Origin of the sequence: Mycolicibacterium austroafricanum (genome assembly GCF_902705885.1) — a bacterium.
GTDB classification, from domain to species: Bacteria; Actinomycetota; Actinomycetes; order Mycobacteriales; family Mycobacteriaceae; genus Mycobacterium; species Mycobacterium vanbaalenii_A.
Window position 1 is genome coordinate 56,353 of sequence record NZ_CACSIP010000005.1, and the last position, 56,634, is coordinate 112,986.

A 56,634-nucleotide genomic window follows, 5' to 3' on the forward strand; every position below is an offset into this window, starting at 1 on the left:
GAACTGGCCAACGTGCTCAAGTACGGTTCGCTGCCGCTGTCCTTCGAGTCCTCGGAGGCCGAGACTGTCTCTGCCACCCTGGGCTTGTCTTCGCTTCGTGCGGGACTGATCGCCGGCGCGGTCGGTCTGGCGGCAGTGCTGCTGTACTCGCTGCTCTACTACCGGGCACTGGGCCTGCTCGTCGCGCTGTCCCTGGTGGCCTCGGGCGCGATGGTCTTCGCGATCCTGGTGCTGCTCGGCAGATGGATCAACTACACCTTGGACCTGGCCGGCATCGCGGGTCTGATCATCGGCATCGGTATGACGGCGGACTCGTTCGTGGTGTTCTTCGAGCGAATAAAGGACGAGATACGCGAGGGCCGCTCCTTCCGGTCCGCGGTTCCGCGCGGCTGGGCCAGGGCGCGCAAGACGATCCTGTCCGGCAACGCCGTCACGTTCCTGGCCGCTGCAGTGCTGTACTTCCTGGCGGTCGGCCAGGTGAAGGGTTTTGCGTTCACCTTGGGCCTGACCACGATCCTCGACGTCGTCGTCGTGTTCCTGGTGACGTGGCCGCTGGCCTATCTCGCGTCCAAGTCCACGACGATGGCCAAGCCGGCCCTCAACGGGTTGGGAGCCGTCCAGCAGATCGCACGCGAACGCCGAGCGGCGGCACACGCCGCGGGACGGGGATAGCAGATGGCCGCCAGGCACAACCGCGGTGAGACGGCCACTTCAAGCGCAGTCGAGGCACCCGACCCCGAGCTCACGGTGAACGACGGGCCGAAGCACGGCTTCTTCGTCCGCCTCTACACCGGTACCGGCGCGTTCGAGGTCATGGGCCGGCGCAAATTCTGGTACGCTGTCACCGCCGTCATCGTCGCCATCTCTCTCGGGGCAATCCTGTTGCGGGGCTTCACCTTCGGTATCGACTTCGAGGGCGGCACGAAGGTTTCGATGCCACGTGGTGACGGGCAGGCGACCACACAGCAGGTCGAGCAGGTATTCAGCGAGACGATCGGCCGGGCTCCCGAGTCGGTGGTGGTCGTCGGCAGCGGCGGAACGGCGACGTTCCAGATCCGTTCCGAGACGTTGAGCAACGAGGAGACCGAGGAACTGCGCACGGCGCTGTTCGAGGAGTTCCAGCCGCGGGGTGCCGACGGTGAGCCGAGCAGGCAGGCGATCAGCGATTCCGCCGTCTCAGAGACCTGGGGCGGCCAGATCACCCAGAAGGCTCTCATCGCACTGGTCGTGTTCCTCATCTTGGCGGCGATCTACATCACCGTGCGTTATGAGCGCTACATGGCGGTCGCCGCCCTGACCACGCTGGTGTTCGATCTCCTGGTCACCGCCGGCGTGTACGCGCTCGTCGGGTTCGAGGTCACCCCGGCCACGGTGATCGGGTTGCTGACGATCCTGGGCTTCTCGCTGTACGACACCGTCATCGTGTTCGACAAGGTCGAGGAGAACACCCAGGGGTTCGAGCACACCACCCGACGTACCTTCGCCGAGCAGGCCAACCTGGCGGTCAACCAGACCTTCATGCGTTCGATCAACACCAGCCTCATCTCGGTGCTGCCGATCGTGGCACTGATGGTCATCGCGGTGTGGCTGCTGGGCGTCGGCACGCTGATGGACCTGGCGTTGGTCCAGTTCGTCGGCGTGATCGTCGGAACGTACTCGTCGATCTTCTTTGCCACCCCGCTGCTGGTGAGCCTGCGGGAACGCACCGAGCTGGTGCGCAAGCACACCACCAAGGTGCTCAACCGGCGCCAGGCCGCCGCGGCGAAGTCGGCCGACGCGGAATCACACATCGACGGCGAGAACGAGCGCCCCGATGCCGAGCCCGCCTCGGTCGCTACGCCGGCCGCGCCCGCGCCACTGCCACCGGACAAGCCGGCGCCGGGTGCGCGGCCAGTCCGGCCCACCTCGAGCAGGACCGGGCGACCGTCGGGTAAGCGAAGCCCAGGAAAGCGTTAGGGGCGGTAGGTCCGATGACCCACCGTCTGATCCCGCGTCGCACCACCTTGCTGTCAGCGGTACTGGCAGTGGTGGGTGTGCTGGGCCTCACGTCATGCTCAGAGACCGCCGCGGACTCCATCGACTATGTCGTCGACGGGAAGCTGACCACTTACAACACCAACACCGTCGTCGGTGCGGCGTCCGGCGGCCCCGCCGCTTTCGCCCGGGTGCTGACCGGCTTCAACTACCACGGCCCGGACGGCCAGATGGTCGGCGACCACGATTTCGGCAGCGTCTCTGTGGTGGGCCGGACGCCACTGATCCTCGACTACGAGATCAAGGCCGAGGCGGTGTACTCCGACGGCAAGCCGATCACCTGCGACGACATGGTGCTGGCGTGGGTGTCGCAGTCGGGCCGGTTTCCGTGGTTCGACGCGGCCAATCGGGCCGGATACACCGACATCGCCGCGATCGACTGCGCGCCGGGGCAGAAGAAGGCGCGGGTGTCCTTCGCGCAGGACCGCCCGTTCACCGACTACGGCCAGCTGTTCGCCGCGACCTCGCTGATGCCGTCGCACGTCATCGCCGACGAACTCGGTCTCGGCGACGGCGGGGTGACGACGGCGTTGCTCAACAACGACGGGCCGGTCGTCGAGCGCATCGCCCAGGCCTGGAACACCCTGTGGGACCTGACCCCCGATCCGGACCTGAGTCGTTTCCCCTCGTCGGGGCCCTACAAGCTGGATTCGGTGACCGCCGAGGGCGCGGTGGTGCTGGTGGCCAATGACCAGTGGTGGGGCGCCGCACCGATCACCGGCAGGGTCACCGTCTGGCCCCGCAGCGCCGATCTGCAGGACCGGGTGAACGAGGGTGCCTACGACGTCGTCGACATCACCGCCGGATCGTCGGGCACGCTGAACCTGCCCGACGACTACGAGCGGACCGATGCGCCGTCGGCCGGCGTCGAGCAGTTGATCTTCGCCCCGCAGGGCCCGCTGGCGGCAGTGCCCGCCCGCCGGGCACTGGCGCTGTGCACACCCAGGGACGTCATCGCGCGCAACGCGTCGGTTCCGGTCTTCGATTCGCGCCTCAACGCCGCGACCGAGGATGCCTACGGAGTGGCCGAGACCCCGCCGGAGGCCGCACAGTTCATGGCCGCGAACCCCGATGCCGCCCGCGATGCCTTGGGCGGCGAGCCCCTGACGGTGCGGATCGGCTACCAGACGCCGAACGCCCGGCTCGCCGCCATGGTGGGTTCCATCGCGAGCGCGTGCGCACCGGCGGGGGTCACAGTCGAGGACGTCGCGGATGAGGATGTCGGACCGCTTGCGTTGCGCGACAACGAGATCGATGTGTTGATCGCCAGCGTCGGCGGCGCGGCGGGCAGTGGCTCGTCGGGTTCGTCGATCATGGACGCCTACAGCCTGCACAGCGGTAACGGCAACAACCTGCCGCGGTACACCAACGAGCGCATCGACGGCATCATCTCGACGGTGGCTGTGATCTCCGACCCCAAGGAGCTCGCCCGGCTGCTCGGTGAGGGAGGTCAGATCCTGTGGGCCGACATGCCGACGCTGCCGCTGTACCGTCAGCAGCGGACACTGGTGACGTCGACGAAGATGTTTGCGGTGAGCACGAATCCGACGCGATGGGGTGCGGGGTGGAACATGGACCGTTGGCGGCTGAGCCAGTGAGCACCACAGGGGTGGCGCAGGTCATCGCGTCGCTGCTGCGTGAAGTGCCCGACTTTCCCGAGCCGGGCATCCAGTTCAAGGATCTGACCCCGGTGCTCGCCGACGCCCGTGGTCTCGCCGAGGTCAGCACGGCGATCGCCGAGCTCGCCCGCGGCGCGGACCTGGTGGCCGGTGTGGACGCCCGCGGGTTCCTGCTCGGCGGCGCGGTCGCCCTCGAGCTGGGTATCGGTGTGCTGGCGGTGCGCAAGGGCGGCAAGCTGCCGCCGCCGGTGCTCAGCGAGACCTACAGCCTCGAGTACGGCACTGCGACACTGGAGGTTCCCGCCGAGGGAATCGAGTTGGCGGGGCGCAAGATCATGGTGATCGACGACGTGCTCGCGACCGGCGGGACTCTGACCGCCACCAATCAGTTGCTCACCGCCGCGGGAGCACAGGTGATCGGGGCGGTGGTGATGCTGGAGCTGGCCGCTCTGGGGGGTCGCGCGGTGCTCGATCCGCTGCCGGTCACCAGCCTGTACACCGTCTGAGCGGATATCCTGCGAAGAGCACAGCATCGGAGGTGAGCATGGCCGGCGAGGACCCCCGCCCGTCCCAGGCCGAGCAACCGCCGGCCGGCGTGGGAGTGCAGAGCCCCGAGACCCAGCCGATGGAGCTGGCCAAGGCCGATCCGTCCAAGGCCGCCTCAAGCGCCTCGCGGCGGGTGCGGGCCAGGTTGGCGCGCCGAATGACCTCGCAGCGCGGCACCGTCAACCCGGTGCTCGAGCCGCTGGTCGCCCTGCACCGGGAGATCTACCCGAAGGCGGACCTCACCCTGCTGCAGCGGGCCTACGAGGTTGCCGAGCAGCGTCACGCCGACCAGTTGCGCCGCTCCGGGGACCCGTACATCACCCACCCGCTGGCCGTCGCCAACATTCTGGCCGAGCTGGAGATGGACACCACCACGCTGATCGCGGCGTTGCTGCACGACACCGTCGAAGACACCGGGTACACGCTGGAGGCGCTGACCGAGGAGTTCGGCACCGAGGTCGGCCACCTCGTCGACGGCGTCACCAAGCTGGACAGGGTGACGCTGGGCAACGCGGCTGAGGGCGAGACCATCCGCAAGATGATCATCGCGATGGCGCGGGATCCGCGGGTGTTGGTGATCAAGGTCGCAGACCGGTTGCACAACATGCGCACCATGCGATTCCTGCCCCCGGAGAAGCAGGCCCGTAAAGCCCGCGAAACACTGGAAGTGATTGCGCCACTGGCACACCGGCTGGGTATGGCGACGGTGAAATGGGAGCTCGAGGATCTTTCCTTCGCGATCCTGCACCCGAAGAAGTACGAGGAGATCGTGCGCCTGGTCGCCGGCAGGGCGCCGTCGCGCGACATCTATCTGGCCAAGGTGCGGGCCGAGATCAACGCCAGGCTCACCGCGTCGAAGATCAGCGCGGTGGTGGAGGGCCGGCCCAAGCACTACTGGTCGATCTACCAGAAGATGATCGTCAAGGGGCGCGACTTCGACGACATCCACGACCTGGTGGGCGTGCGCATCCTGTGCGACGAGATCCGGGACTGCTACGCGGCTGTCGGGGTGGTGCACTCGCTGTGGCAGCCGATGGCGGGTCGCTTCAAGGACTACATCGCCCAGCCGCGCTACGGGGTGTACCAGTCGCTGCACACCACCGTCGTCGGGCCCGAGGGTAAGCCGCTGGAGGTGCAGATCCGCACCCGCGACATGCACCGTACCGCCGAGTACGGCATCGCTGCGCACTGGCGCTACAAAGAAGTCAAGGGCCGCAACGGATTACCGACCGGCCATGCCGCCGCCGAGATCGACGACATGGCCTGGATGCGGCAGCTGCTGGACTGGCAGCGGGAGGCGGCGGACCCAGGGGAATTCCTCGAGTCACTGCGCTACGACCTGGCGGTCCAGGAGATCTTCGTCTTCACGCCGAAGGGTGATGTGGTCACCCTGCCCGCCGGATCCACGCCGGTGGATTTCGCGTATGCGGTGCACACCGAGGTCGGACACCGCTGCATCGGCGCTCGGGTCAACGGGCGACTGGTGGCGCTGGAGCGCAAGCTCGAAAACGGGGAACTGGTAGAGATCTTCACGTCCAAGGCGCCCAACGCGGGCCCGTCACGGGACTGGCAGATGTTCGTGGTGTCGCCGCGGGCGAAGGCCAAGATCCGGCAGTGGTTCGCCAAGGAGCGCCGTGAGGAAGCCCTGGAAGCCGGGAAGGACGCGATCGCCCGGGAGGTGCGCCGCGGCGGACTTCCGTTGCAGCGGTTGATGACCGGCGAGTCCATGGGGGCGTTGGCGCGTGAGCTCCGCTATCTCGACGTCTCCGCGCTCTACACCGCGGTCGGCGAGGGGCACGTCTCGGCGCGTCACGTCGTCCAGCGACTCGTCGCCCAGCTCGGCGGTGACGACGAGGCCGCCGACGAGTTGGCGGAACGCTCCACGCCGGCCACCATGCCGATGCGGCAACGCAGCACCGACGATGTCGGGGTCGCGGTCCCCGGAGCTCCGGGGGTGCTGACCAAGCTCGCCAAGTGCTGTACCCCGGTGCCCGGCGACAACATCATGGGATTCGTGACGCGCGGTGGGGGAGTCAGTGTGCACCGCACCGACTGCACGAACGCCACATCGCTGCAGGAGCAGTCCGAACGCATCATCGACGTACAGTGGGCGCCGTCTCCGTCGTCGGTGTTCCTGGTGGCGATCCAGGTCGAGGCGCTCGACCGGCACCGGTTGCTCTCGGATGTCACCCGGGTGCTGGCCGACGAGAAGGTCAACATCCTGTCGGCATCGGTGACGACGTCGAACGACCGGGTGGCGATCAGTAGGTTCACCTTCGAGATGGGCGACCCCAAGCACCTGGGCCATGTGCTCAACGTGGTCCGCAACGTCGAAGGCGTCTACGACGTCTACCGCGTCACCTCGGCAGCCTGAGCCCTCCCGACCACCCCGGCGGCGGGGCGGTCACTGCGTCCGGATCAGTCCAGGGCGATCGACTCGATGTTGACGTCGAGCTGCGGCGGGCCGTCCGGACCACCGTCGACCGTCCCTTCGGCTGCGATCTTGTCCAGTGTCTGCAGGCCGGTCTCGTCGATGGTGCCGAACACCGTGTAGTTCGGCGGCAGCTGCGAATCCCTGAACACCAGGAAGAACTGGCTGCCGTTGGTGCCCGGCCCCGCGTTGGCCATGGCCAACGTGCCCCGCGGGTAGACCACGGGCTGCATCAGTGCCGGATCGTCGGGCTGGTACTGGTTTGTCGGGTACTCGTTGGCGAACTGGTATCCGGGGCCGCCGGTGCCCTCGCCGGTGGGGTCGCCGCACTGCAGAACCGCCAGTGATTCGCTGGTCGTCAGCCGGTGGCACGGGGTGTCGTCGAACCAACCCTGTTGGGCCAGGCTCGCGAAGCTGTTGACGGTGCACGGTGACTTGGCGTTGTCCAGCTGCAGTCCGATGTTGCCCTGGTTGGTTGCCATGCTGGCGCTGACCTGCGCGGGCTCGGTCGGCACCCGACCGGCGCGCGGCGCATCGTTGGGCTTGCTGGCCTCCTCTGCCGAGGCCGGGTACTGGCAGTCGCTTCCCAGGCCCTCGGGAGCCTCGAACGGCGGCAGCCCACCGGCCTGTGCCGGCTCCGGCGCATCGAGCGGCGACGCCTCCGAGGGGGCCGCGGTGGTGCCGGTCGGCGACGCGGTCTGCTCACCGGACTCGCGATTGGTGAGGACGATGGTCGCCACCACGGCACCGATCACCACGACCGCAGCCACCGCCGATCCGATGATCGTGTACAGACGGCGTTTGCGTTCGTTCTCGGCCCGTCGCTCGAGTTGCCGCTCGAGCTTGCGCTTGGCTGTCTCACGCCGTTGTTCGTTGGTCGGCACCGCCGGTTCCTCCTCGCGTTCGATCCGGTCGGCACCGAGTGTGCCAGCTGCTGCCGAGCACGGCGGCCGCGACCCTCGTGAACAGCGACGGGAACTGGACGTGGGAAGCTGGAACAGTGTTGATCACCGGATTCCCGGCGGGCATGTTGGCGTGCAACTGCTATGTGCTCGCCCCCAGGGCCGGCGCCGACGCCGTCGTGGTGGACCCCGGTCAGCGGGCGATGGGGCCGCTGCGCCGAATTCTGGACGAGAACCGGCTCACGCCTTCGGCGGTGTTGCTCACCCACGGCCACATCGACCACATGTGGTCGGCCCAGAAGGTGGGCGACACCTACGGCTGCCCCGTCTACATCCATCCGGCGGATCGTGTCATGCTCACCGACCCGCTCAAGGGGTTCGGGCAGGGGCTGTTCGCCGGCGTGGGTCGGGTGGCGCTCGGCGCCATGTTCCGAGAGCCCAGACAGGTGATCGAACTCGATCGCGACGGCGACAAGATCGAACTGGGCGGCGTCACGGTTGCGGTGGACCACACACCGGGGCACACGCAGGGATCGGTCGTGTTCCGCGTCGACGGCGGCCTCGGCGACGGGCCGGGCGCGGTGACCTTCACCGGCGACACGCTGTTTCGCCAGTCGGTTGGCCGCACCGACCTGCCTGGCGGCAGCGGTCGTGATCTGCTGACGTCTATCGTGACAAAACTATTGGTGCTCGACGACGACACCCTGGTACTACCGGGGCATGGCGAACGCACCACCATCGGCGCCGAACGCCGTACCAACCCGTTCCTCGAAGGTTTGAATCCGTGACTGACCGTGGTCCTTCTGTCTCCTTTCAGGCCCCCAAGGGCGTTCCCGACTATGTCCCGCCGGAGTCGGGGGAGTTCGTCGCCGTGCGCAGCGGCCTGCTCGGCGCCGCCCGGCGGGCCGGCTATGGCGACATCGAGTTGCCCATCTTCGAAGACACCGCGCTGTTCGCGCGGGGCGTCGGGGAGTCCACCGACGTCGTCTCCAAGGAGATGTACACCTTCGCCGACCGCGGTGACCGCTCGGTCACGCTGCGCCCGGAGGGCACCGCGGGGGTGATGCGCGCGGTGATCGAGCACGGTCTCGATCGCGGGCAATTGCCCGTCAAGCTCTGCTACTCGGGTCCGTTCTTCCGCTACGAACGCCCCCAGGCGGGTCGGTACCGTCAGCTGCAACAGGTCGGGGTGGAGGCGATCGGTGTCGACGACCCCGCTCTGGACGCGGAGGTTATCGCCGTCGCCGACGCCGGGTTCCGGTCACTGGGACTCGACGGGTTCCGACTGGAACTCACCTCCCTCGGCGACGACAGCTGCCGCCCGCAGTATCGGGAGCTGTTGCAGGACTTCCTCTTCAAGTTGGACTTGGACGAAGAAACGCAGCGGCGGGTCCAACTGAACCCACTTCGGGTGCTCGACGACAAACGCCCGAAGATGCAGGAGATGACCGCGGACGCCCCGGTGATGATCGACCACCTGTCCGATGCGGCCAAGCAACACTTCGAGACGGTGCTCGCGCACCTCCATGCGTTGGGGGTGCCGTACGTGATCAACCCGCGGATGGTGCGTGGGTTGGACTACTACACCAAGACGACGTTCGAGTTCGTGCACGACGGTCTGGGAGCGCAGTCCGGTATCGGCGGCGGTGGCCGCTACGACGGTCTGATGCACCAGTTGGGAGGTCGGGATCTGTCCGGCATCGGGTTCGGCCTCGGTGTCGACCGGACCCTGCTGGCGCTGCGCGCGGAGGGAAAGACGGTGGCTTCGGCCGGTCGGGTCGATGTGTACTGCGTGCCGTTGGGGGAGCGGGCCAAGCTGGAGTTGGCGGTTCTGGCCGCGACACTTCGCGGTGCCGGCGTGCGCGTCGACATGGCCTACGGGGACCGGGGACTCAAGGGCGCCATGCGTGCCGCCGACCGGTCGGGAGCGTCGCTGGCGCTGGTGGCCGGTGACCGCGACATCGAGGCGGGCACAATCGGCGTGAAGAACCTCTCCAACGGTGAGCAGGCGGACATCGCCGCCGACGCCGTTGTGGCCGAGCTGCTTTCGCGGCTGACCTAGTTTCCTTCACCGCGAGCGCGCGTGTCTGCACGTAGCCATGCCGGCTACTACCGTGCAAAACGTCACCGTCGCAGCCGACGACAGTGCATTCAGCGCGATGACTTCGCTCTGCCAGACACCGCGCCCTGCGTCAGCACGGCGACGATTGTGAGGGCTCCGACGGCGCCGAGCGTGATCGTCCACAGCCTTCGGTCCTCGAGGTCCTTCTCGCACAGCCGGACGTAGTTCGGGTCCACCAGGACCTCGCCGAAGACCGGCACGTTCGCCTCGCTGGCGTCGTCGTTGGCGCGGGCGGCGGAAAGGTCGGGAGCGATCGCGCTACCGCAACTGACGGCTTCGCCTTGCCCGGCACTCACCGAGACGGGCACCACCAGACCCACGATGCCGACGAGCAGCGCCACGGCGCCCACAGCCACGAATATCAGTCGCACCTTCATGCCCAATCCAATACCCGCTGTCGGCGCCTTGACACCTGAGCGGCCGCATCACGAAACTGGTGCGGTCCCACGGTATGGGCCGGCGGCGCTGGGGTACTTCTTCGCATGAGCACGAGTCGGTGGGCCGTCGCGATGGGGACTGTGGCTCTCGTCGTCGCGGGCTGTTCGAGCAGCTACGAAGCGCTCGGCACCCGCACCGCTGAGGTGCTGATCAACGGCACTGAGGTCGCCGAGAAGCCACGGGTCCGGTGTGAGCAGGTCCAATGGGTGTGGTTCATCAAGTCCCTCGAGCAGACGCCGGGATTCAGCGCGCAGGTACGTACCGGTGACGCGGTGGTGGCCCGGTTGGTGCGCATCGAGAACCTCGGCGGTTTCACAGGCAGTTCGTGGAACGCAGAGACCACCGCTCCCGCCACCCCGGTCGGCGTCGAGGCCGAGGCCGACATCGCCGACGGGACCTTCACCATTTCGGGAACGGCGATGGGTTTTTATCACGACGACCCGGCTGAAACCACCACCGCCAGCTTCGAGATCCGAACAGAGTGCTGAGGGTCCTCACTGCGTCTGGATGGGGCATGCTTCCACCGGTACCGGCAGCGTCACGTCTCCGGCGAGTTCGAACCGGAACGTGACATCGGTGTTGGTGGCGGGCCGCAGCTCGGGGTCCAGTCGGTCCAGCAACACCGCCGGCCGGCTCGCATCATCGTCGCCCGGCTCCACGTTCGGCTCGCCGAGGCTGACGGTCGACTTGGGCGGTATCTCCACCTGTCCGATCATCCGCGCCTGTTCGGCGGCGCTCGTGGACAAACCGAGAAGGCGCTCGGTCTCGGCCGGGCGGTTGTTCGTGACGGTGAAGCGCATGGCGCCGCCGGCGTTGAGCTGGATCTCGCACAGGCCGGGAACATACGTCGGCACGATGTAGGCGTTCTCGACGCTGGTGGTCTCGGTGTGCGAGCCGGAACCGCGGTTGGACGAGTCCAGCACCACGTCCTCACCGCACCCGCCGACACCGAACGTCAGCATTGCCGCTCCCGCCAGCGTGAATCCACTTCTCCGCATTCGTGACGACCTCATGTTCTCCCTTCGCTGCCGTTGTGTTGGATCACAAGCCGTCTGCTCCGCGGGCAATGTTCCCCACCTCGCGTGGTTGATACCCACCGCGAGTGGTTTCGCGTCAACAGCCGCTGCCCTACCGCGGCAACCTAAGAATCAATTGTGGGATTTGTGCAGATCGCATGAGCTTCGGGTGGCTCGCGTCGGTCGTCGCCGCGCAGTTGTTGCGATTAGGCAACGATTGTCACCCGGTCAGGTTTTCGTACCGCATCCGGGTAGGCCGACTGCAGACCGATCCACCGCGCGGAAGGCTTTTACCGCTGCTTTCCGCCCGCCGAAGGAGGCCACCATGGACGTCGCGGAGCTCACCTGTGCCGACACCGGAGATTCCGGCGCCCGAGATCCGGACTGGTCAGCCGTCGAGGATCTGTTCGAGCGGCTGGGCTCGTGCTCCACTGCCGGCGAACACCGCCGCTGCCGACAACGGATCATCACCGAGTGTCTGCCCCTTGCCGACCACATCGCCTATCGGTTCGTCGGTCGTGGGGAACCGTCCGACGACCTCATCCAGGTCGCCCGGATCGGCCTGGTCAAGAGCGTGGATCGGTACGTTCCCGCCAAGGGACGGTTCATGGCCTTCGCGGTGCCGACGATTCGTGGCGAGGTGCGTCGGCACTTTCGCGACGGGACATGGTCGATGCGGGTGCCCCGTAAGGTGCAGGAGACACAGCTCAAGATGCGGCACGCGGTCGAGACACTCTCCCAGCGGTTGAACCGCTCACCGACCAACCCCGAACTCGCGCGGGAGCTCGGCGTCGACGACGACGATGTGGCCCACTCCCATGCCGCCCATTGGGCTTACCGGCCGCTGTCGCTGGATGCACCCCGTTCGCCGGATGACGGGTCACAGCCGGTCGGTATCGGCGCGAGTCACGGGGCAGAGGATCCAGGCTACGAAACGGTGGAGAACCTGATGATGCTTCGTGAGGCCATCGCCGAACTGGACCCTCGGCGCCGGGACATCCTCGGTATGCGGTTCTTCGAGGGGTTGACACAACGGGAGATAGCCCTTCGGCTCGGCATCTCACAGGTGCAGGTGTCGAGGCTGCTGGACGCGACATTGACCCGGCTGCGGGAACAGATGCACGTCGACGTCGCTGCGCCGGTCGCCGAGGCCGCGTGAGCGCGCCGACCCTACCGCGCGAAAGGAGTTGAGCGGCATGTGGTTCGACGCCTGGAGCGAGGTTTTCAGGGTGCTGCTCGTCGGTGCTGCCGCCTACGTCACCCTGATCGTGGTGCTGCGGATATCGGGCAAGCGCACGTTGGCCAAACTCAATGCGTTCGACCTGGTGGTCACGGTGGCGGTCGGTTCGACGCTGGCCACGATCCTGCTGAACTCCGATGTGTCGTTCGTCGAGGGGGCCGCGGCGTTCGCGTTGTTGGCGACCATGCAGTTCCTGGCGGCGACGGTGTCCTCACGGGTGAAGGCCGGCCGTTCGGTGCTGACTGCGCGGCCGACGGTCCTGGTGTCGCAGGGCGTTCTGCTCGAGGACGCGCTGCGTCGTCAACGGGTCAGCGCCGACGAGATCCGCCAGGCGATCCGGTCGTCGGGACAAGGTGACATCAGCCAGATCGCCGCGGTGGTGCTGGAAACCGACGGGTCCCTCAGCGTCATCGCCGGGGACAAGATCGGCGACTGGTCAGCGCTGGCGGGACTGCCGGACATCCCTGCCGAACCACGGCGTTGAACAGACGTCTCAGGTAGGGGTCCAGCGACGATCGAGGGCTTCCCGGACATGATGGGCCAGTTGTTCCAAACTGCGGCGGTCGGCCCGATCGAGGTCCTGCTCGCCGACCGTCCTCTCCAAGCGCAGCAGCCGATCGGCGATCGCCTGGCGGTGCGCGGGAAGCACAACCACCCAGGCGAGTTCACGCAGCATCGACAGTAACCTGGCCAGCACCGCGGGATCGGATGCGCCGTAGAGCTGCGGCTGGTTGCAGACCAGGTCGAGAAGGTCGGGTAGGTCCGGCCGGGCCAGCACCACCCGCGCGACGCCGTCACCGTCCCGAAGGATGCGGCGCCCCAGGCGGTAGCCGGCCAGCTCGCACAGTATCGCGCTGCACGAATTCAGCCCGTGCACAGCCGTGGTGGGGTCGTTGATGCCCGGGCTCAGCGCGCGCACGACCACATCGACCAGCTGGCGAAGTCCGTAGCCGAGGTCCTGGGTGGCGGTGCGCTCGATGCCGGCGCTCAGGGCGCCGGCCACCCGGTCGCGCACCGCGCTCCACTGCTCCTCGTCGAGCGAACCGGTCGCCGACCAGCAGAAGGCGACCGGAACCCCCGCCAGGACGTCGGATCCAACCGGTCGGTCGAGCCAGATGACGGCGTCGGCGTCGACCGCCGCAGCCAGCAGGGCCTGTTCGTCGACCTCGACGAGGAAACCGGAGGATCGAGCGACGACCAACGACGCACCCGGGGGTGGGGACGGCGCGAAGTCATGGTCCGGGTGTTCCCCGAGCGGGTCGAGCACCCGGTGGGTGGTGTCCTTGATGTCGGCACAGACGTGCTCCAGCATCGTCTCGATCCGGATCTGGCGGACCAAATGCCCGAGAAAGAGCACCAGGGCCAGCACGCTTGCCATGGCCAGCAGGTAGGCCAACGTCACGGCGATCTGGGGGACGAACTCCGCGCTCCCGTCGTTGTCGTTGCGGACGGTACGCAGAACCGTCAGCGCATAAACGAACGTGGCGAGAAACAACGCGAGGGTGCGCTGGACGAACCGATCCGCGGCGAATGTCCGCAACAGCCGCGGCGTGTACTGGCTGCTGGCCAGCTGCAGCGTCACCACCGTCAACGAGAAGGTCAGCGAGGTCACGGTGATCAGCGATGTCGCGACCGCCCCGAGGACCTCCCTCGCCGCGTCGGCCCCGCCCCCGAAGATGTAGTCCGCCACCCGTGGCGGAATGCTCTCGTCCAGCACGTCGTCGAGTTCGGGTACGGCGATTCCGGCAACGAACGCCAGCACCACCCCAACGGCGGGCACCGGCCACAGCCGGCTCCGCCAGGCGTCGACGAACACCGTGCGTCGCTGGCGTACGGCCTCGATGACCCCGGAGCCGCCCCCGCCGTTGCCGCTCACCAGCGCCGACGATCGACGTGAACCCGGATATCCGGTCCGGTCATCGATGTCCCGGTGCGTGCCGGTTGCGGGCAACTTTGATACGCATAGGTTGATCCAAGTACCCGAAACACGCACCGGCATACGTTTTCCCCGAGTTCGTGCGCCGATGCGGCGCCTGCCCCGACACAAGCATGGGAGTCAGTGAGACGTGGAACTCGACATTGTGCTGGCCGCGGTCGGCGTGCTCGGCGTCGTGGTGGCGACGATGTCGGCGAAGATGCGCAGCCTGCCGATCTCCGAACCCCTGCTCGGACTGGTCGCCGGGATCGCGCTGGGGCCGCAGGTCACCGGCGTGCTGACATTGCCGACCCTGGCTGCCGAGCAGTCGCTACTGCACGAAGTCAGTCGAATACTGCTGGCGATCTCGGTGATGGCGGTCGCGCTCCGCTATCCGTTCAGCGAGATCCGGCAGCACGTCCGCCCGATACTGATCCTGCTGTTGATCGTTCTGCCGGCGATGGCCCTGGTGTCGGCCGGCTTGGGGTGGGCACTCCTCGGCCTGCCCATCGCGGCTGCGGCACTGTTCGGTGCCGCGATCAGTCCGACCGACCCGGTCCTGTCCTCGAGCGTGGTCACCGGCAACGCCGCCGAGCGTGACCTGCCGGCCCGCGATCGTCAACTGCTCTCCGTCGAATCGGGCTCCAACGACGGTCTGGCGTTACCCCTTGTCCTCGTGGCGATCACCATGGCCGGGGTGCTCACGCCGGGTGGCGCTCTGGTCGAATCGGCATGGCAGGTGGGCGGTGGCGTCGTGCTCGGCGCGGGGATCGGGTGGCTGGGAGGGCACGCACTTCGGCTCGGAGCGCGCCACGGCGCCACGGCGAGCGCGCCGGCGTTGTTCTTCACCGTGGTGCTGGCTCTGGGCATCCTCGGATCAGCCGGACTGCTGGGTGTGGATGGCGTTCTCGCTGTCTTCGTCGGTGGGGTCGCCTTCAACATCGTCGGTACCGGTCGCGAGCGCGCGTCCGAGGTCTCGATCGACGAGGCGATCAACCGGTTCGCGGTGTTGCCGCTGTTCGTCCTGTTCGGCGCGGCGTTGCCCTGGCAGCAGTGGGCCGAACTCGGCTGGCAGGGCGGGGTGTTGGTGCTCGCGGTGCTGGCGCTGCGCCGGATCCCGATCGTGCTGCTGATGAAGAGGCCGTTGGCACTGCGGCTTCCCGACGCGCTGTACCTGGGCTGGTTTGGCCCGGTGGGGGTGGCGGCATTGTTCTATCTGACCCTGGAGGCGGAACGGCTCGGGGCGAACGAGCAAGTGCTGGCTGCGGGATCACTTGTGTTGGCAGGCAGCACCATCGCCTTCGGTCTCACCGGCGTGGCCGGGCGGGCGCTCTACCGTCGCGTGACCGCTCAGGACGCTGCGGCCGAGGGGTAACTGGTCCCGGGCCGGCCCGGTCACTTCGTGAGCCTGTCCAGGGTTTGCAGGTAGGGGCTGCGTTCCGCCCCGGTGAGCGGGGGAGCGAAGGCGACGACAACGGTGTCCGCCCGGTACAGGCCGCGAGGCGCCGCATAACCGGCGGCGTCCTCCGCCGTTGGGAACGTCTTGATCCTCAACGTGTCTGTGACGACGGATTGTGCACAGCCGACCGCCGGGCATTCCGTGGCCGTGTCGTCGAGCGGATTGGGGACCGCCAGCCCGGAGTCTGCCAGCGCATTGACCATGCTGCGTGCTGTCCACGATGTGGTGGATCCGTTCGAATGTGTCAGGGCCCCGGCGGTGGAGCCGGACGCCGACGTGGCGTCCCCGGAGCGCGGAGTCGAGATCTGCGTCGAAGTCTGCTCTGTGGGTGAGCAACCGACCGCGGTGAGAGCACCGGCGGTGAGCAACACCGCCGCGGCCGAAAGCGGTCGGTGGCACTGGCGGCGCTGTCTCGCCCGTAGCGAAGTTCCGATGATCGGCCGTCCCTCTCTCGTCGATCCGGTTCGTCTTCGTTGCCGCGGTACCCGAGAATCGGAGAGCACAAACCGGGTCGCCCCGGACGCGCTGGCGCACTAGTTCGGTCGGGCGTCAACGATGTGGTTGAGGACTTCGTCGACGCGGCCGATCCCGCCACCGAACGGGTTGCCGCGCTTGAGTAGATGTGTCCCGGCCGGTGTCACCGCCACCAGTTTCGGTGAGCTGGAGGTCAGTTGCATCCGGCGGGTGAATCGGACCTGGTCCAGTGGGACGACAAACCGGCCGAAGCGGTCCCGGTACACCCGGTGGGTCCGGTCGATGACCGCCACCGGGGTGAACGTGCTCAGCGGGCGTTGCCTGGTCCTGCGCCTCGCCCCGATGAGAAAGCCGGCGATCACTGCGGTTGCGATCCCGATGAGGAGCAGTGACGCGCCGAGGGTGGCCGGAACCGATGACGGGGCGTCGGTGCTGGTGTGGACGATCCAGACCGCGCCGAATCCGCCGAACACCAGCGTGATGACGACCAGCAGGTAGGTCATGATCTCCGTCGGGCCATTGCCGCGATCGATGATGAGGACCGCTCCGCCGTGCTCGGCCACCACGAGGCCACCCTGTTCAGCGATGACGACGGGTTCGGTCGGCTCAGCCATAGGGCAGAGCTTGCCGAATCCGGGCGCCGGCGTGCGCCTTTGTACAGAAATCACCGGCGTTTCGGGTGCAGACCCGCGCGCTCGCGGGCGGGGACTGCCCCTAGATGGCCATGGCGGCGCGCACGTCATCTTCCGACGACGAACCACCGGTACCGCTGGAGGTCACCCGGCCGGCTTCGAGGATGTAGTACTGCTGCGAGGACTCCAGTGCGAAACCGATGTGCTGTTCGACGAGCAGAACACCGAGGTCACCGCGCGCGGTCAGCGCGGTGATGGCCTCTTCGATCTCGCCGACCACCGACGGCTGGATGCCTTCGGTCGGTTCGTCGAGGATGAGGCATTTCGGCGTGGTGATGAGGGCGCGCGCGATCGCGAGCTGCTGACGCTGACCACCGGAGAGCAGCCCGGCGCGCCGGCTGAGCAGTTCCTTGAGGGCGGGAAACAGATCCAGCTGCTCGTCGATCAACTGCTTTCCGTTCTTGCGCCCGTCGGCGACCACCTGGAGGTTCTCGGCAGTGGTCAGCTGCCCGAAGGACTGCTGGCCCTGCGGGACGTAGGCCAGCCCGCGGGCCACCCGCGCGGACGGGCGCAGTTTGGTGATGTCCTGCCCTTCGAACAGCACCTTGCCCGAACTGCACTTGAGCAGGCCCACCGCCGCGCGGAGCAGCGTCGTTTTCCCCGCACCGTTGTGCCCCATCACCGCGGCCACCCCATCCGAGGGCACCTCGATGCTGACCCCGTGGATGACCTCGGAGCGGCCGTATCCACTGTGCACGTCGACCAGTTGCAGCATCTAGGAAACCTCCGTCTGTTCACTGGTCTGCCCGGCCGCCGTTTCGGCGCCGGCGGCGGCCGTCCCCAAGTAGACCTCTTGCACCTTCGGGTTGGCCTGGACCTCGGCGACGGAACCTTCGGCGATCACCTGGCCCCGCGCCAGAACCGTCACCGACGTGGCGAATGCCCGCATGAAGTCCATGTCATGCTCGACGACGACCACGGTGCGTTCGGCGCCGATGCGGCGCAACAGATTTCCCGTCTCCTCCCGCTCTTCGTGGCTCATGCCCGCGACGGGTTCGTCGAGCAACAGCACATCGGCGTTCTGCACCAGCAGCATGCCGATCTCCAGCCACTGCTTCTGTCCGTGGGCGAGCACTCCGGCGGGCTTTTCGGCCAGCGCGCTGAGTCCGATGGTGTCCAGGGCCTGCTCGATGACCGGCAGCACCCCGTGGCGCCGGCGCAACAGCGTCCACGGTGACCGGCCGGCCCCGGCGGCGATGTCGAGGTTCTGCAGCACGGTCAACTGCTCGAACACGCTCGCGGTCTGGAACGTGCGGCCCACGCCGCGGCGGGCGATCTGGTGAACCTTCTTTCCCAGCAGTTCCTCTCCGGATTTGCTCACCGAACCGGTGGCGGTCACCAGCCCGGTGATGGCGTCGATCACGGTGGTCTTGCCGGCCCCGTTGGGTCCGATCAGGAACCGCAGGTCCCCCTGGAAAAGGGTGAGGTCGACGTCGCTGACGGCTTTGAAGCCGTCGAAATCGACTGTCAGGCCTCGAACTTCGAGGTACTGGGTACCCATGCCGACATTGCCGCCGGCTTTCGGTCCGCGTTCCTGCGAGACGGCCTCGGCTTCCGTCATGGGGTGGCTCCCACCTTTTCTGCGTCGGGTTCCTTCTCGGATTCCGCCTCGGCGCTGTCCTTGGCCTTGCGTCGGCGCTTGAACAGCACCGCCAGACCCGCGAATCCGGCGGGGAAGAACCCGACGACGACGATGAACAGCAGGCCCTGTGCGTAGGTCCACTCCGACGGAAACCGTTCGGAGAACAGGGTTTGCGCCCAGGCCACCCCGATGGCGCCCAGCACGGGGCCCAGCAGCGTGGTGCGTCCTCCGATGGCGACACCGATCAGGAACGCGATGGACGGCAGGATGCCGACCTGCGACGGCGCGATGAAGCCGACGATCGGGGCGAACAGGGCGCCGGCGACGCTGGCGAACAGCGCGGCGACGGTGTAGGCCACCACCTTGATGTTGGCCGGGTCATAGCCCAGGAACCGCACTCGTTCCTCGCCGTCACGCACCGCGACGAGTAGTTCGCCGTAGCGACTCTGCATCAGCTGGCGCACCACGGCCACCACGATCAGCAGCACGCCGGCGGCGATGAAGTACAGCATTCGCCGGTTCGCCGGGTCGTTGAGCGTGAAGCCGAAAAACGTGCGGAACCGGTTGAGGCCGTTGCTTCCTCCGAGGCTGGTCTGACCGACCAGCAGGATGGCCAGCGCCGCGGCCAGCGCCTGCGACAGGATCGCGAAGTAGGCGCCCTTGACCCTGCGTTTGAACACGCCGAATCCCAGCGCCGCGGCGATCGCCGCCGGGACCAGCACGATGGCGAGCAGGGTGAACGCCGGAGAGGCGAAAGGCGCCCAGTAACCCGGAAGTTCACGCACGCCGGCGATCTGCATGAAATCGGGCACGTCGTTGCCGAACACCTGTGCATCGGCGATCTTGAGGTGCATGCCCATCATGTAACCGCCGAGGCCGAAGAAGACGCCCTGGCCCAGGACCAGCATTCCGCCCCGGCCCCATGCCAGGCCGATGCCGACCGCGACGATCGCGAAGCACAGGAACTTGCCGAGCAGGCTGAGCCGGAATTCGGAGAACACCAAGGGCGCCACCCCGAACAGCAGTACCGCGGCGATCCCGAAGCCCGCCCAGGTCTGCCAGCGTCCGATGAGGGTCCTCACACCAGACTCCTTGTCCTGACAGTGAACAGGCCCTGCGGGCGGGCCTGCAGGAAGATCACGATGATCACGAAGACGATCACCTTGGCCAGCGACGCCGTCGTGTTGAACTCGATGAACGAGTTCAGGAAGCCCAGCGTGAACGCCGCGATCACGGTGCCCTTGATCTGGCCCAGGCCGCCCACGACGACGACCAGGAAAGCGTCGATCAGGTAGCTCTGACCGATCGTCGGGCTGGTGGAGCCGATCAGCGTCAGCGCCACGCCTGCCACGGCGGCCAGCCCGGATCCGATGAAGAACGTCGTGATGTCGGTCTTGCGCGACGAGATGCCGCTCGTCTCAGCGAGATCGCGGTTCTGCACGACGGCGCGGATCCGGCGCCCCATCGGGCTGGTCTTGAGCACCGTGGCGAGCACCGCGACGCAGACGACGGCGAGCACCAGGATGAAGATGCGGGTCTTGGGAACGACGGCGCCGAGGATGTCCACACCGCCGGACAACCATTCGGGTGCGACCACGTTGACCGCGGGCGCGCCGAAGATGTCACGCGCCACCTGCTGCAGGATCAGCCCGACGCCGAAGGTCACCAGCAAGGTGTCGAGGGGACGGGAGTACATCCGCTGGATCAGCGTGACCTCCAGCAGTGCGCCCATCGCACCGCCGATGAAGAATCCGAGGACCAACGAGATCAACAGCGAGGCACCGGCGCTCGACACCACCTGCTGTATCACGTAGGCGGTGTAGCAGCCCGCCATGATGAATTCGCCGTGCGCCATGTTGATGACGCCCATCTGACCGAACGTCAACGACAACCCGAGTGCGGCCAGCAACAGGATCGAGCCGAGGCTCAATCCTGTTGCCAGCTGCCCGATCAGGACATCCATGCTGTGTTAGTTCCCCGTCGCTTCGCTCGCCCCCGTCACCCGGAGAGCCCGGCGGCCCACGGGTAGGACTCCAGGAACGGGTCCGGCTCGATCGGGCCGGGGGACTCCCAGATCGTGTAGATCAGGCCGTCGGGCCGGATCTCACCGATGCGGGCGGTCTTGGTGATGTGGTTGTTCTCGCCGTCGATGGTGACCAGACCCTCAGGTGCGTCGAACGTGACCCCGCCTGCGTTCTCCTGCACGGCCGCGACGTCGAACGACTGCGCCTTCTCGACGGTGTTCTTCCACAGGTACACCGACACGTACGCCGCCTCCATGGGATCCGACGTCGGCTTGTCGGCGCCGAACTTGGCCTTGTAGGCCGCGACGAACTCGTTGTTCACCGGAGAATCGATGGTCTGGTAGTAGTCCCACGCCGTCAGCTGACCGTCGATGTTCTGCACACCGATGCCACCGACCTCTTCCTCGGCGATCGACACCGACACGACCGGCATCTCCTGCGGGGTGAGCCCGACGTTCTTGTACTCCCGGAAGAACGCCACATTGGAGTCGCCGTTGAGGGTGTTGAAGACCGCGTCGGCGTCGGCGCTGCGGACCTTGTTGACGATCGTGGAGAAGTCGGTCGAGCCCAGGGGCGTGTAGTCCTCGCCCTTGATCTCCATGCCGTTCGCTTCGGCGTACGCCTTGATGATCCGGTTGGCGGTCTGCGGGAAGACGTAGTCGCTGCCCACCAGGTAAAGCGACTGGACGCCCTGCTCCTTGAGGTAGTCCAGTGCCGGCACGATCTGCTGGTTGGTCGTCGCACCGGTGTAGAAGATGTTGGGGGAGGACTCCAGGCCCTCGTACTGCACGGGGTAGTAGAGAAGTGAGTTGGCGCTCTCGAACACCGGGAGCATCGCTTTGCGGCTCGACGACGTCCAGCCGCCGAACACCGCGGCCACGCAGTCGCTGCTGATCAGCTTCTCGGCTTTCTCGGCGAAGACCGTGGGCTCAGAGGCGCCGTCCTCGGCGACCACCTGGATCTGCTTGCCCATCACCCCGCCGTCGGCGTTGATCTGCTCGACAGCCAGATCGATGGCGTTGCGGACAGTCACCTCGGAGATCGCCATGGTGCCCGACAGCGAGTTCAGCGCGCCCACCTTGATGGTGTCACCGGAGGTGTCGACGCAGGACTCGGCATTTGCTGCGTCGGTCTCGCTGGCCTTGCTGCCGCAGCCTGCCAGCAGCAGGCTGGCTATCGCGATGACACTTCCTGAAGTGAGAGCGGATCGTCTGAACGAAGAGCGTCGGGGGTGTTCCATGAACGGCCTTTCGTGCTGTCAACAGCGCTCATCCCCTGATGAGGTGTCGAGTCGGAGTAGCTTCAGAACGCATCAAGCGCAGAAGCAACCACACCGAGCGGGTGTCGAATCGGGACGTTAGAACGCCTGTGTTTCTGCTAAGTGTCTGTGTGTGACGAACAAATTAACGTGCGCACATTCCGGGAATTGGTTTGCCGTTAACTCAACCCGGCGTCGGAGGACTGTCCTGTCCGTAACGATCCGGTACCGTCCGGCGATGTGACCATCATGCGAACAGCTACAGCCAAACTAGGGGCGGCAGTCGGGGTGTCACTGATGGCGGCGGCCGCATCCATTGTGGCCGGCCCGGTGACGGCGAGTGCTCAACCCGACGGTCAGCAGGTCCGGTACACGCTCACGTCCGCGGGCGCCTACGAGTTCGACCTGTTCTATCTGACCTCCCAGCCGCCGAGCATGGAGGCCTTCAACGCCGACGCCTACGCGTTCGCCAAGCGGGAGAAGGTCAGCCTGGCCCCCGGGGTGCCGTGGGTGTTCGAGACCACGATGGCCGATCCGCAGTGGGCGATCCTCACGGTGAGCAGCACGACGCGCGGCGGACAGGCTGCGCCGAACGCGCACTGCGACATTGCCGTCGACGGTGAGGTGCTGGTGGCGCACGACGACCCCTACAACGTGCGGTGCCAGCTGTCGAAGTGGTAGCTCGGCTACCGCGCACTCAGCCCTGACAGGGCTCCCGGCAACGGGCCACGGTGCAGCACACCCAGGCGTTGGGTGGCCCTGGTGAGCGCGACGTAGAGTTCGGCCGCGCCGCGCGGGCCGTCGGCGAGGATGCGTTCCGGCTCCACCACCAACACCGCGTCGAACTCGAGGCCTTTGGCCTCCGCAGGGGCGACGGTGCCCGGAGCGCCGGGCGGCCCGATTACGATGCTGGTGCCCTCCCGCGCGGCCTCTTCTGCGATGAACTCGTTGATGGCAGTGGCTACTTCGTGCTCGCCGACCTCACGCGACCACGGCTGGACACCTGTCGCCCGCACCGAGTCGGGCGGCCTGACCCCGGGCGCGAACTCGGCGAGAAGCGCGCCGGCGACGCGCATGATCTCCGCCGGGGTGCGGTAGTTCATCGACAGCGGTCGGTAGATCCAACGGCCGGGCACGTAAGGCTGGAGCATGGTGTCCCAGGACGTGGCGCCTGCGGCCGACCGGCGTTGAGCCAGGTCGCCCACCACGGTGAAAGATCTACTCGGACAGCGCCGCATCAGCACCCGCCAGTCCATCTCGGAGAGTTCCTGGGCCTCATCGACCACGATGTGGCGGTAGGTCCAGTCCCGATCCGAGGCGGCACGCTCGTCGAGTTCGCGGTTGTCCCGCTCGGTGAAGCGGTCGGCAAGGTCCTCGGCGTAGAGCATGTCGGTGGCCAGCAACTGGTCCTCGTCCTCCATGAGGTCTTCGCGGCTGACCATGAGTTCCAGCACGCCCTCGGCGAACTCGGCCTCGGCCCGGCGTTCCCGTTCGGCTGCCTGATCGGCAGTCGTGTCGCGACCCAGCAGGTCCACCAGTTCATCGAGCAGCGGCACGTCCGACACCGTCCAGCTCTCACCCTGCGCGCGAAACAGCGCAGGGTCGGCACCCGCGGCCCGTAACCGATCATGTGACGAGTAGAGCTCGCTCAGAAGGGTTTCCGGCGTCAGCTTCGGCCAGAGTTCGTCGAGCGCTGCCGCAAACCCGGCGTGGTCACCGAGCTCGTCGACCAACTCGGCCCGCAGGTGCTCCCATGCGGCCCGGTCCTCGCGGGTCAGCCACCCCCGGCCGATCTTGGCGATCGCGCGTTCGGTCAGCACCCATGTGATGACGTCGGTGAAGACCGCGCGGGCGTCGTTGTGCGGCTGTTTGCTCGCGCGGGCCTCCTGGATGGCCCACTCGGCGGTCTCGGCGTCGATGCGCACGGCGGCGTCGGTCAATTCGATCGGAATCGGGTTCTCGGGAACCCGTTGCCGGTCGGCGATTGCCGCGTCGAGGACCTCGAGCATCTTCAGCGAACCTTTGAGTCGCGCGGCCTCGGGCGGATCCTCGGCGGTCACTCGCAGACCGGGCACCAGGTCGCCGACGGTCATGAACACCACGTTGGATTCACCCAACGACGGCAGAACCCGCCCGACGTGGTTCAGGAAGGCCGGGTTTGGTCCGATTACGAGCACCCCGTGGTGCTCGATCCGCTGGCGCTGGGTGTAGAGCAGGTAGGCCACCCGGTGCAGCGCGACGACGGTCTTGCCGGTCCCGGGGCCGCCCTCGATCACCAGAACACCTTGGTGATCGAGCCGGATGATCTCGTCCTGTTCGGTCTGGATGGTGGCGACGATGTCGCGCATCCCGTCACCGCGGGGCGCGTTGACGGCGGCGAGCAGCGCGGCGTCGCCCGAACCGCCCCGCTCACCGTCACTGGGACGGCCGAGGGTCTCGTCGGTGAAGTCGAGGACCATCCGCCCGCGGGTGTGGAACTGCCGGCGACGGCGCATGTTCTCCGGGGAGGCCCCGGTGGCGACGTAGAACGCGCGGGCCGCCGGCGCCCGCCAGTCGAGCAACAGGGTGTCGTAGTCGTTCTCCTCGTCGAGGAGGCCGATCCGGCCGATGTAGAGGCGATCACCCGAGAGGCTGTCCAGCCGCCCGAAGCACAGCCCGCTGTCGGCCACATCCAGCCGGGCCATCTGGCGGGCCAGCGCGCGTACCTCGGCGTCGCGTTCCACCAGTGTCTGCCCGCTGCCGCGCAACACCGACTTGTACCGGTGCCCCACCCGCGCGCGCTCGGCGTCGAGCCGCCCGTAGAGCCCGGCGATGTAGCCCCGCTCGGACTCCAGTTCGGCCGCGTGGTCCTGAAGTTCTGCGTACCCCTGAGTCGACATGTGCCCCTCAACCTACGGAAGGCGCGAGTGCTCCTTCTCCTCCGACCATCCTCCTTGACGCCAGGTCGAACATATGTTCGCATAGGGTATGCGGTGGGATCGTCAGGGCGTCAGCGTGGACGACGGCGCATTGCCAGGACTACAGCGCATCGGCTTCGTGCGCACCGTACGCACCCCCCAGTTCGACAACGTCACCTTCCACGAAGTGTTGTGCAAGTCGGCGTTGAACAAGGTCCCGGGAACAGCCGAGCACCTACCGTTCCAGTACACCGTCAACGGGTACCGGGGCTGTTCACACGCGTGCCGGTACTGCTTCGCCCGGCCCACCCACGAGTACCTGGAGTTCGACTGCGGCCGCGACTTCGACAGCCAGGTCGTGGTGAAGACCAACGTCGCAGAGGTGCTGCGCCGTGAGCTGCGGCGACCGTCGTGGCGGCGGGAAACCGTTGCGCTGGGCACGAATACGGATCCGTACCAGCGGGCGGAGGGCCGTTATGCATTGATGCCGGGCGTCATCGGCGCTCTCGCCGACTCCGGGACGCCGTTCTCGATCCTGACGAAAGGCACGTTGCTGCGCCGGGACCTGCCGATGCTGACCGAGGTGGCCCGCCGGGTTCGCGTCGGCGTGGCGGTGTCGCTGGCCGTCGGTGACCCGGAGTTGCACAGCCGGGTCGAACCGGGCACGCCGTCGCCGCAGGCCCGGCTCGGGCTGATCTCGGCGGTGCGCGCGGCAGGGCTCGATTGTCATGTCATGGTGGCGCCGGTGCTGCCTGGTCTGACCGATTCGACCGAACACCTCGACGACCTGCTCAGCCGGATCGCGGCGGCCGGCGCAACCAGCGCGACAGTGTTCGGACTGCATCTGCGGGGGTCGACCCGCGGATGGTTCATGGACTGGTTGGCGCGCACCTACCCCGAGATGGTCGGCGAGTATCGCCGGCTGTATCGGCGTGGTGCCTACCTGCCGCCGGAGTTTCGCCACGAGCTGAGCAGCCGGGTCTCCCCGCTGCTCACCAAGCACCGGTTGGCGCGCACACCGCAGCGCAGCGCACCGGTGCGGGCAGCGCCCGCACCGGTGGTGGCTGCACAGCAGACGTTGTTCTGACGGGCCGTCCTGGCCTGTGGAGAGGTGCCGAGGCTCAGGTCGCGGCAGCGACGCTGAACGGTTGCTCGGTCCGGGCGGCGAGATACTCCGGACGGGGCGTGTCCGCCCGGAACGGGTCGCACAGGCGGTTCTCCACCGAGTTGAACACCAGGAAGATGTTGGACCGCGGGAAGGGCGTGATGTTGGACGCCGATCCGTGCATCATGTTCGAGTCGAACCACAGGGCGGTGCCCGCGGGCCCGGTCACCTGCTCGATCCCGTATTGGTCGGCCGCCGCGGTCAACGTCGCCCGGTCGGGAACACCGATCTCCTGCTTGACCAGTGACGCCTGGTGATGGTCCTGGGGGGTCTCACCGACACACGGGTAGAACGTGTTGTGCGACCCCGGCATCACCATGAGCGCGCCGTTGTAGGTGAAGTTCTCGGTCAGCGCGATCGAGCAGGACACCGCGCGCATCAGCGGCATGCCGTCTTCTGCGTGCCAGGTTTCGAAGTCGGAGTGCCAGTAGAAGCCGCCGCCGGTGAAGCCGGGCATCAGGTTGATCCGCGCCTGGTGCAGGTAGACGTCGCTGCCCAGGAGCTGGCGCGCGACGGGCAGCACGGTGTCGAGGGTGACCACCTCGGCGATCAGGTCGCTGAGCAGATGCGGTTGGAACACCGAACGGATACCGCCTGACGACTCACGGATGATCCGCGGATCGGTGTCGTCGGCACGTTCGCCGATCTGCTGGAGCTCGTCACGAACCGGCGGCAGCCAGTTCTCTTCGACGGTCCGCGGCCGCACCAGGTAGCCGTTGGCGGTCATCGACGTCAGGTCCGCCTCGGCCAGCGGTCCGTCGGACTCCTTGCCCCAGACCGTCGGTTCCCGTCGGACAATCGGCGCGGCGGCCTGAGGCAGGCGGGTGGGGTAGTGGTCCTGACAGCGGTCGGTGTCGTCGGCGGTCATCGGATCGCCGCCGCGGGTGGGTAGGCTCCGCTCTCGTCGTGCACCTCCTGCCCTGTGACGGGCGGATTGAACACACAGAGCATGCGCAGCTGGGTGTGGCAGCTGACGCGGTGCCGTTCGTGGCCGTTGAGCAGATACATGGAACCGGGAGCCAGCGGATGTTCCTCGCCGGTCTCGTGGTTGGTCAGGGATCCGGTGCCCTCGACCACCCACACGGCTTCGACATGGTGCTGGTAGTGGAACTCGCTCACCGAGCCGGGCTCGATGGTGGTTTCGTGGAACGAGAATCCGACGCCGTCGTCGGCGAGGATGATTCGTTTCGACCGCCAGTGCTTGGCCGACACGTCGCGTTCGGTGCCGGTGATCTCTGCGGTGGTACGCACGATCAAAGTCGCATCTCCTTTCTTTCAGGTAGTGGGCGAGTCAGGGCAGCGTCGCTGCGACCGATTCTGCCAGGATGTCGATGCCTTTATCCAGGTCTTCCACCGTGGTGGTCAGCGGCGGGAGCAACTTGACCACCTCGTCCCGGGGGCCACTCGTCTCCATCGTCACGCCGCGGTCGAACGCCGCTCGGCACACCTCGCCGGCCTGGGAGGTTTCGGCGAACTTCAGCCCCTGGGCCATCCCGCGCCCACGGGCGCTGACCCCTTCGTGATTCTGCGCGATGGCTTCGAGGCGATCCCTGACATGGCGGCCCTTGGCCTCTGTCTCGTTGGCGAAAGCATCGGAGGCCCAATAAGTCTCGAGCGCCTTGGTGGCGGTGACGAATGCGGGGTTGTGGCCACGGAAGGTTCCGTTGTGCTCACCGGGAGTCCAGACGTCGAGTTCGCGGCGGAACAACGTCAGCGCCATCGGCAGACCGTAACCACTGATCGACTTGGACAGCGTGACGATGTCCGGCACGATCCCGGCCTCCTCGAAACTGAAGAACCGCCCCGTGCGTCCGCACCCCATCTGCACATCGTCGACGATGAGCAGGATGTCTCGGCGACGACACAGTTCGGCCAGCGCCTGGAGCCACTCGGCGCGGGCCACATTCAGGCCACCCTCGCCCTGCACCGTTTCGACGATGACGGCCGCAGGATGGTTGAGTCCGCCGCCGGAATCGTCGAGCACGCGCTCGAACCAGTGGAAATCCTCGGTCGCACCACCGAAGTAGTTGTCGTAAGGCATCGGGGTCGAATGGACCAGCGGGATGCCGGCGCCGGCGCGCTTCATCGAGTTCCCGGTCACCGACAACGCTCCCAGCGTCATGCCGTGGAACGCGTTGGTGAAGTTGATGATCGACTCACGGCCGGTCACCTTGCGTGCCAGCTTCAGGGCGGCCTCGACGGAATTCGCACCGGTGGGACCCGGGAACTGCACCTTGTAGTCGAGGCCCCGTGGGCGCAGGATCAGCCGCTCGAAGGTTTCGAGGAAGTTGGTTTTCGCCGCGGTCGCCATGTCGAGGGAGTGCACGATCATGTCGCTGGCGAGATAGTCGAGCAGCGGCTTCTTCAGGGCCGGGTTGTTGTGCCCGTAATTCAGGGCCCCGGCGCCGGCGAAGAAGTCGAGATAGCGCCGGCCGTCGACATCGGTCAGCCAGGATCCCTGCGCGACCGCCATAGTGGTGGGCCAGCTGCGGCAGTAGCTGCGGACCTCGGATTCCACCGAGTGGTACACCTCGGGGAGGTCGGCATCGGTCAACGGGGGGTTGAGCTCTGAGATCGACATAAGTCCTTTCACAGATCTGAGTTGTCGAGATTCGCGGTGATCGGACCGATCTGAAGGATCGGTTCGTCTTCGTGCGCCTGGTCGGCATCGAGATGCTCGGCCAGGAATCGTTCGTGTTCGGTGATCGGCACCCCGTGCCGACGGGCGAAAGCGCCGAACAGCGCGCGTGAGGCGGCGTTACTGGGGGCGACGGTCGCCTCCACGGTGACCGGGTGACCATGGCGGTCTTGGCGGACCCATCGGGTCAACGTGTCGAGCATGGTTCCTGCCAGACCGGTTCCCCGTGCGGAGGCGGCCACGGCTACCTGCCAGACGAACAGCACTTCCGGCCTGGTCGGTGGGTGGTAGCCGGTGATCAACCCGCACAGCTCCCCGCCGCGGTCCGCCACGATACAGGTGTCGGCGAAATCGGTGGCCATCAACAGGTACGCGTAGGTGGAGTTGAGATCCAGCACCCCGGTCGTGGCGACCAGGCGGTGCATTGCGATGGCGTCCGCGTCGGTCGGACGACGCAGGAACTGCTGCCACGAATCAGGCTGTCCGACCGAGCTGTTGGCTTCGACGCTGTTCACATCGACTAGACGCGCATCTGAACTCTTCAGCCCAGCGCGCGGCGCACGCACATCCACTTGGTTTGGTCACCACCGAACAAGTATCGAGTTTCGTCAGTCACGTCATCGGTGGTTCGACCGTATTTCAGCAAATGCGCAGAAGCAAGCAGCGTCGGCACCGAACTCAGTGGTCGAACGGTTGCCGGCGGCCGCCTCACCTGCTCTGATGCGACTCTCGGCGCGCCGACCGAAGGTTTCCGGGCTGTTACCGAATTGTTATCGACAATTGTCCGGCAGGCTGGGCGCAAATCCGACATCGCTTGTCGCGCATAGTTTGTCCGCACCATCAGTCAACTTATGCCAGGTATGACCCGGGTCACATTCGCGGGCAAACGCAGAACGTTGACTGTGAGTTGCGCTACGGGGATGTGGCTATGGAGATGTGATGGGGTAACCCAGTGGCCGCTACTGACGGCCGCGCTTGACCTGATTGAACGGAACGCCCCGGTCGGCGGCGGGCTCGCGCGGAAAGCCCAGGATGCGTTCGCCGATGACGTTGCGGGCCATCTCCGAACTGCCGCCGCCCAACGACCCAGTCTGTCGGGAGAGGTACCGGACACCGACGTTGTCCATGAGGCCTGCGAGGTCCCCGCCTTCGTCGACCACGCCGGCAGTGCCGGCGATGGTCAACGCTGTGTCGACCTCGAGTTCGGTGGTTTCGGCGTGGAAGAGCCTGATCAACGTGCCTGCGTTGGGCGGCAGCGAGCCATCGCCGATGGACTGCGCCACGTGGGTGATCAGCTGCTCTTTCACCGCGCGGCGCACCAACGCGCGACCGGCCAGGTCCTGGACCCGCAGGTCGTCCCCCTGACCGGTGGCCTCGGCCAGTCCGACATGGTCGGGGGGCATCTCGTGGGCGTTCTCCGCACCGGATCCGCTGGCGAACTCCGACCCGCCGCCGACTGCGCGGCGCTCGTGAAAGAGCTGCCGAGAGGCCACTTCCCAGCCCTTGTTGACTTCACCGACCACTGCGTCGTCGCCCAGTTCGAGGCCGTCGAAGAACTCCTCGCAGAACTCCTCGGAACCGTTGACCTCTTTGATGCGGCGCATCGTGATGCCGGGCGAGTTCAGCGGTACCAGGAACATCGTCAGCCCCTCGTGCTTGGGCAGGTTCCAGTCGGTGCGGGCCAGCAGCAGTCCGTAGTCGCCGGCGAACGCGCTGGTGCTCCACGTCTTGGCACCGTTGATCACCCACTTGCCGTCGCGCCGGTCCGCCCGGGTGATGACACCGGCGAGGTCGGACCCGCCGCTGGGCTCACTCAGCAGTTGCACCAGGATCTCGTCGCCGCGGATGGCAGCCGAGAGGCGTTCGCGTTTCTGTGCCTCGCTACCCATGTCGAGGATCGTCGCGGCGCAGATCGTGAACGTGGGGACATTGAGAATGAGTGGCATCTCGTAACCACGGCACTCGGCATCGAACGCCTTCTGGTAGGAGTGGTCCAGGCCGAGCCCGCCGTACTCCCGCGGGAAACAGATCCCGGCGAAGCCACCCTCGTACAGTCGCTTCTGCAGTTGCTTTGCCCGGTCCCAGGATTCGGCCTCTGCGCGCACCGCGTACGGTGGATCGTCGGGGTCGACCCGTGGCATGTTCGCGGCCAGCCACGTGCGGGCACGTGCGGCGAAGTCGGCGACCGATTCACTGGTCCCGGTCGAGCTCACGGTTTCCGTCATGCTGAGGGCTCCATCCGTCGCTGCTCGTCACGTGTGCGGTTCACCCTGGTGAGCGCGAACACGGCACGGTGATGGTCCTCGGGGGAACCGAACATCGCCCGGTACAGCGCGACCCGGCGCAGGTAGAGATGCAGATCGTGTTCCCAGGTCACGCCGATCCCGCCGTGTAGTTGTACGCAGTCCTGCAGCATCGCCGGGGCACGCTCTGCGACATAGGCTTTCGCGACGCTGACCAGCAGCTGGGCATCTGGTGAGCGTGCCGCCACCGCGGCTACCGCCCCCGTGGTGGTGGCGCGACATGCCTCGAACCACATCTTCATGTCGGCGGCGCGGTGTTTGAGGGCCTGGTACGAGGCCAGCGGACGGCCGAAACTGTGGCGGTCGAACAGCCACTGGTTGGTCATCGCGAGGACAGCGTCGAGGATGCCGACGATCTCGGCGCACTGCAGCACGAGGGCGACCTGGCGCTGGCGCTCGATGATGGCGGGAGTCTGATCGGCACTTCCCACGACTGCCGACTCGTCGATCTGGACGCCGTCGAATTGCACTCGCGCGTAACGCTTCACCATGTCGATCGAAACCTGCGGCGTGATCGTCACCCCGGCAGTGCCGATCGGCACCAGGAACTGTCTGATCTGACCCTCGCATTCGGCGACCACCAGTACCGCGTTGCTCTCGGCTCCGGCCTCGACGCGGTCCTTGACGCCGTCGATCCGGTAGCCCGACCCGGTGCGGGTCGCGGTGGTGGTGGCGTGAAGGGGAGCGAAGCCCCGGGTGGGTTCGTACACCGCCCAGGAGGCCACGCTTTCTCCCGACACCAGCGCCTCGATCGCCGCTTCGTGTCCGCTCGGCGCCTCGACGAGCCCGGCCAGCACGACGCTGACCGGATGCAGCGGCCCGGGCGCGACCGTGTGACCGGTCCGTTCGGCGACCATGGCAAGATCGGCGACCCCGTCACCGGAAACACTGCCACCGCCGAGTTCGTCGGGCACCAGCAGGCTCGTCCAACCCAGTTCGGCTGCCCGCTGCCACCATTCACTCTGAAACGAGACGCCGGACGCATGCAGACCACGCACGTGGGTCAGGGATGCCTGCTTCTCCAAGAACGTCTCAGTGGTGGCGGCGAACAGCATCTGCTCCGGGTTGGCGACCGTCATGTCTGTTCCTCGCAAGCGTCGTAGGCAAATGGTCAGGTCAGGACGAGCGCAGGCACATCGGGCTTGTAGACCTTCTTGTTCTCGACCTTGAACAGATCGACCATGTTGCCGCCCATCACCTTTCGGACACCTTCTTCGTCGAGTCCGTGGGCCACCAGGTCGTCGACCAGGTTGATCGGGTCGGCCAAGCCCTCCGGATGCGGCCAGTCCGAGCCGAAGATCACGCGGTCGATGCCACACAGGTCGGCCATCTGCTTGAAATTGTCCTCCCAGAACGGCGCGACGTACACGCACCGTTTGAACGCCTCGATCGGATCCTCCGGGAACTCGGTGGGCATCTTCATGAAGACGTCTTTGAACTGGTGGAAAAGGTGCGGCACCCAGGAGCCGCCGTTCTCCACCGAGAGGATGCGCAGCTCGGGGTTGCGCGTCAGCGCGCCGTGGCACACCAGCGCGGCCATCGTGTCCTCGATGGCCCGCTTGCCCATCGCGACCATCCGGAACGAGGTCGGCTTGAACGGCTTGTACTCGTCGCCGGGTTCCCAGTCGTTGAGGTACTCGGCGTAGCCGCTGTCCGAGGCGTGCATCGACACCGGGATGCCGGCTTTGACACAGGCGTCCCAGAACGGGTCGAACTCGGGCAGTCCGAACGATCGGCTGCCCCGGAAACCGGGTACCGGCGCCGGCCGGACCAGGACGGTCTTGGCCCCGCGCTCGACGCACCATTCGAGTTCCTCGATCGCGCGGTCGACGATGGCCAGGTTGATCACCGGGGTGGAGAAAATCCGATCCTGGTAGTTGAACTGCCAGGTCTCATACATCCACCGGTTCAATCCGTGGACGATGTCGAGAATCGCCTCGGGGTCGTCCTTGAGGCGCTCTTCGACCAGGCTGGCCAGCGTCGGGAACATCAGCGTGTAGTCCAGGCCGAGTGCGTCGAGCACCTCCAGGCGGGCCTCGGGATTGCGGAATGCCGGAATGGCCTTCATCGGCTTGCCCATCACCTCGCGGTAGCTCTTGCCGCCGCTCCCGTGCCGGAAGTACTCCTCTTGCGCGCCCGGGCGCGCGACCACCTCGAACGTCGGATTGGGAATGTAGTCACTGATCGTGTTGCGGACGACGATCTTGGTGCGGCCGTGGACATCGATGTAGTCGATGATGCCCTTGCGGCGATCGGGCAGGAATTCGGTGAGCGCCTCTTTGGGCTCGTAGAAGTGATTGTCGGCGTCGAACACCGGATAGTCGAGATGGCGAGACGGCATGGTACAGGCTCCTGACATGACGTGTTTGCGCGCACCGGTAATGGCATTACCGGTTCAGTGGTAACGACATTACCACGCTCAGATGTAACGGTGCCAGCAGCGCCGTGCCGCCGTTGTCGCAGTTCAGAGGGCTAGCGCGTCAGGCCGCGGAGGCAGAAGGTGTGCAAGTGGCTGCCGTCGATGGGAACGCCGTTGAGTTCGGCGCCCAGGTCACGCAACCGCAGTGCGCCCAGCACCGTCTGCATCAGGATCGCGGCATCGGTGTCGACATCGAGGTCGGTGCGGAACGCACCCTCGGAGATGCCGCGGCGCAGGATGTCGGCGAACAGCCCGTGCAGCGGTGCCAGCACCTTGGCGAACTCCCTGGGCCGGGTCTCCAACAGGTGGTCGTTGTAGTAGGTCAGACCCCGGTTGATGCTGTCCTGGGTGGTGGATTCTGCGGGGGCGCTGATCCGCTCGATCAGCCGGCGCAGGGCGTCGGCGCTCGACCGCGCGGCGGTTTCGGCGCGCCAGTCCTCGGTCGCGTCGGCCATGATCTTCTCGACCAACGCCAGCAGCAGTTCGTCTTTGGTGGCGAAGTGCTGGTAGAAGGCCCGCAGGGAGGTCTTGGAACGCTCGACCACCTCCAGAACGGTGAAGTCGGTGCGGCCGGTCTCGCCGAGGATCGCCAGCGCCGAACCCATGAAGCGGGTGGCGCGGGATTCGGTCTCGGCTGCCATCGGTCACCACCTTCCTGCTCGCCGTCAGCTGCTGGTAATGACGTTACCGCTATCGGCGAACCTCGGTTACTGTTCCCACGACCATTACTTCAGTGGAGGCTCACCGAGAATGACAACTGATTCGGCAGACACGCAGTGGACAGTGCAGGCACTGCTCGATCTCTTCGACGCCGCGCCCCGCGGGCAGGACGAGTACACCGCGCAGACCGGCCCCGCCGGTGAGGACCAACGGCAGGTGGTCGAGGGCACCCAGGTGCTCGCCCAGTCGATTGTCGCTGCTGCCAAGCGGTTCCCGGAGAAATCGGTGCGGTCGGTGTACTCGGTGTTCGCCCGCGCCGTCATGGTCGGTGCCGGGCCGGTGGAACTCGGTGTCGATGTGGTCAGCGAAGGCCGTTCCACCGCAACGGCGGTCGTGACCGCCAGCCAGAACGGCAAGCGCTGCATCACGACGACGGTGCTTGCCGACGTGCCGACCGACGACGTCATCCGTCACCATCTGCCCAGGCCTGACGTGGCCCCACCCGAGCAGGCCAATGTCGCCTCGATGCCGATGGCCGGTCGCGAGCTGCGGCTGGTCGACGTCGAGGACGTGAACAGTCCCGACGAGGTCGGGCCACCCGAGCTGTATGCCTGGTTGCACTACGACCCGATTCCGGCGCGTGACGACCTGGCCAAGGCGCTGATCGCGTATTTCACCGGCCACCTGGGGATTTCGACCACCATGCGCGCGCACCCGGGCATCGGAACCAGTCAGGCGCACCTGACGGTCTCGACGGCGCCGATGACGGTGTCGGTCAGCTTCCACGAGCCGGTGCGCTGGGCCGACTGGTTGCTCTACACCCATGAGAGCACCCAGGTGGGCGCCGGCATGTCCTATGTCCGCGGAGCGGTACACACCCGGGAGGGGGCGCTCATCGCGTCATTCACCCAGGACGCGCTCATCCGCCCGCTGCGCCGGACCGACACCTCCATCAAGGAGCAGTCGCGTCTCTGACTGGCGGTCAGGCGGTCAGCGACGAACGCAGCACGTCGAGTGGTAAGCCACCCAGATCCAGTGCCCGGCTGTGGAAGTCCTTGAGTGAGACGCCTCGGGCTTGTGTCTCGGCGCGCAATTGCTGCCAGATCCGCTGGCCGATCGCATACGACGGGGCCTGGCCGGGCCAGCCCAGATAGCGGTCGAGCTCGAATCGTAGGTTCTCGTCCGCCATCGCGCTGTGCGACTTCAGGAATGTCCACGCCCGCTCGGCATCCCAGACTCCGCCGTCGGGGGTGCTCAGCCCGCAGTGCACACCGATGTCGATGACCACGCGTGCGGCCCGGAATCGTTGAGCGTCAAGCATTCCCATCCGGTTTCCGGCATCGTCGAGCCAGCCGAGTTCGGCCATCAGCCGTTCGGCGTAGAGCGCCCACCCCTCGCCGTGCCCGGAGACCCAGCACCCGAGCCTGCGCCACCGATTCAGCTGATCGGCCAGCACCACCGCCCGGCCGATCTGCAGATGGTGTCCCGGAACGCCTTCGTGGAACACCGTGGTCGTCTCCTGCCACGTGTGGAACGTGTCGACGCCGTGGGGGACCGACCACCACATCCGGCCGGGCCGGGACAGGTCTTCCGACGGTCCGGTGTAGTAGATGCCGCCGGTGTGGGTCGGCGCGATCCGGCATTCCAGGTTGCGCAGCGGTTCGGCGATGTCGAAATGGCGATCGGCCAGTGACGCGACCACGCGATCGGACAGATCCTGCATCCACTGCCGCAGTGCCTCGGTGCCATGCACCGCATACCGTGGCTCGCTGTCCAGCCGCTGAAGCGCTTCTGCCGCCGATGCGCCGGGATACAGCCGGTTGGCTGTCGAATCCTGTTCGGCGACGATGCTTTCCAGCTGCTCCAGGCCCCACGCATAGGCCTCGTCCAGGTCGACGACCGCTCCGAGGAACGACCGCGACAACACCCCGTACGCGTCCCGTCCGCACGCGTCCGACTCCCGGGAGTAGGGGCCGACATCGTCGCGCAACACCCTGGCCAGTGAGGCGTAGGCATCTGCCGCGTCTTCGGCGGCGTGATGCAGTTCCTTGCGCAACGCCTCGTTTCCCGGAGCGGCATCGGCGACCATCGAGACGAACAGGCGCTGGATCTGCCCGGATTGCTCGACACCTCGTCGCACCTGGCGGGCGGCAGGGGCCCGCCCGGCCGCCGCGGTGGCGCGCAGCGCGTCGGCATAGCCGGCGACGCGCTGTGGCAGCCGCGACAGCCTGCGGTTGATCACCACCCAGTCCTCTTCGGTCTCGGTGGGCATCAGGTCGAACACGTCGCGCATCGTCTGCAGCGGCGAGTCGATGACGTTCAGTTCGCCGACATCGAGCCGGGCGTCGTGGATGTCGAGCAGCACACCGAGCCGTTCCCGCATCGCCGCGACGGTGACCACGTCCACGTCATCGACGGGGTGCGCGGTGTCGAGCTCCCGCAGGGCCGCCCGGGCGGCCTCTGCGCGGGCGGCGACGCCCTCGGGGGAGTAGTCGGTGATCTGGTCGTCGTGGCCGGTGATGCCTGATTCGGTTGCGGCGCAGGGGTCAAGAGCGGCCGACGTTTCGAGGTAGCGCTCGGCGACGGCGTCGACGGCGGTGGTGGGCCTAGCCAAGGTTGTCAGTGGCGAACGTGTCGCACTTGGCGGGGTCTCCGGTCTGATATCCGGTGGTGAACCACTTCTGCCGCTGTTCGGAGGAGCCGTGGGTCCACGATTCCGGATTGACCCGGCCCGTGGCGGCTTCCTGGATGCGGTCGTCACCGACAGCGGATGCGGCCGACAGTGCGTCTTGGATATCTTGGTCGGTCAACGGTTTCAGGAACGGCACCCCGGTGCCCTCCTGCTCGGTGATCGCCGCGTAGTGCGCCCACACGCCCGCGTAGCAGTCGGCCTGCAACTCGGTGCGAACCCCGCCGCCGGTGGCCCCCTGGGGGTCCCGCTGGGCGCGGCCGAGCGTGCCCTGGAGGTTCTGCACGTGATGGCCGAACTCGTGGGCGACCACGTATTCCTGGGCGAACGGTCCACCGCTGGAACCGAACTGGTCGACCAGGGTGTCGAAAAAACCCGTGTCGAAGTAGGCGGTTTCGTCGAGGGGGCAGTAGAACGGCCCGACATCGCTGGTCGCGAAGCCGCAACCCTCGGTCTGGACACCTTCGGTGAATATCTCGATGTTCGGCCGGGTGTACCCGGGCATCAATTGTGCCCACACCCCGTCGAGCGAGTTGCCGGTCGCCACCACGCGGCACTGCACGATTGTGTTGGCGTCCTCGCCCGTCCGGCACTGGCTGAGGTCGAATCCGGGCGTTTCCACCCCTTGGGTGTCCATCTGCTGTGGGGGAACCACCGTGCCCGGATCGACGCCCAGGAACAACGCGACCACCACGATCAGCAGACCGCCGAGGCCACCGCCGACGGCGATGCCCCGGCCGGGACCTCGACTGCCGCCACTGCTGGACGTGGTGCTGGTGTCGATCCGCACGCCTTCGTTGAAGGTCATCGCACTACCTCGTTTCACCGCAGGGCCGGCCATGCCACCGTGCCAGGCCCCGATCGGATCAAGCTTCGCACACTACGATTTGTCGTGTGGCAGTCGTTGCCGGACATGGCGCCGTCGTCCAGACCGCATCGGGAGACCTGCGCGGCGACACCGAGGGAGGTATCGGCGTCTGGCGCGGCGTGCCCTACGCCGCGCAGCCGGTCGGGCAGCGGCGGTTCCTCGGCCCCGGTCCTCTCGAGCCGTGGTCGGGGGTTCGTGACGCACTCGAGCACGGGCCGCTGCCGCCGCAGACGAAATCGTTTGTCGGCGGCGGCCGGGACGACCCCAAGGTGCGCGACGAAGCCTGTCTCACCCTGACCGTGTGGTCGCCGGACACCACCGGTTCCCTGCCGGTGATGGTGTGGATCCCCGGCGGGGCGTTCGTCTACGGCGCGGGCCAGTTCCAGCTGTACAACGGGTCCCGATTGGCCGCCAACGGCAACGTCGTCGTGGTCAACGTCACCTACCGGATCGGCGTGTTCGGCGGGTTCGAACTCGGGGACCTCGGTGAGGGATTCGACGACAACCTCGCACTTCGCGACCAGATCGCGGCGTTGCGCTGGGTGCGCGACAACATCGCCGCGTTCGGCGGCGACCCGGATCAGGTCACGGTGTTCGGCGAATCCGCAGGGGCGACATCGGTGCTGGCCCTACTCGCCAGCCCGGCGGCGGACGGACTGTTCCACCGCGCGATCGCCCAGAGCCCGGCGCTGCCGCTGATCGCCGACCGGGAGGTTCGGGCGGCTCGCGCCCACGAGTTCCTGGCGCGGCTCGGGGTGAGCGCCGCCGAGGTCAAGGGGTTGCCGCAGCGGCAACTGCGCCGTGCCGCGGGCGTGCTGCAGATGAAGAGTTCGTCGATGACGCCGACGCTGGCCTACGGATTGACACACGGCACGGACCTGCTGCCCCGTCATCCGGTCGACGCCGCCAGAAGTGGCCGGCTGGCGCGGATGCCGTTGATCATCGGCACCAACAGCCACGAGGCCTCGATGTTCGCCTGGACCAAGCCGCCGATGCTGCCCACGACCCGCTCGTCGGTGGACGCATACTTCGCCCGCGTCGCTCCCGACGCCAAAGATCCTGTGTTGCAGGCATATCCAGACTATCCGCGGCGCCGTGCCCTGATCGACCTCGGGTCCGACGTGATGTTCGGCGGCCCGGCCTGGGCGTTCGCCGACGCATACAGCACCCATGCGCCCACCCGCATGTACCGCTTCGACCACTTCGGGTTGAGCCTGCGCGTGCTGGGGCTCGGCGCCACCCACGGCAGCGAGATCGTGCACGTGCAGCACAGCTACGCGTCGTTCATCGGCCGCAAACTGCATCCACTCGGTCGGCGACTACAGCCGTCGGTGGGACGTCGGATGCAGCGTGCCTGGCTGGACTTCGCCCACGCCGACGGGATCGACGAGGCGGACTGGCCCGTCTACGAGACCGGACGCCGACGCACCCGGCTCATCCTGACCGCGCGTGACGTCGTCGCCGAGGATCCCGACGCGGTCCGCCGGACAGCGTGGGCGCTGCTCTACTGAGACCGCGGTACGGCGAAGCGCTCGTCGGTACCGTTTACTCCTCGCGCAAGCGCTCGTCGGTGTAACGGCGCAGGTTGTGCAGGAACCGCTGGAACATCCAGCCCATCACGGGCTGTCCGGCGAACAGGCCGAACCGCCCCGCAAGACCGTGCGGTTTCATCGCCATGATCCAGGTGAGGTGACAACCCTGGGCCGTCGGTACCACGTGGTAGTCCTCGGCGAAAGCGGCGACAGCGCTGGTGGTCGATTCGTTGAAGCGAAACGCCATCCGGGTGAACGGTTCCCAGGCCAGGAACTCTTCGTCAGCGGTGATGCCACCGCGCATGTCGACGGTGCGGGTGGTGCCGACGCCGCGCGGCTCGGGACTGGTCCAGGTCACGTTCGTGATGACGCTGGCCCACTGCGGCCAGGAGGTTGCGTCGGCGAGCACCTCGAAGAGCTGCTCCGGGGTGATCGCCAGGTCCACGGTGCTGACGAAGCGATACGGCGCGCTGTCGACAAAATCCAGGCCGACGCGTTCGCAGGGGTGACGCTTCGCCATCGGACCGCACCTTTCGTTGCTCCAGTGCTCACTGGACAGATCACGATAGCTGTCTGGTCAGTGCGCCGGACGTCGCCCCTTAGACTGAGCAGTCGTTTCCAGGACCCGACTCGAGGAGTACTTCGTGCTGCGCACCCGCACCGCCGGATCGTTGCGCGCCGCCGACGCCGCCCAGACCGTGACACTGGCCGGCTGGGTGGCGCGGCGTCGCGACCACGGCGGCGTCATCTTCATCGACCTCCGGGACTCTTCGGGGGTGGCGCAGGTGGTGTTCCGCGAAGGTGAGGTGCTGGCCCAGGCCCACCGGTTGCGCTCGGAGTTCTGCGTCACCGTCACCGGCGTCGTCGAGGTCCGGCCGGAAGGCAATGCCAACCCCGAGATCGCCACCGGCGACGTCGAGGTCAACGCCACCTCGCTGACGGTGCTGGGGGAGAGCGCCCCGCTGCCGTTCCAGCTCGACGAGACCGCCGGCGAGGAGGCGCGCCTCAAATACCGCTACCTCGACCTGCGCCGTGAGGGGCCAGGACAGGCGATTCGGCTGCGGTCCAAGGTGAACGCCGCGGCGCGCGGTGTGCTGGCCGACCACGATTTCGTCGAGATCGAGACCCCGACGCTGACCCGCTCCACGCCGGAGGGCGCACGCGACTTCCTGGTGCCCGCTCGGCTGCAGCCGGGTTCGTTCTACGCGCTACCGCAGAGCCCGCAGCTGTTCAAGCAGCTGCTCATGGTGGCCGGAATGGAGCGGTACTACCAGATCGCGCGGTGCTACCGCGACGAGGACTTCCGCGCCGACCGTCAGCCCGAGTTCACCCAGCTGGACATGGAGATGAGTTTCGTCGACGCCGACGACGTCATCGCGGTGTCCGAAGAAGTCCTCAAGGCACTGTGGGCGCTGATCGGCTACGACCTGCCGCTGCCGATCCCGCGCATCAGTTACGCCGAGGCGATGCGCCGGTTCGGTTCGGACAAGCCGGACATGCGGTTCGGTCTGGAGCTCGTGGAGTGCGCCGACTACTTCTCCGAGACCCCGTTCCGGGTGTTCCAGGCGCCCTACGTCGGGGCTGTGGTGATGCCGGGCGGCGCCTCGCAGCCGCGGCGCACCCTCGACGGTTGGCAGGAGTTCGCCAAGCAGCGCGGCCACAAGGGGCTGGCCTACGTGCTGATCGGCGACGACGGCGAGCTGGGCGGACCCGTCGCCAAGAACCTCTCCGACGCCGAGCGCGAAGGGTTGGCCGCGCACGTTGGCGCCAATCCGGGAGACTGCGTGTTTTTCTCCGCCGGGTCGCCGAAGTCGGCTCGTGCCCTGCTGGGAGCCACCCGCATCGAGATCGCCAAGCGGCTCGACCTGATCGACCCGGCCGCCTGGGCCTTCGCCTGGGTGGTGGACTGGCCGCTGTTCGAAGCAGCCGACGAGGCGTCGGCTGCCGGCGATGTGGCCGTGGGATCCGGGGCGTGGACGGCGGTGCACCACGCGTTCACCGCGCCGAAGTCCGAGNCGGAGGCCACCTTCGACACCGATCCCGCATCCGCGCTTGCCGACGCCTACGACATCGTCTGCAACGGCAACGAAATCGGCGGCGGTTCCATCCGCATCCACCGCCGCGAGGTCCAGGAGCGGGTGTTCGCGATGATGGGCATCGCCAAGGACGAAGCCGAGGAGAAGTTCGGATTCCTGTTGGATGCCTTTACTTTCGGTGCGCCACCGCACGGCGGCATCGCGTTCGGCTGGGACCGGATCGTGGCATTGCTCGCGGGCCTGGACTCCATCCGAGAGGTGATCGCGTTCCCGAAGAGCGGCGGCGGGGTGGATCCGCTGACCGAGGCGCCTGCACCCATCACCGCCCAGCAGCGCAAGGAATCCGGAATAGACGCCAAGCCGGAGAAGCTGGAGAAGTCATGACCGAACCTGACAAGGACAAGCTTGTCGCGGACACCGCGGCGCTCGACGACTTCAACCGCGCCATCGTCGCCGAGTTCCGGGCCAACGGCGGCAAGGTGGGTGGGCCGTTCGAGGGTGCCACGTTGCTGCTGTTGCACACCACCGGCGCCAAGACGGGCAAGGCCCGCCTCTCGCCACTGGCCTACCTCACCGTCGACGCCAAGATGCTGATCATCGGGTCCTACGCCGGCGCGCCGAAGGACCCCGCCTGGGTGCACAATCTGCGTGCCCATCGGCGGGCGCACGTCGAGGTGGGCGCCGAGGCTTATGACGTCGACGTGCGCGAGCTTCCCGTCGACGAGCGCGAGGCCACCTACCCCAAGATCACCGAGCTGGCGCCGGTGTTCGCCGAGTATCAGGCCAAGACCGGGCGACCCATCCCGCTGTTCGAGCTGACCCGCATCTAGCCCGTCCCACCGCCGGAACGGTATTCCAGCAGCGAGTTTCTCGAGTTTTCACTGCTGGAATACCGTTCCGGCGAGATCTGGGTATAGCTGCAGCAACCCAGGGTAGAGTGAATCCATGACTGTGCTGCAGGGTGGCCTGGTCGACAGGGATTCCTGGTCGGCGGTGGGCCAATGTCCGATCGAGAAGACCATGGAACTGCTCGGTGCCAAATCCGCGATGCTCATCCTGCGTGAGGCCTACTACGGCACCACCCGATTCGACGACTTCTGGCGCCGCGTCGGCGTCACCAAGGCCGCGGCGTCGGCGCGGCTGGCCGATCTCGTCGAGGCCGGCCTGCTGCAGCGGCGACCGTACCGCGAGCCGGGTCAGCGCAGCCGCGACGAATACGTGCTCACCCCTGCGGGGGTGGATTTCATGCCGGTCGTGTGGGCGATGTTCGACTGGGGGCAACGACACCTGCCGGCGCCGGCACCGCTACGGCTGACGCATGAGGGCTGCGGCGCCGACACCGCCGCGGTGCTGCGCTGCGAAGAGGGTCACGTGGTGCCGTTCGAAGAACTCGGGGTCCGGTTCCGCCGGTAGGGTCGAACTCATCCGGCGCGCACAGACGAGACGCGATCTGCATCGCCGTCCCGGGTGTGATGGGATTTGACGTTATGGGTATCAAGGTGGCGCTGGAGCACCGCACCAGCTACACGTTCGACCGCCTCATCGAGGTCTATCCACACGTGGTCCGGCTGCGCCCGGCCCCGCACTCGCGCACCCCCATCGAGGCCTACTCGCTGCAGGTCGACCCCGCCGACCATTTCGTGAACTGGCAGCAGGACGCGTTCGGCAACTTCATGGCCCGGCTGGTCTTCCCGACCCGCACCCGCAGCCTGACCATCACCGTGGGGTTGATCGCCGACCTGAAGGTGATCAACCCGTTCGACTTCTTCATCGAGGAATACGCCGAGTGCGTCGGCTTCGAGTACCCCAAGGCGCTGGCCGACGATCTCAAGCCCTATCTGCGGCCGGTCGACGAGCACGGCGAGGACTCGGGCCCGGGTGACCTCGCCGAGGCGTGGGTGCAGAACTTCTCGGTCGCACGGGGCACCCGCACCATCGACTTCCTGGTCGCGCTCAACCGTGCGGTGAACGCCGACGTCGGCTACAGCGTCCGGATGGAGCCGGGCGTGCAGACCCCGGATTTCACATTGCGGACCGGGATCGGGTCCTGCCGGGACTCGGCGTGGCTGCTGGTGTCGATCCTGCGTCAGATGGGTCTGGCGGCCAGATTCGTCTCCGGGTACCTGGTCCAGCTGACCTCCGACGTCGAAGCGCTCGACGGGCCGTCGGGCCCGGCGGCGGATTTCACCGACCTGCACGCGTGGACCGAGGTGTACATCCCGGGGGCCGGGTGGATCGGTCTGGATCCCACGTCGGGCCTGTTCGCCGGTGAGGGGCACATCCCGTTGTCGGCCACCCCACATCCCGAATCCGCCGCGCCGATCACCGGCTCGACCGAACCGTGTGAGACCACGCTGGAATTCACCAACGTGGTCACCCGGGTGCACGAGGACCCGCGCGTCACACTGCCCTATACCGACGAGTCGTGGGCGGAGATCAACGCACTCGGCGCGCGGGTCGACGAACGCCTGGCCGCCGGGGACGTCCGGCTCACCGTGGGAGGCGAACCCACCTTCGTCTCGATCGACAATCAGGTCGACCCGGAATGGACGACCGACGCAGACGGCCCGCACAAGCGGGAACGCGCCTCGGCGCTGGCGGCGCGGCTGAAAGCGTTGTGGGCTCCCCAGGGTCTGGTCCAGCGCAGCCAGGGCAAGTGGTATCCGGGAGAGCGGCTGCCGCGTTGGCAGATCGGGCTGTTCTGGCGCGCCGACGGAGTGCCGCTGTGGACCGACGAGGCGCTGCTGGCCGACCCGTGGGCCGAACACCCGGACGTGCCGTCGCTGGACCCGGATGCCGCTCGTCAGCTTCTGGGCGCCGTCGCCGAGAATCTGGGGCTTCCCGACAGTCAGGTCCGCCCGGCGTTCGAGGACCCGCTGAGCAGGTTGGCCGATGCGCTGCGGTTACCCGAGGGTGATCCGGTTGCCGGCGAGGACGACCTGGCCGCCGACAGCCCGCAGGCCCGCGCGGAGCTGCTGGCTCGTCTCGAGTCTCCGGTCACCGAGCCTGCCGCGTATGTACTCCCACTGCACCGCCTCGAGGACGGGTCGGCCTGGGCCAGTGCCGACTGGAGGTTGCGCCGGGGACGCATCGTGCTGCTCGACGGTGATTCACCCGCGGGCCTGCGACTGCCGCTCAAGTCGATCAGCTGGGAACCGCCGCCGGTGACGTTCGACCCCGATCCGATGGAATCGCGTTCCGCGGTGCGGGACCCGGCCGGTGCCGGGGGCGATGCGGTGGTGATCGAGGACGCCGACCCCATGCCGACCACCGCGCTTGTCGGCGAGATCCGCGAAGGCATCCTGTACGTGTTCCTGCCGCCCACCGAGGAACTGGACGACTTCGTCGACCTGATCCACCGGATCGAGACCGCCGCGGCGAAGATCGGCTCACCTCTGGTGGTCGAGGGCTACGGTCCTCCGACCGATGCCCGGCTGCAGTCGATGTCGATCACACCGGATCCGGGCGTCATCGAGGTCAATGTGGCGCCGACGGCCAGCTTCGCCGAGCAGCGTGAGCAACTCGAGGGTCTGTACGCCCAGGCCCGCCTGGCGCGACTGTCCACCGAGGCCTTCGACGTCGACGGCACCCACGGCGGGACCGGCGGTGGGAACCACATCACCCTCGGCGGCATCACCCCGGCCGATTCGCCGCTGCTGCGGCGTCCCGATCTGCTCGTCTCGCTGCTGACCTACTGGCAGCGTCATCCCTCACTGTCGTACCTGTTCGCCGGACGGTTCATCGGCACGACGTCGCAGGCGCCCCGCGTCGACGAGGGCCGTCCGGACTCGATCTACGAACTCGAGATCGCGTTCGCCGAGATCGAGCGGCTTTCGAAATCCGAAGGTGGTCCGAAGCCCTGGATTCCGGATCGTGCCCTGCGGCACCTGCTCACCGACATCACCGGCAACACCCATCGCGCTGAGTTCTGCATCGACAAGCTCTACAGCCCGGACAGCGCCCGCGGCAGGCTCGGTCTCCTCGAGTTGCGCGGGTTCGAGATGCCGCCGCACTACCAGATGGCCATGGTGCAGTCGCTGCTCGTGCGGTCTCTGGTGGCCTGGTTCTGGGACGAACCGCTGCGTGCCCCCCTCATCCGTCACGGCGCGAACCTGCACGGTCGGTATCTGTTGCCGCACTTCCTGATCCAAGACGTTGCCGAGGTGGCCGCCGACCTGCGGGCACACGGCATCGATTTCGACACCAGCTGGCTGGACCCGTTCACCGAGTTCCGGTTCCCGCGCATCGGGACCGCGGTGTTCGGCGGTGTGGAGATCGAGTTGCGCGGCGCCATCGAGCCGTGGAACGTGCTGGGCGAGGAGTCCACCGCGGGTGGCACGGCCCGCTACGTCGACTCCTCGGTCGAACGGATCCAGGTCCGGCTCATCGGCGCCGACCGGCAGCGCTACATCGTCACCGCCAATGGTCACCCGATTCCGATGCTGGCCACCGACAACCCCGACGTCCAGGTCGGCGGGGTGCGCTACCGCGCCTGGCAGCCTCCCAGCGCGCTGCACCCGACGATCACCGTCGACGGGCCGCTGCGATTCGAGCTCATCGATTCCGCTTCCGGGGTGTCCCGGGGCGGCTGCACCTATCACGTGTCGCATCCGGGTGGGCGGGCCTACGACGCTCCACCGGTCAACGCCGTCGAGGCGGAGTCGCGGCGCGGTCGCCGCTTCGAGGCAAGTGGTTTCACGCCGGGCAAGGCCGACCTGGCCGGTCTGCGGGAGAAGCAGGCACGTCAGTCGACCGATGTGGGCGCGCCGGGGATCTTGGATCTGCGGCGAGTGCGTACCGTGCTGCAGTAATGGCACTTCCCGCAACAGGTCCGGCACCCCGATCCGGTGCCGGGTCCATCGAGTTCGACAACCCGCTGGCGCCCTACCGCACCATGCGGGCCCAGCCGGCGCTGTTCGACGTCCAGCCGACCCCGCGGGACCCGGCGCCCGGCTACGACGAATTCGTCGACGAAGCAGGAGACGTTCGGCCCGCCTGGCAGGAACTCGCCGACTGCCTGGACGAGCGCGGCCGCGGCGGACTCGACCGGCTACGGGCTGTGGTGCGCAGCCTGGTGGACAACGACGGCATCACCTTCATCCAGGTCGATCACAACGGCGAGGCGATCACCAACGGGGACGGTACGGCGGTGCCGGGACCCTGGCAGCTCGACGCGCTGCCGCTGGTGATCTCCACGACGGACTGGGAGACGCTGGAAGCCGGGTTGGTGCAGCGTTCGAGGCTGCTGGACGCCGTATTGACCGACCTCTACGGGGAGCGGCGCTCGATCATCAGTGGGGTGCTGCCACCTCAGCTGCTGTTCGCCCATCCCGGCTATGTGCGGGCGGCCCACGGCATCGAGGTGCCGGGTCGCCACCAGCTGTTCCTTCATGGATGTGACATCAGCCGGGCCTCGTCGGGTGAGTTCCTGGTCAACGCCGACTGGACGCAGGCGCCCTCCGGCGCCGGGTACGCGCTCGCGGACCGGCGTGTTGTCGCGCACGCCATCCCGGACCTGTACGAACAGATCGGGCCGCGCCCTGCCTCACCGTGGGCTCAGGCGCTGCGGTTGGCGCTGGTCGACGCCGCGCCCGAGTCGGCCGAGGAGCCGGTGGTGGTCGTACTGAGCCCCGGCATCTACTCCGAGACCGCCTTCGACCAGGCGTACCTGGCCAGCGTGCTGGGCTTTCCGCTGGTCGAGAGTGCCGATCTGGTGGTCCGCGACGGCAAGCTGTGGATGCGGTCGATGGGCACGCTGAACCGGGTGGACGTGGTGCTGCGCCGGGTCGACGCCGACTTCGTCGATCCGCTGGACCTGCGTGCGGACTCCCGGCTGGGAGTGGTGGGCCTGGTCGAGGTGCTGCGCCGCGGTGCAGTGACGGTGGTCAACACCGTCGGCAGCGGCGTGCTGGAAAGCCCCGGACTACTGCGATTTCTGCCCGAACTGGCCGAGGAGTTGCTCGGGGAGACGCCGCTGCTGCAGACCGCGCCGGTCTACTGGGCCGGGATCGACGTGGAGCGCTCCCATCTGCTGGCCAACCTGTCCTCCCTGCTGATCCGGCCGGTCACCGGGGGCGAACCGATCGTCGGCCCGGAACTGTCGGCCGGTCAGCTGAAAGAACTGGCGGCACGCGTCGAGGTCGAGCCATGGCGGTGGACGGGTCAGGAGCTGCCGCAGTTCTCTTCGGCCCCTTCGGATTACCGCCCCGGCGGGTTGTCGTCCGCCAGCGTCGGGATGCGTCTGTTCACGGTGGCACAGCACAGCGGCTACGCGCCGATGATCGGTGGCCTCGGCTACCTGCTGGCATCGGGAACCGCGGCCTACCGCCTCAACACTGTTGCAGCCAAAGATATCTGGGTACGGACGCCGACGCGGGTGACGGCAGAGGTCGCGACGGCGCCGCAGGTCGAGGCGCTCGAGCAGGCCGAGGTCGTCGAGCTGCCGTCGTTGGTCACCTCGAGTCCGACGCATGAGATCAGCTCGCCGCGCGTGCTGTCCGACCTGTTCTGGATCGGTCGGTACGCCGAGCGCGCGGAGAACATGGCCCGGCTGTTGACGGTCACCCGCGAGCGCTATCACGAGTATCGGTATCGGCGCGCGTTGGCCGGCAGCGAATGTGTCCCGGTACTGCTGACGGCACTGGGCAGGATCACCGGGACCGACACCGGCGCCAGTGGGGACTACGCCGAGATGGTGGCGACCGCACCGACCACTCTGTGGTCGCTGACCGCCGATCGGTACCGCCCCGGATCGCTGGCCCAGTCCGTGGAGCGGCTCAGCCTGGCCGCCCGGGCGGTTCGTGACCAGATGTCCAACGACACCTGGATGGTGCTGTCCGCACTCGAGCGCGCGCTGCTGCACGGCTCCGAGACCCCGCCGGACTCCCGGGCCGAAGGTGATGCGTTCCTGTCGTCGACGAACACCCTGACGCTGGCCGGCATGCTTGCGCTGTCGGGGGTGGTCGCGGAATCGATGGTTCACGACGTCGGTTGGACGATGATGGACATCGGCAAGCGGATCGAGCGTGGGCTGGCGCTCACCGCGTTGCTGCGTGCGACGCTCACGAAGGCGCGGCTACCCGACGCAGAGCAGACGATCACCGAGTCGACGCTGATCGCGTGCGAATCGCTGGTGATCTACCGCAGGCGGAATCCGGGCGTGGTCAGCATCGCCAGGGTGGCCGAGCTGGTGCTGTTCGACGCCGACAACCCGCGTTCGCTGGTGTATCAGCTGGAGCGACTGCGTACCAACCTCAAATCCCTGCCCGGGGCCTCGGGATCGTCGCGGCCGGAACGGATGGTCGACGAGATCGCCACCCGGCTGCGCCGCATCGAGCCGGCCGAGCTGGAGGAGGTCACCTCCGAGGGTGCGCGCGACGACCTCGATGGACTCCTCGCGGGCATCCACCGCGACCTGCGTGAGCTGTCGGGCGTCATCACCGCCACCCACTTGTCGCTGCCCGGCGGTATGCAGCCGCTGTGGGGTCCCGACGCACGACGGGTGATGCCGTGACCGCGTTCCCGGACGGCCCCACCGCATCGAAGACGAGCCGCTGCTACGAGGTCACCCACCGCACCGAGTACCGGTACTCCGACGTGGTCACCAGTTCCTACGGCCGCGGTTTTCTCACCCCGCGGGACTCCGCGCGCCAGCGGTGCCTGTTCCACGAGTTGGTGATCGAACCGGAGGCCGCCGACAGCTCCACCAGCCGCGACGCGTACGGCAACCTGAGCTCGTACTTCCACGTCACCGAGCGGCACCGCAAGCTCCGCATCACCAGCCGCTCGGTTGTCGAGGTCGATCCGCCGCCACCGGACCTCTATCAGGGCCCGTCGGCCGTGGCGCCCTGGGAGATCGCGCGCCCGGTCGGCACAGACGGGGCACTGGCCACCGAGTTCACGCTGGACCTGCAACCCCCGGAGATCACCGAGGAACTGCGTGCCTACGCCGCACCGAGTTTCACCGCCGGTCGGCCGCTGATCGAGGTGCTGTGCGACCTGACGTCGCGGATCTACACCGATTTCACCTATCGATCGGGATCGACGACGGTGTCGACTCAGGTGAGCGAGGTTTTGGCGGCGCGCGAAGGGGTATGCCAGGACTTCGCGCGGCTCGCGATCGCCTGCCTGCGTGCCAACGGTCTGGCCGCCAGCTATGTTTCCGGTTACCTGGCGACCGACCCTCCGCCCGGGAAGGAGCGCATGGTGGGGATCGACGCGACACACGCCTGGGCGGCGGTGTGGACGCCGCAGAACCTCTGGCTCGGCCTGGACCCGACAAACGACCAGATGGTCGACGAGCGTTACGTCACAGTGGGGTTCGGTCGTGACTACGCCGACGTGCCCCCGCTGCGCGGCATCATCTACACCGACTCGGAGCGAAGCGTCATCGACGTCGCCGTCGACGTGGCGCCCTGCACCCGGGGAGTGCTCGATGCGTGACTTCAATTGTCCCAACTGCGGTCAGCGATTGTCCTTCGAGAACTCGGTGTGCCTGAATTGTGGTAGTGCACTGGGCTTTTCGCTTGATGACGTAGCGCTTCTGGTCATCGCGCCGCCGGCAGAGAGTGAGCACGCCGGGGCCGTCGACGATCGTCAGTACCAGCTGTGCGCGAACCTGCACCTGGCCGAATGCAACTGGCTGGTGGAAAAAGGACCGGTCGCCAGGCTCTGCGCATCCTGTGCGCTGACCCGCACCAGGCCCAACGACGCCGACACCGTGGCGCTGGCGTCGTTCGCGGCGGCCGAGAAGGCGAAACGCCGGCTGATCGCCGAGCTGTACGAGCTGAAGCTGCCGATCGTCGGCCGTGACCAGGATCTCGAGTTCGGTCTGGCCTTCGACCTGCTGTCCAGTCAGTTCGACAAGGTTTTCACCGGCCATGACAACGGGGTGATCACACTCGATCTCGCCGAGGGGGATGACGTCCACCGTGAACAGCTGCGCATCTCGATGGACGAGCCGTACCGTACGTTGCTCGGTCACTTCCGCCACGAGATCGGGCACTACTACCAGTACCGGCTGATCGGGACCTCACCTGACTACCTGCAGCGCTACCACGACCTGTTCGGCGATCCCAACGCCGACTACCAGGCCGCACTCGACCGGCACTACAGCCAGGGTGCGCCGGCGGGGTGGGAGGACGACTATGTGTCCTCTTACGCGACGATGCACCCGGCCGAGGACTGGGCCGAGACGTTCGCCCACTACCTGCACATCCGCGACACCCTCGACACCGCAGCCGCATTCGGGATGGCCGCCGCGAGTGCCACCTTCGAGCGTAAGGTGCTCGGGCCCAGCGGCTTCGACACCATGATCGAGATGTGGCTGCCGCTGGCGTGGGCGCTGAACATGGTGAACCGGTCGATGGGCAAGGACGACCTCTATCCGTTCGTGCTGCCGCCGGCGGTGTTGGAGAAGATGCGCTTCATCCACACCGTCATCGACGAGATCACCTCAAGCCCCGCCAAACTCGCCGAGGTCGGCGCGCCGGTGCAGGACCAGGCTCAACAACTGAACTAGGCATCGAGATCCGGTGCCCCCGCCACCCGTTGATGTGGCTGCCATCGTCTCGCTGAGGACACCGCCGCCGCGCCGACCGCGCGGCCCGATTCACAATCAGCTTGTCGGACAACCTGTCACGAACATTCTCCGGCGCAGGCGATCTCCGGCTCCAGCAGCGTGACGGCCCCCGTGGTGCCGTCGACACGGACCCGCGCTCCGGTGTGCAATCGTGTCATCACCTCCGCGATCCCGGCCACAGCGGGGATGCCGTACTCCCGGGCCACCAACGCACCGTGTGACACCACCCCGCCGACCTCCATCACCAGTGCCCCGGCGAGCAGGAAAAGCGGGGTCCAGCCGGGATCGGTGCTGGCCGCGACGATCACCTCACCCGTCTGCAACTTCGCGCCCACCGGCGAGTCCAGCACCCGCACCGTGCCTTCGTGCACCCCTGGTGACAGCGGGGTGCCGACCAGCACCTCCGAGTCCCCGGTGGGCGGCGATGCCGCCGACCCGTAGACCGCCTCGCCGTCACTGGTCAGCACGCGTGGGACGAGGCGACGGCTCAGCTCACGCTGGAACGTGCGACGGTTGCTCCGGGCGAGTGCACGGACGTCGCGCGGCTGACCGGCCAGAGCGGCGCGCACGTCGGCACCGTCGAGGAAGAACACGTCCTCGGCATCGTCGAGCAGGCCGCGGTCGACCAGCGTGGCAGCACAACGTTTCAGGGTGCGCCGGCCCAACGCCATCGCGCGCACCATGTCGAACTTGGGTCGCTCGCGAAGCCCGCCGAGCTCGCGGTGGCGGCCGAGCAGGATTCTCAACACCGCAGCCCGCAGCGGACCCTTCGTCCGGCGCACGTTGGAAACCAGCGTTGCGGCAGCCGCGGCGGCCTGCTCCGTGCCGGTCTCGAAGGTGTCCAGTGCACCCGAATGCAGATAGCCGTCGACGAGTTCCATCACGTACGTCGGGTCGTCGGCGAGGCGGGGTAGACCCAGATCGATCTCCCGGTCCGGGGCGCGATGCCCGAAGGTGTCCAGGAATTCCGCCACGCCTGGGCTGGCCGCGCTCGGCTCGACGCCGGCCGCGGCGTGTTGGCGCGCGATTGTGGCAAGCGCGGCCCCCATGGCGATGGTCGGGTCGTGCGGCAACCACCGCAGCACCGGCTCGAACCCTTGGGACGAGCCCAGCCAGCGGCGCACCAGTCGCTCGATGACGGCGCGTGTCAACCACTCGCCGTACGCGGCAGCCAACTCGTCCAACAACATCTCGCACGTCGCCGCGGGCAGACTGCGTTCGACGAAGTCCAGCTGTTGTGTCGGCGAGGACAATTCGTCGGCGTGCCGTTCCAGCTGCTCCAGCGCTGCGTCTGCGCCCGAGATCAGGCGGCGGCGTGCGTGGGCCGGTGCGGCAACGGATGCCACCACCCCCGACAGCAGGGACGGGATCCAGATGGCCAGACCGCGGGGAAGCATTGCCCTGCCCGGCGGTGCCAGGCGACCGCTGTTCTGCGACAACCACTTCCGCAACGCCAGACTCCCGGTCGGGTCCTTCAGTCCGAAGTTGGCCACCATCCGCGCCGCCAGCCGGGGCCGCTGCAGGACGGGTGTGGCGTCGAGGAACATGCGGTTCGCCACGATCGGCAGCCAGTCGGGCGGGCTGTCGATCTCCCGGGGGCGCCGCCCCGAGGCCCAGAAGCGGAACCAGCCGCTGACCATCGCCCGGAAGAACGTGTTACCGGCAGGGGTCATCGGCTCGGCGATGCCCTGGGCGAACAGCATGACCGGCACGTACACCCGTAGCCCGGGCCCGGTGGCCGGTGGCACCGGGAACAGTGACGTGATCGGCCTGGACTGCAGCAGCCAGCAGCGTCCGTCGTGCACGGCCCACTCGACATCCTGTGGCACTGCGAAGATCCGGGCCGCACGCAACCCCAGATCAACCAGGGTGTCGAGTTGTTCGGGTGTGAGCCATGGGCGTCGTGGACCGGACATGATCGCGCGCGTGGGTGCGTCGACGATCCAGCGGTCCGGGGTGGTCGCGCCGCTCACGACCGCATCGCCGAGTCCGGCTGCAGCCTCGATGACGACGTGATCACGCCGCCCGGACATCGGATCCGCCGTGAACAGCACGCCGGCCACCTCGGCGGGCACCATGGGCTGCACCACGACGGTGACTGAGAGGTTCTCGTGTCCGATGCCCTGATGATGCCGGTAGGCGATGGCGCGCGCGGTCCACAGCGACGACCAGCACGTGCGCACCGCGTCATACAGGGCTTCCGTGCCAACGACATTCAGTTCTGTGTCCTGTTGGCCGGCGAAGCTGGCCTCGGGAAGGTCCTCGGCCGTCGCCGAGGAGCGAACAGCCAACGGAGTGTTGCCTAGCGCGCTGTGTGCGGTCGCGATCTCAGCGCGCAGCCCGTCAGACATCGGTACCGATTCGAAAGCCTGGCGCAGGCGTGCGGATGCGGCGTCGACGGCATCCGGGTCGGTGTCCAGGTGAGCCATCTCCCGCCGGATCAGGGTGTCGAGATGATGGTCACGGACGAAGGCGCGGTAGGCGACCGTCAGCACCACAAAGCCCGGCGGCACCGGCAGACCGGCCTGCACCATCACGGCGAGGTTGGCGCCCTTGCCGCCGGTGCGACTGGGATCGGCTGCCTCGGCGTCGGTCAGCCGGCAGATCCACGCGACGGTCATGCCTCGCGAACGTACCGGTCTCGCGGTGGCCGTAACAGAGCCGAAAGACCCTGGGCCGTTGCTAGTTTTCGCCCATCAGCTTGTGCATCATCCGGTGAGCGCCGATGACCACTCTGGCCCGGTCCGGATCGTTGCGCCGTGCCACATCTCCCGCGTTGGCGCCGGCGACGAACACCGGACCGTGCGGGAGTTGTCGAGTCCCTCCTTCGCGACGTCAGCAGGATCGGCGACGCGCATCCCGGGCACGTCGATGTTCAGGCCGCTCCATCTCCGGGTTCGGGTCACCCCGAGTACCAGCTCCAGCACGTGCACGTCGCGTAGTGCTGCGATCACGAGATTCAGGCCAGCGGCGGAGAGGAGTCGGGCGAGCTCCGCGCGGAAAACGGTGAGATCACCAGGTCATCCTTTCACCGACCGGGCGGCCCGATGCCGCGGATCGTCCGCACCCAGGAACGCCCGGCCCCGGGGTGACAACCGGTAACCGACGTCGAGGCTGATCGTCAGCCCCAAGCTTTTGAGTTGACGGACCCGGCGTTTGAAGCGCGGCACATCAACCCCGAGGTCCGCCGCCAGGTCGGGCGCCCGGCGCGCCTCGTTGGCGCCGATGAGCTCCAGGTAGCCGCGTGTCCACGGGTCGGTCGCGGCGTCCCAACGGTCCAGGCGGGCGGCGATCTGCGCGACGTCGTCCTCCGACAGCGTCTCGGCAGCCGCCAGCCCGGGGCGCTCGTCCGGAGCCAGGTAGGACACGTCGATCACATAGGTGTGCGCCGCTCGGCGGCGGTCGAGCTCTGCCTGCGCGGCCTTCGCGTCGGGGTAGCCGGCAGCGTGGGCCTGCGCAGTGGACACCCGGTAGCTCGCGGGGTACTCGGTGACCCGGTCGATGCGGATCGTTCCGACCGGGGTGCGCTGGGTGCCACCCGGTTTGACGCGCGGCGCATCCCAGCGCCGCAGCACCACCGTGACGCGGCCGTCTGCGATTCCTTGCGCGGTGGCCCGATTGAGCAACACGCGGTGATGGTAGACCGCCGCCGGCGGCGCTTGTCCCTACGATCACCGGGTGGCTGATCGTTATGGTTCCGACATCCTGGCCGACAATCCGCACCGCGCCCGCAGGCCCCGGTCCACCGAGCAACCGGTGCAGATCGGCATGGTCGTCGAGGACGCGCAAACGGGTTTCGTCGGTGCCGTGGTGCGGGTCGAGTACGGACGGATGCAACTCGAGGATCGGCACGGCCGTACCAAACCGTTCCCGGTCGGGCCCGGATATCTGATCGACGGCAAGCCGGTCATCCTCACCGCGCCCAAGAGAAAGGCGCCGACAGAGCCGACCCGCACCGCGTCGGGCTCTGTTGCAGTGGCCGGCGCGCGGGCGAAGGTGGCACTGGACAGCCGCATCTATGTCGAAGGCCGCCACGATGCGGAGTTGGTCGAGCAGGTGTGGGGCGAGGACCTGCGCATCGAGGGCGTCGTGGTCGAGTATCTCGGCGGGGTGGACGATCTGGCAGGCATCGTCGCGGAGTTCCGTCCCGGGCCGGGGCGGCGGCTGGGGGTACTGGTCGACCACCTGGTCCCGGGAAGCAAGGAGGCGCGGATCGCGGACGGGGTCCGTCGCGGTCCGGGTGGGCCCGACACGCTTGTGGTGGGCCATCCCTACATCGACATCTGGCAGGCCGTGAAACCGGCCCGGCTGGGAATGGCGACGTGGCCGACGATCCCGAAAGGTCAGGACTGGAAGCACGGCATCTGCGGGGCACTGGGTTGGCCGCACAACGACCAGGCCGATATCGCCACGGCGTGGCGGCGGATTCGCGGCCGCGTGCGGGACTGGACCGACCTCGAGCCCGAGTTGATCGGCCGGGTGGAGGAACTGATCGACTTCGTGACCCAACCCGCGCAGTGAGGCCGTGGTAAGCAGAAGGCGTGTCCGACAGTCTGTTCGATGTGCCCGGCCGGGNGGCCGACGCCGGCGCTGCCGACCCGCTCGGCGGAGGGGCGTCGTCGCCACTTGCGGTGCGGATGCGTCCGGCATCGCTCGACGAGGTCGTAGGACAGGAGCACCTGCTCAAACCGAACTCTCCGCTGCGCCGGTTGGTCGAAGGTTCCGGCGCGGCGTCGGTGATCCTGTACGGCCCCCCGGGCACCGGCAAGACGACGCTGGCCTCGTTGATCTCACAGGCGACCGGCCGCCGATTCGAAGCGCTGTCGGCGTTGTCCGCGGGGGTCAAGGAGGTCCGGGCGGTCATCGAGACGGCCCGTGTCGGCGCCATCCGAGGTGGGCAGACGGTGCTCTTCATCGACGAGGTGCACCGGTTTTCCAAGACTCAGCAGGACGCGCTGCTGTCCGCGGTGGAGAACCGAGTGGTGCTGCTCGTTGCCGCCACCACCGAGAACCCGTCGTTTTCCGTGGTGGCTCCGCTGTTGAGCCGTTCGTTGATCCTGCAACTGCAGCCGCTGACCGCCGAAGGTATCGCCACGGTGATCCGTCGTGCCATCAACGACGAGCGCGGACTGGGTGGGCGGGTCCGGGTCGCCGATGACGCGGTCGAGCTGTTGGTGCAACTGTCCGCCGGTGATGCGCGCCGCGCACTCACCGCGCTGGAGGTGGCCGCCGAAACGGGTGACGAGGTGACCGTCGACATCATCGAGCAGTCGCTGGACCGGGCGGCGGTGCGCTACGACCGCGACGGCGACCAGCACTACGACGTCGTCAGCGCGTTCATCAAGTCGATCCGGGGTTCCGACGTCGACGCAGCACTGCACTATCTGGCCCGCATGCTGGTGGCGGGGGAGGACCCGCGGTTCGTGGCCCGGCGCCTGGTGATCCTCGCGAGCGAGGACATCGGGATGGCCGATCCGTCGGCGCTGCAGACCGCTGTCGCCGCGGCCCACACGGTGCAGTTGATCGGCATGCCGGAAGCGCAACTGACGCTGGCGCACGCCACTGTCCACCTGGCGTCGGCGCCGAAGTCGAACGCTGTGACGACGGCGCTGGGTGCGGCGATGGCCGATATCCGGGCGGGCAAGGCCGGACTGGTGCCCGCCCATCTGCGCGACGGGCACTATTCGGGGGCGTCGAAACTCGGCAATGCCATCGGCTACCGGTACTCGCACGACGACCCGGACGGGGTGGTGGCACAGCAGTATCCGCCGGACGAACTGGTGGGCGTGGACTACTACCGACCCACCACGCGCGGCGTCGAGCGGGAGATCTCCACCAGGCTGGAGAAGCTGCGCGCCATCATCCGCCGAAAGCGCTGACCGCAGAAGCCAGGCAGTGGCTCGCGGAAGCCCGCGGATATCGAAATCCGACTTTCGCAGGCGCGCACCCGCACGTTCCCTGCAAAAGTCGGCTCTCGCCGGACCGACCCCTTGACGACCGATGGCGGCTGACCTACCTTCTTAATCAATCAAATGGTTGATCAAGAAGGAGGTTGATTATTGGTGAACGGCGGAGACGCCGAGGTCCGGCTGGAT

Annotated in this window: 50 protein-coding genes and 1 pseudogene (2 of these 51 cut by a window edge); 25 read left to right on the plus strand and 26 right to left on the minus strand. The window is 67.4% G+C overall.

Translation table 11 applies throughout. The annotated features are described in order from the left end of the window. The 5 genes in view from secD to BEMPMBAN_RS05135 are tightly spaced (at most 38 nt apart) and all read left to right on the plus strand, a layout consistent with a single transcriptional unit that may run on beyond the window. Positions 1-672: the 3' portion of a protein translocase subunit SecD gene (gene secD, locus BEMPMBAN_RS05115; RefSeq protein WP_159229309.1), read on the plus strand. It extends 1,107 nt beyond the left edge of the window; 672 of the gene's 1,779 nt are visible here — the last part of the coding sequence; the start codon falls outside the window, past its left edge; the stop codon is at positions 670-672. A gap of 3 nt (positions 673-675) precedes the next feature. Then, a complete protein-coding gene (gene secF, locus BEMPMBAN_RS05120; protein ID WP_159229310.1) occupies positions 676-1,956 on the plus strand; it encodes a protein translocase subunit SecF in 1,281 nt (426 codons plus the stop codon). Between the two features lie 14 nt (positions 1,957-1,970). Beyond that, positions 1,971-3,632, plus strand: a complete 1,662-nt coding sequence (locus BEMPMBAN_RS05125) for an ABC transporter substrate-binding protein (protein WP_159229311.1) — start codon at positions 1,971-1,973, stop codon at positions 3,630-3,632. Continuing rightward, positions 3,587-4,159: an adenine phosphoribosyltransferase gene (locus BEMPMBAN_RS05130; protein ID WP_425294930.1), complete on the plus strand. Its 573-nt coding sequence runs from the start codon at positions 3,587-3,589 to the stop codon at positions 4,157-4,159. Before BEMPMBAN_RS05125 ends, BEMPMBAN_RS05130 begins: the two co-directional genes overlap by 46 nt. Positions 4,160-4,197: 38 nt before the next feature. Beyond that, positions 4,198-6,573, plus strand: coding sequence for a RelA/SpoT family protein (locus BEMPMBAN_RS05135; RefSeq protein ID WP_159229313.1), 2,376 nt, complete (start codon positions 4,198-4,200; stop codon positions 6,571-6,573). 44 nt (positions 6,574-6,617) lie between these two features. Here the strand turns inward: BEMPMBAN_RS05135 and BEMPMBAN_RS05140 are convergent, their stop codons facing one another. Further along, on the minus strand, positions 6,618-7,514 hold the full coding sequence (locus BEMPMBAN_RS05140) for a peptidylprolyl isomerase (RefSeq protein ID WP_159229314.1): 897 nt from the start codon (positions 7,512-7,514) through the stop codon (positions 6,618-6,620). Positions 7,515-7,630: 116 nt separating this feature from the next. Here BEMPMBAN_RS05140 and BEMPMBAN_RS05145 point away from each other — a divergent pair, with 116 nt between their 5' ends. After that, a complete protein-coding gene (locus BEMPMBAN_RS05145) occupies positions 7,631-8,320 on the plus strand; it encodes an MBL fold metallo-hydrolase (RefSeq protein WP_159229315.1) in 690 nt (229 codons plus the stop codon). Beyond that, positions 8,317-9,594, plus strand: a complete 1,278-nt coding sequence (gene hisS, locus BEMPMBAN_RS05150) for a histidine--tRNA ligase (protein ID WP_159229316.1) — start codon at positions 8,317-8,319, stop codon at positions 9,592-9,594. Before BEMPMBAN_RS05145 ends, hisS begins: the two co-directional genes overlap by 4 nt. A gap of 89 nt (positions 9,595-9,683) precedes the next feature. Here hisS and BEMPMBAN_RS05155 read toward each other — a convergent pair whose 3' ends face one another. After that, the gene (locus BEMPMBAN_RS05155) at positions 9,684-10,031 is read right to left on the minus strand and encodes a hypothetical protein (protein WP_159229317.1); all 348 of its coding nucleotides are present in this window, start codon (positions 10,029-10,031) and stop codon (positions 9,684-9,686) included. A 105-nt stretch (positions 10,032-10,136) separates the two neighbouring features. On the opposite strand from BEMPMBAN_RS05155, the gene BEMPMBAN_RS05160 reads away from it, so the two are divergent. After that, positions 10,137-10,580, plus strand: coding sequence for a lipoprotein LpqH (locus BEMPMBAN_RS05160; RefSeq protein ID WP_159229318.1), 444 nt, complete (start codon positions 10,137-10,139; stop codon positions 10,578-10,580). A gap of 6 nt (positions 10,581-10,586) precedes the next feature. Here the strand turns inward: BEMPMBAN_RS05160 and BEMPMBAN_RS05165 are convergent, their stop codons facing one another. After that, the gene (locus BEMPMBAN_RS05165; RefSeq protein ID WP_234897300.1) at positions 10,587-11,090 is read right to left on the minus strand and encodes a copper chaperone PCu(A)C domain-containing protein; all 504 of its coding nucleotides are present in this window, start codon (positions 11,088-11,090) and stop codon (positions 10,587-10,589) included. 343 nt (positions 11,091-11,433) lie between these two features. Here BEMPMBAN_RS05165 and BEMPMBAN_RS05170 point away from each other — a divergent pair, with 343 nt between their 5' ends. After that, positions 11,434-12,267, plus strand: coding sequence for a SigB/SigF/SigG family RNA polymerase sigma factor (locus BEMPMBAN_RS05170; RefSeq protein WP_159229320.1), 834 nt, complete (start codon positions 11,434-11,436; stop codon positions 12,265-12,267). A 37-nt stretch (positions 12,268-12,304) separates the two neighbouring features. Further along, entirely contained in the window at positions 12,305-12,832 is a 528-nt protein-coding gene (locus BEMPMBAN_RS05175; RefSeq protein WP_159229321.1) for a DUF421 domain-containing protein, read from the plus strand. Positions 12,833-12,841: 9 nt separating this feature from the next. Here the strand turns inward: BEMPMBAN_RS05175 and BEMPMBAN_RS05180 are convergent, their stop codons facing one another. Continuing rightward, entirely contained in the window at positions 12,842-14,224 is a 1,383-nt protein-coding gene (locus tag BEMPMBAN_RS05180; RefSeq protein ID WP_234897301.1) for a DUF2254 domain-containing protein, read from the minus strand. A gap of 190 nt (positions 14,225-14,414) precedes the next feature. On the opposite strand from BEMPMBAN_RS05180, the gene BEMPMBAN_RS05185 reads away from it, so the two are divergent. Further along, positions 14,415-15,638 carry a cation:proton antiporter domain-containing protein gene (locus tag BEMPMBAN_RS05185; RefSeq protein WP_159229323.1) on the plus strand — a complete coding sequence of 408 codons (1,224 nt, stop codon included), beginning with the start codon at positions 14,415-14,417 and terminating at the stop codon, positions 15,636-15,638. A 20-nt stretch (positions 15,639-15,658) separates the two neighbouring features. Here the strand turns inward: BEMPMBAN_RS05185 and BEMPMBAN_RS05190 are convergent, their stop codons facing one another. The 7 genes from BEMPMBAN_RS05190 to urtA form a co-directional block, all read right to left on the minus strand. After that, the gene (locus tag BEMPMBAN_RS05190) at positions 15,659-15,925 is read right to left on the minus strand and encodes a hypothetical protein (RefSeq protein WP_159229324.1); all 267 of its coding nucleotides are present in this window, start codon (positions 15,923-15,925) and stop codon (positions 15,659-15,661) included. A gap of 330 nt (positions 15,926-16,255) precedes the next feature. Then, positions 16,256-16,810 (minus strand): hypothetical protein, encoded by a 555-nt coding sequence (locus BEMPMBAN_RS32485; protein ID WP_234897302.1) that lies wholly within the window; start codon positions 16,808-16,810, stop codon positions 16,256-16,258. 100 nt (positions 16,811-16,910) lie between these two features. Continuing rightward, a complete protein-coding gene (gene urtE / locus BEMPMBAN_RS05200) occupies positions 16,911-17,603 on the minus strand; it encodes an urea ABC transporter ATP-binding subunit UrtE (RefSeq protein WP_159229325.1) in 693 nt (230 codons plus the stop codon). After that, positions 17,604-18,449: an urea ABC transporter ATP-binding protein UrtD gene (gene urtD / locus BEMPMBAN_RS05205; protein WP_159229326.1), complete on the minus strand. Its 846-nt coding sequence runs from the start codon at positions 18,447-18,449 to the stop codon at positions 17,604-17,606. Beyond that, positions 18,446-19,552, minus strand: a complete 1,107-nt coding sequence (gene urtC / locus BEMPMBAN_RS05210) for an urea ABC transporter permease subunit UrtC (protein WP_159229327.1) — start codon at positions 19,550-19,552, stop codon at positions 18,446-18,448. The genes urtD and urtC overlap by 4 nt, the downstream gene beginning before the upstream one ends. Continuing rightward, positions 19,549-20,433: an urea ABC transporter permease subunit UrtB gene (gene urtB / locus BEMPMBAN_RS05215; protein ID WP_159229328.1), complete on the minus strand. Its 885-nt coding sequence runs from the start codon at positions 20,431-20,433 to the stop codon at positions 19,549-19,551. The genes urtC and urtB overlap by 4 nt, the downstream gene beginning before the upstream one ends. A gap of 35 nt (positions 20,434-20,468) precedes the next feature. Further along, positions 20,469-21,734, minus strand: coding sequence for an urea ABC transporter substrate-binding protein (gene urtA, locus BEMPMBAN_RS05220; RefSeq protein ID WP_159229329.1), 1,266 nt, complete (start codon positions 21,732-21,734; stop codon positions 20,469-20,471). 267 nt (positions 21,735-22,001) lie between these two features. Between urtA and BEMPMBAN_RS05225 the strand changes: the two genes are divergently transcribed. Further along, positions 22,002-22,433: an Rv2576c family protein gene (locus BEMPMBAN_RS05225; RefSeq protein ID WP_159229330.1), complete on the plus strand. Its 432-nt coding sequence runs from the start codon at positions 22,002-22,004 to the stop codon at positions 22,431-22,433. Positions 22,434-22,438: 5 nt separating this feature from the next. Here BEMPMBAN_RS05225 and helR read toward each other — a convergent pair whose 3' ends face one another. After that, the gene (helR, locus tag BEMPMBAN_RS05230) at positions 22,439-24,631 is read right to left on the minus strand and encodes an RNA polymerase recycling motor ATPase HelR (protein WP_159229331.1); all 2,193 of its coding nucleotides are present in this window, start codon (positions 24,629-24,631) and stop codon (positions 22,439-22,441) included. An 88-nt stretch (positions 24,632-24,719) separates the two neighbouring features. Here helR and BEMPMBAN_RS05235 point away from each other — a divergent pair, with 88 nt between their 5' ends. After that, positions 24,720-25,736, plus strand: a complete 1,017-nt coding sequence (locus BEMPMBAN_RS05235; RefSeq protein WP_159229332.1) for an Rv2578c family radical SAM protein — start codon at positions 24,720-24,722, stop codon at positions 25,734-25,736. Between the two features lie 34 nt (positions 25,737-25,770). Here the strand turns inward: BEMPMBAN_RS05235 and thpD are convergent, their stop codons facing one another. From thpD to BEMPMBAN_RS05275, 8 genes are all read right to left on the minus strand, one after another. Continuing rightward, complete coding sequence (thpD, locus tag BEMPMBAN_RS05240; protein WP_159229333.1) at positions 25,771-26,682, minus strand: ectoine hydroxylase; 912 nt, start codon at positions 26,680-26,682, stop codon at positions 25,771-25,773. After that, entirely contained in the window at positions 26,679-27,071 is a 393-nt protein-coding gene (locus tag BEMPMBAN_RS05245; protein ID WP_159229334.1) for an ectoine synthase, read from the minus strand. Before BEMPMBAN_RS05245 ends, thpD begins: the two co-directional genes overlap by 4 nt. A gap of 34 nt (positions 27,072-27,105) precedes the next feature. Continuing rightward, complete coding sequence (ectB, locus tag BEMPMBAN_RS05250) at positions 27,106-28,395, minus strand: diaminobutyrate--2-oxoglutarate transaminase (protein WP_159229335.1); 1,290 nt, start codon at positions 28,393-28,395, stop codon at positions 27,106-27,108. A gap of 8 nt (positions 28,396-28,403) precedes the next feature. Then, complete coding sequence (gene ectA, locus BEMPMBAN_RS05255) at positions 28,404-28,967, minus strand: diaminobutyrate acetyltransferase (RefSeq protein ID WP_234897303.1); 564 nt, start codon at positions 28,965-28,967, stop codon at positions 28,404-28,406. Positions 28,968-29,411: 444 nt separating this feature from the next. Further along, positions 29,412-30,677 carry an acyl-CoA dehydrogenase family protein gene (locus tag BEMPMBAN_RS05260; protein ID WP_159229336.1) on the minus strand — a complete coding sequence of 422 codons (1,266 nt, stop codon included), beginning with the start codon at positions 30,675-30,677 and terminating at the stop codon, positions 29,412-29,414. Further along, a complete protein-coding gene (locus tag BEMPMBAN_RS05265) occupies positions 30,674-31,834 on the minus strand; it encodes an acyl-CoA dehydrogenase family protein (protein ID WP_159229337.1) in 1,161 nt (386 codons plus the stop codon). The genes BEMPMBAN_RS05260 and BEMPMBAN_RS05265 overlap by 4 nt, the downstream gene beginning before the upstream one ends. A gap of 32 nt (positions 31,835-31,866) precedes the next feature. Continuing rightward, positions 31,867-33,096 carry an amidohydrolase family protein gene (locus BEMPMBAN_RS05270; RefSeq protein ID WP_159229338.1) on the minus strand — a complete coding sequence of 410 codons (1,230 nt, stop codon included), beginning with the start codon at positions 33,094-33,096 and terminating at the stop codon, positions 31,867-31,869. Positions 33,097-33,227: 131 nt separating this feature from the next. Continuing rightward, positions 33,228-33,815: a TetR/AcrR family transcriptional regulator gene (locus BEMPMBAN_RS05275; RefSeq protein ID WP_159229339.1), complete on the minus strand. Its 588-nt coding sequence runs from the start codon at positions 33,813-33,815 to the stop codon at positions 33,228-33,230. A gap of 109 nt (positions 33,816-33,924) precedes the next feature. Here BEMPMBAN_RS05275 and BEMPMBAN_RS05280 point away from each other — a divergent pair, with 109 nt between their 5' ends. Beyond that, positions 33,925-34,809, plus strand: coding sequence for an acyl-CoA thioesterase (locus BEMPMBAN_RS05280; protein WP_159229340.1), 885 nt, complete (start codon positions 33,925-33,927; stop codon positions 34,807-34,809). A 7-nt stretch (positions 34,810-34,816) separates the two neighbouring features. Here BEMPMBAN_RS05280 and BEMPMBAN_RS05285 read toward each other — a convergent pair whose 3' ends face one another. Then, positions 34,817-36,448 (minus strand): DUF885 domain-containing protein, encoded by a 1,632-nt coding sequence (locus BEMPMBAN_RS05285; RefSeq protein ID WP_159229341.1) that lies wholly within the window; start codon positions 36,446-36,448, stop codon positions 34,817-34,819. Next, entirely contained in the window at positions 36,441-37,331 is an 891-nt protein-coding gene (ypfJ, locus tag BEMPMBAN_RS05290; protein ID WP_159229342.1) for a KPN_02809 family neutral zinc metallopeptidase, read from the minus strand. Before ypfJ ends, BEMPMBAN_RS05285 begins: the two co-directional genes overlap by 8 nt. Positions 37,332-37,417: 86 nt before the next feature. On the opposite strand from ypfJ, the gene BEMPMBAN_RS05295 reads away from it, so the two are divergent. Continuing rightward, entirely contained in the window at positions 37,418-38,902 is a 1,485-nt protein-coding gene (locus BEMPMBAN_RS05295) for a carboxylesterase/lipase family protein (RefSeq protein ID WP_159229343.1), read from the plus strand. Positions 38,903-38,936: 34 nt separating this feature from the next. On the opposite strand, the gene BEMPMBAN_RS05300 is transcribed toward BEMPMBAN_RS05295, so the two are convergent. Further along, positions 38,937-39,443, minus strand: coding sequence for an SRPBCC family protein (locus BEMPMBAN_RS05300; RefSeq protein ID WP_159229344.1), 507 nt, complete (start codon positions 39,441-39,443; stop codon positions 38,937-38,939). A 124-nt stretch (positions 39,444-39,567) separates the two neighbouring features. Between BEMPMBAN_RS05300 and aspS the strand changes: the two genes are divergently transcribed. The 7 genes from aspS (at position 39,568) to BEMPMBAN_RS05335 (ending at position 50,479) form a co-directional block, all read left to right on the plus strand. Further along, positions 39,568-41,343 carry an aspartate--tRNA ligase gene (gene aspS, locus BEMPMBAN_RS05305; RefSeq protein ID WP_159229345.1) on the plus strand — a complete coding sequence of 592 codons (1,776 nt, stop codon included), beginning with the start codon at positions 39,568-39,570 and terminating at the stop codon, positions 41,341-41,343. Next, positions 41,340-41,789 carry a nitroreductase family deazaflavin-dependent oxidoreductase gene (locus tag BEMPMBAN_RS05310; protein ID WP_159229346.1) on the plus strand — a complete coding sequence of 150 codons (450 nt, stop codon included), beginning with the start codon at positions 41,340-41,342 and terminating at the stop codon, positions 41,787-41,789. Before aspS ends, BEMPMBAN_RS05310 begins: the two co-directional genes overlap by 4 nt. Before the next feature lie 115 nt (positions 41,790-41,904). Continuing rightward, positions 41,905-42,372, plus strand: a complete 468-nt coding sequence (locus BEMPMBAN_RS05315; RefSeq protein WP_159229347.1) for a winged helix-turn-helix transcriptional regulator — start codon at positions 41,905-41,907, stop codon at positions 42,370-42,372. Positions 42,373-42,446: 74 nt separating this feature from the next. Then, positions 42,447-45,770: a transglutaminase family protein gene (locus BEMPMBAN_RS05320; RefSeq protein WP_159229382.1), complete on the plus strand. Its 3,324-nt coding sequence runs from the start codon at positions 42,447-42,449 to the stop codon at positions 45,768-45,770. Continuing rightward, a complete protein-coding gene (locus BEMPMBAN_RS05325) occupies positions 45,770-48,472 on the plus strand; it encodes a circularly permuted type 2 ATP-grasp protein (RefSeq protein ID WP_159229348.1) in 2,703 nt (900 codons plus the stop codon). The genes BEMPMBAN_RS05320 and BEMPMBAN_RS05325 overlap by 1 nt, the downstream gene beginning before the upstream one ends. After that, positions 48,469-49,401 (plus strand): transglutaminase family protein, encoded by a 933-nt coding sequence (locus BEMPMBAN_RS05330; protein WP_159229349.1) that lies wholly within the window; start codon positions 48,469-48,471, stop codon positions 49,399-49,401. The genes BEMPMBAN_RS05325 and BEMPMBAN_RS05330 overlap by 4 nt, the downstream gene beginning before the upstream one ends. Next, positions 49,394-50,479 (plus strand): zinc-binding metallopeptidase family protein, encoded by a 1,086-nt coding sequence (locus tag BEMPMBAN_RS05335; RefSeq protein WP_159229350.1) that lies wholly within the window; start codon positions 49,394-49,396, stop codon positions 50,477-50,479. Before BEMPMBAN_RS05330 ends, BEMPMBAN_RS05335 begins: the two co-directional genes overlap by 8 nt. Positions 50,480-50,595: 116 nt before the next feature. Here the strand turns inward: BEMPMBAN_RS05335 and BEMPMBAN_RS05340 are convergent, their stop codons facing one another. The 3 genes and pseudogenes from BEMPMBAN_RS05340 to BEMPMBAN_RS05350 all read right to left on the minus strand — a co-directional run bounded on the left by BEMPMBAN_RS05340 (position 50,596) and on the right by BEMPMBAN_RS05350 (position 54,168). After that, on the minus strand, positions 50,596-53,160 hold the full coding sequence (locus BEMPMBAN_RS05340) for a PEP/pyruvate-binding domain-containing protein (protein WP_159229351.1): 2,565 nt from the start codon (positions 53,158-53,160) through the stop codon (positions 50,596-50,598). 61 nt (positions 53,161-53,221) lie between these two features. After that, a pseudogene (locus BEMPMBAN_RS05345) lies at positions 53,222-53,475 on the minus strand (SDR family NAD(P)-dependent oxidoreductase); the annotation flags it as partial. 84 nt (positions 53,476-53,559) lie between these two features. Next, entirely contained in the window at positions 53,560-54,168 is a 609-nt protein-coding gene (locus tag BEMPMBAN_RS05350) for a hypothetical protein (RefSeq protein WP_159229352.1), read from the minus strand. Positions 54,169-54,217: 49 nt separating this feature from the next. Between BEMPMBAN_RS05350 and BEMPMBAN_RS05355 the strand changes: the two genes are divergently transcribed. The 3 genes from BEMPMBAN_RS05355 to BEMPMBAN_RS05365 form a co-directional block, all read left to right on the plus strand. Next, positions 54,218-55,060, plus strand: a complete 843-nt coding sequence (locus tag BEMPMBAN_RS05355; RefSeq protein ID WP_159229353.1) for a DUF3097 domain-containing protein — start codon at positions 54,218-54,220, stop codon at positions 55,058-55,060. 20 nt (positions 55,061-55,080) lie between these two features. After that, a complete protein-coding gene (locus tag BEMPMBAN_RS05360) occupies positions 55,081-56,418 on the plus strand; it encodes a replication-associated recombination protein A (RefSeq protein WP_159229354.1) in 1,338 nt (445 codons plus the stop codon). A 183-nt stretch (positions 56,419-56,601) separates the two neighbouring features. Then, positions 56,602-56,634, plus strand: the 5' portion of a protein-coding gene (locus tag BEMPMBAN_RS05365; protein WP_159229355.1) for an ArsR/SmtB family transcription factor. Its footprint extends 330 nt past the window's final position; 33 of the gene's 363 nt are visible here — the first part of the coding sequence; it begins with the start codon at positions 56,602-56,604; its stop codon lies beyond the right edge, outside the window.

Coding starts and splice junctions, on each gene's coding strand:
- BEMPMBAN_RS05320 (WP_159229382.1), top strand. CDS start 42,447: ATGGGTATCAAGGTGGCGCTGGAGCACCGCACCAGCTACACGTTCGAC.
- urtD (WP_159229326.1), bottom strand. CDS start 18,449: ATGACGGAAGCCGAGGCCGTCTCGCAGGAACGCGGACCGAAAGCCGGC.
- BEMPMBAN_RS05275 (WP_159229339.1), bottom strand. CDS start 33,815: ATGGCAGCCGAGACCGAATCCCGCGCCACCCGCTTCATGGGTTCGGCG.
- thpD (WP_159229333.1), bottom strand. CDS start 26,682: ATGACCGCCGACGACACCGACCGCTGTCAGGACCACTACCCCACCCGC.
- BEMPMBAN_RS05190 (WP_159229324.1), bottom strand. CDS start 15,925: ATGGTCAATGCGCTGGCAGACTCCGGGCTGGCGGTCCCCAATCCGCTC.
- urtA (WP_159229329.1), bottom strand. CDS start 21,734: ATGGAACACCCCCGACGCTCTTCGTTCAGACGATCCGCTCTCACTTCA.
- BEMPMBAN_RS05225 (WP_159229330.1), top strand. CDS start 22,002: ATGCGAACAGCTACAGCCAAACTAGGGGCGGCAGTCGGGGTGTCACTG.
- BEMPMBAN_RS05165 (WP_234897300.1), bottom strand. CDS start 11,090: ATGCGGAGAAGTGGATTCACGCTGGCGGGAGCGGCAATGCTGACGTTC.
- BEMPMBAN_RS05175 (WP_159229321.1), top strand. CDS start 12,305: ATGTGGTTCGACGCCTGGAGCGAGGTTTTCAGGGTGCTGCTCGTCGGT.
- BEMPMBAN_RS05125 (WP_159229311.1), top strand. CDS start 1,971: ATGACCCACCGTCTGATCCCGCGTCGCACCACCTTGCTGTCAGCGGTA.
- BEMPMBAN_RS05310 (WP_159229346.1), top strand. CDS start 41,340: ATGACCGAACCTGACAAGGACAAGCTTGTCGCGGACACCGCGGCGCTC.
- secF (WP_159229310.1), top strand. CDS start 676: ATGGCCGCCAGGCACAACCGCGGTGAGACGGCCACTTCAAGCGCAGTC.
- BEMPMBAN_RS05155 (WP_159229317.1), bottom strand. CDS start 10,031: ATGAAGGTGCGACTGATATTCGTGGCTGTGGGCGCCGTGGCGCTGCTC.
- BEMPMBAN_RS05260 (WP_159229336.1), bottom strand. CDS start 30,677: ATGACGGAAACCGTGAGCTCGACCGGGACCAGTGAATCGGTCGCCGAC.
- BEMPMBAN_RS05335 (WP_159229350.1), top strand. CDS start 49,394: ATGCGTGACTTCAATTGTCCCAACTGCGGTCAGCGATTGTCCTTCGAG.
- BEMPMBAN_RS05265 (WP_159229337.1), bottom strand. CDS start 31,834: ATGACGGTCGCCAACCCGGAGCAGATGCTGTTCGCCGCCACCACTGAG.
- ectB (WP_159229335.1), bottom strand. CDS start 28,395: ATGTCGATCTCAGAGCTCAACCCCCCGTTGACCGATGCCGACCTCCCC.
- BEMPMBAN_RS05325 (WP_159229348.1), top strand. CDS start 45,770: ATGGCACTTCCCGCAACAGGTCCGGCACCCCGATCCGGTGCCGGGTCC.
- urtB (WP_159229328.1), bottom strand. CDS start 20,433: ATGGATGTCCTGATCGGGCAGCTGGCAACAGGATTGAGCCTCGGCTCG.
- BEMPMBAN_RS05235 (WP_159229332.1), top strand. CDS start 24,720: ATGCGGTGGGATCGTCAGGGCGTCAGCGTGGACGACGGCGCATTGCCA.
- BEMPMBAN_RS05270 (WP_159229338.1), bottom strand. CDS start 33,096: ATGCCGTCTCGCCATCTCGACTATCCGGTGTTCGACGCCGACAATCAC.
- BEMPMBAN_RS05135 (WP_159229313.1), top strand. CDS start 4,198: ATGGCCGGCGAGGACCCCCGCCCGTCCCAGGCCGAGCAACCGCCGGCC.
- ypfJ (WP_159229342.1), bottom strand. CDS start 37,331: ATGACCTTCAACGAAGGCGTGCGGATCGACACCAGCACCACGTCCAGC.
- BEMPMBAN_RS05280 (WP_159229340.1), top strand. CDS start 33,925: ATGACAACTGATTCGGCAGACACGCAGTGGACAGTGCAGGCACTGCTC.
- BEMPMBAN_RS05170 (WP_159229320.1), top strand. CDS start 11,434: ATGGACGTCGCGGAGCTCACCTGTGCCGACACCGGAGATTCCGGCGCC.
- BEMPMBAN_RS32485 (WP_234897302.1), bottom strand. CDS start 16,810: ATGGCTGAGCCGACCGAACCCGTCGTCATCGCTGAACAGGGTGGCCTC.
- helR (WP_159229331.1), bottom strand. CDS start 24,631: ATGTCGACTCAGGGGTACGCAGAACTTCAGGACCACGCGGCCGAACTG.
- BEMPMBAN_RS05315 (WP_159229347.1), top strand. CDS start 41,905: ATGACTGTGCTGCAGGGTGGCCTGGTCGACAGGGATTCCTGGTCGGCG.
- BEMPMBAN_RS05340 (WP_159229351.1), bottom strand. CDS start 53,160: ATGACCGTCGCGTGGATCTGCCGGCTGACCGACGCCGAGGCAGCCGAT.
- BEMPMBAN_RS05160 (WP_159229318.1), top strand. CDS start 10,137: ATGAGCACGAGTCGGTGGGCCGTCGCGATGGGGACTGTGGCTCTCGTC.
- urtE (WP_159229325.1), bottom strand. CDS start 17,603: ATGCTGCAACTGGTCGACGTGCACAGTGGATACGGCCGCTCCGAGGTC.
- BEMPMBAN_RS05300 (WP_159229344.1), bottom strand. CDS start 39,443: ATGGCGAAGCGTCACCCCTGCGAACGCGTCGGCCTGGATTTTGTCGAC.
- BEMPMBAN_RS05130 (WP_425294930.1), top strand. CDS start 3,587: ATGGGGTGCGGGGTGGAACATGGACCGTTGGCGGCTGAGCCAGTGAGC.